43 protein-coding genes and 2 pseudogenes are annotated in these 54,391 nt (G+C 43.1%); 12 read left to right on the top strand and 33 right to left on the bottom strand.

Going from position 1 to position 54,391, the window contains the following annotated elements; all coding sequences use genetic code 11:
• Positions 1–253: pseudogene (locus B3Q63_RS07935) on the top strand (insulinase family protein); the annotation flags it as partial.
• Between the two features lie 172 nt (positions 254–425).
• Here the strand turns inward: B3Q63_RS07935 and B3Q63_RS07930 are convergent.
• The gene (locus B3Q63_RS07930) at positions 426–1,415 is read right to left on the bottom strand and encodes a D-Ala-D-Ala carboxypeptidase family metallohydrolase (RefSeq protein ID WP_201625155.1); all 990 of its coding nucleotides are present in this window, start codon (positions 1,413–1,415) and stop codon (positions 426–428) included.
• Between the two features lie 294 nt (positions 1,416–1,709).
• On the opposite strand from B3Q63_RS07930, the gene rodA reads away from it, so the two are divergent.
• Positions 1,710–2,852 carry a rod shape-determining protein RodA gene (rodA, locus tag B3Q63_RS07925; RefSeq protein WP_201565291.1) on the top strand — a complete coding sequence of 381 codons (1,143 nt, stop codon included), beginning with the start codon at positions 1,710–1,712 and terminating at the stop codon, positions 2,850–2,852.
• Positions 2,853–4,107: 1,255 nt separating this feature from the next.
• Positions 4,108–4,455, top strand: a pseudogene (locus B3Q63_RS13095) (septal ring lytic transglycosylase RlpA family protein); the annotation flags it as partial.
• Between the two features lie 167 nt (positions 4,456–4,622).
• Here the strand turns inward: B3Q63_RS13095 and radA are convergent.
• The 11 genes from radA to B3Q63_RS07865 form a co-directional block, all read right to left on the bottom strand.
• Entirely contained in the window at positions 4,623–6,062 is a 1,440-nt protein-coding gene (gene radA / locus B3Q63_RS07915; RefSeq protein ID WP_201565265.1) for a DNA repair protein RadA, read from the bottom strand.
• A gap of 297 nt (positions 6,063–6,359) precedes the next feature.
• A complete protein-coding gene (gene lptB / locus B3Q63_RS07910) occupies positions 6,360–7,070 on the bottom strand; it encodes an LPS export ABC transporter ATP-binding protein (RefSeq protein WP_201565290.1) in 711 nt (236 codons plus the stop codon).
• 250 nt (positions 7,071–7,320) lie between these two features.
• Positions 7,321–7,809: a lipopolysaccharide transport periplasmic protein LptA gene (lptA, locus tag B3Q63_RS07905; protein WP_183619124.1), complete on the bottom strand. Its 489-nt coding sequence runs from the start codon at positions 7,807–7,809 to the stop codon at positions 7,321–7,323.
• Positions 7,810–8,048: 239 nt separating this feature from the next.
• Positions 8,049–8,633 carry an LPS export ABC transporter periplasmic protein LptC gene (gene lptC / locus B3Q63_RS07900; protein ID WP_201565264.1) on the bottom strand — a complete coding sequence of 195 codons (585 nt, stop codon included), beginning with the start codon at positions 8,631–8,633 and terminating at the stop codon, positions 8,049–8,051.
• Complete coding sequence (locus B3Q63_RS07895) at positions 8,630–9,196, bottom strand: KdsC family phosphatase (protein WP_296175547.1); 567 nt, start codon at positions 9,194–9,196, stop codon at positions 8,630–8,632. Before B3Q63_RS07895 ends, lptC begins: the two co-directional genes overlap by 4 nt.
• A 97-nt stretch (positions 9,197–9,293) precedes the next feature.
• Positions 9,294–10,286 carry a KpsF/GutQ family sugar-phosphate isomerase gene (locus B3Q63_RS07890; protein WP_296175545.1) on the bottom strand — a complete coding sequence of 331 codons (993 nt, stop codon included), beginning with the start codon at positions 10,284–10,286 and terminating at the stop codon, positions 9,294–9,296.
• A 466-nt stretch (positions 10,287–10,752) separates the two neighbouring features.
• Positions 10,753–11,292: an RNA chaperone Hfq gene (gene hfq, locus B3Q63_RS07885; protein WP_201565261.1), complete on the bottom strand. Its 540-nt coding sequence runs from the start codon at positions 11,290–11,292 to the stop codon at positions 10,753–10,755.
• 404 nt (positions 11,293–11,696) lie between these two features.
• On the bottom strand, positions 11,697–12,866 hold the full coding sequence (miaA, locus tag B3Q63_RS07880) for a tRNA (adenosine(37)-N6)-dimethylallyltransferase MiaA (protein WP_296175542.1): 1,170 nt from the start codon (positions 12,864–12,866) through the stop codon (positions 11,697–11,699).
• 100 nt (positions 12,867–12,966) lie between these two features.
• A complete protein-coding gene (gene mutL, locus B3Q63_RS07875; RefSeq protein ID WP_414706328.1) occupies positions 12,967–14,724 on the bottom strand; it encodes a DNA mismatch repair endonuclease MutL in 1,758 nt (585 codons plus the stop codon).
• 93 nt (positions 14,725–14,817) lie between these two features.
• Positions 14,818–15,345, bottom strand: coding sequence for a tRNA (adenosine(37)-N6)-threonylcarbamoyltransferase complex ATPase subunit type 1 TsaE (gene tsaE, locus B3Q63_RS07870; protein ID WP_271134493.1), 528 nt, complete (start codon positions 15,343–15,345; stop codon positions 14,818–14,820).
• Positions 15,338–15,949 carry a 6-pyruvoyl trahydropterin synthase family protein gene (locus B3Q63_RS07865; RefSeq protein WP_296175538.1) on the bottom strand — a complete coding sequence of 204 codons (612 nt, stop codon included), beginning with the start codon at positions 15,947–15,949 and terminating at the stop codon, positions 15,338–15,340. The genes tsaE and B3Q63_RS07865 overlap by 8 nt, the downstream gene beginning before the upstream one ends.
• Before the next feature lie 389 nt (positions 15,950–16,338).
• Between B3Q63_RS07865 and B3Q63_RS07860 the strand changes: the two genes are divergently transcribed.
• Complete coding sequence (locus B3Q63_RS07860; protein ID WP_020443648.1) at positions 16,339–16,461, top strand: hypothetical protein; 123 nt, start codon at positions 16,339–16,341, stop codon at positions 16,459–16,461.
• A gap of 172 nt (positions 16,462–16,633) precedes the next feature.
• Here the strand turns inward: B3Q63_RS07860 and B3Q63_RS07855 are convergent, their stop codons facing one another.
• The 4 genes from B3Q63_RS07855 to B3Q63_RS07840 form a co-directional block, all read right to left on the bottom strand.
• Entirely contained in the window at positions 16,634–16,966 is a 333-nt protein-coding gene (locus B3Q63_RS07855; RefSeq protein ID WP_200662141.1) for a YnfA family protein, read from the bottom strand.
• 12 nt (positions 16,967–16,978) lie between these two features.
• The gene (locus B3Q63_RS07850; protein WP_296175531.1) at positions 16,979–17,785 is read right to left on the bottom strand and encodes a PhzF family phenazine biosynthesis protein; all 807 of its coding nucleotides are present in this window, start codon (positions 17,783–17,785) and stop codon (positions 16,979–16,981) included.
• A 67-nt stretch (positions 17,786–17,852) separates the two neighbouring features.
• Positions 17,853–18,182 (bottom strand): DHCW motif cupin fold protein, encoded by a 330-nt coding sequence (locus tag B3Q63_RS07845; protein ID WP_200662139.1) that lies wholly within the window; start codon positions 18,180–18,182, stop codon positions 17,853–17,855.
• A gap of 62 nt (positions 18,183–18,244) precedes the next feature.
• Positions 18,245–18,712 (bottom strand): methyltransferase family protein, encoded by a 468-nt coding sequence (locus B3Q63_RS07840; protein ID WP_296175527.1) that lies wholly within the window; start codon positions 18,710–18,712, stop codon positions 18,245–18,247.
• A 301-nt stretch (positions 18,713–19,013) separates the two neighbouring features.
• Here B3Q63_RS07840 and htpX point away from each other — a divergent pair, with 301 nt between their 5' ends.
• Entirely contained in the window at positions 19,014–19,928 is a 915-nt protein-coding gene (gene htpX / locus B3Q63_RS07835) for a protease HtpX (protein ID WP_296175525.1), read from the top strand.
• 157 nt (positions 19,929–20,085) lie between these two features.
• On the opposite strand, the gene B3Q63_RS07830 is transcribed toward htpX, so the two are convergent.
• The 5 genes from B3Q63_RS07830 to B3Q63_RS07810 all read right to left on the bottom strand — a co-directional run bounded on the left by B3Q63_RS07830 (position 20,086) and on the right by B3Q63_RS07810 (position 27,696).
• On the bottom strand, positions 20,086–20,877 hold the full coding sequence (locus B3Q63_RS07830; RefSeq protein WP_296175523.1) for a hypothetical protein: 792 nt from the start codon (positions 20,875–20,877) through the stop codon (positions 20,086–20,088).
• 343 nt (positions 20,878–21,220) lie between these two features.
• Complete coding sequence (betT, locus tag B3Q63_RS07825; RefSeq protein WP_296175521.1) at positions 21,221–23,443, bottom strand: choline BCCT transporter BetT; 2,223 nt, start codon at positions 23,441–23,443, stop codon at positions 21,221–21,223.
• 243 nt (positions 23,444–23,686) lie between these two features.
• Complete coding sequence (locus B3Q63_RS07820) at positions 23,687–24,466, bottom strand: hypothetical protein (protein WP_296175519.1); 780 nt, start codon at positions 24,464–24,466, stop codon at positions 23,687–23,689.
• Between the two features lie 456 nt (positions 24,467–24,922).
• Complete coding sequence (locus B3Q63_RS07815; RefSeq protein ID WP_296175518.1) at positions 24,923–26,197, bottom strand: saccharopine dehydrogenase family protein; 1,275 nt, start codon at positions 26,195–26,197, stop codon at positions 24,923–24,925.
• A 272-nt stretch (positions 26,198–26,469) separates the two neighbouring features.
• A complete protein-coding gene (locus tag B3Q63_RS07810) occupies positions 26,470–27,696 on the bottom strand; it encodes a carboxynorspermidine decarboxylase (RefSeq protein ID WP_296175516.1) in 1,227 nt (408 codons plus the stop codon).
• Between the two features lie 176 nt (positions 27,697–27,872).
• Here B3Q63_RS07810 and B3Q63_RS07805 point away from each other — a divergent pair, with 176 nt between their 5' ends.
• Positions 27,873–28,538, top strand: coding sequence for a DUF924 family protein (locus B3Q63_RS07805; protein WP_296175514.1), 666 nt, complete (start codon positions 27,873–27,875; stop codon positions 28,536–28,538).
• Positions 28,539–28,731: 193 nt separating this feature from the next.
• Here B3Q63_RS07805 and B3Q63_RS07800 read toward each other — a convergent pair whose 3' ends face one another.
• Together B3Q63_RS07800 and lpxB are read right to left on the bottom strand one after the other, a co-directional pair.
• Entirely contained in the window at positions 28,732–29,604 is an 873-nt protein-coding gene (locus B3Q63_RS07800) for a ribonuclease HII (RefSeq protein WP_296175512.1), read from the bottom strand.
• An 87-nt stretch (positions 29,605–29,691) separates the two neighbouring features.
• Complete coding sequence (lpxB, locus tag B3Q63_RS07795) at positions 29,692–30,942, bottom strand: lipid-A-disaccharide synthase (RefSeq protein WP_414706327.1); 1,251 nt, start codon at positions 30,940–30,942, stop codon at positions 29,692–29,694.
• A 552-nt stretch (positions 30,943–31,494) separates the two neighbouring features.
• On the opposite strand from lpxB, the gene B3Q63_RS07790 reads away from it, so the two are divergent.
• The gene (locus B3Q63_RS07790; RefSeq protein ID WP_201619352.1) at positions 31,495–32,577 is read left to right on the top strand and encodes a 3-deoxy-7-phosphoheptulonate synthase; all 1,083 of its coding nucleotides are present in this window, start codon (positions 31,495–31,497) and stop codon (positions 32,575–32,577) included.
• Positions 32,578–32,727: 150 nt separating this feature from the next.
• Here B3Q63_RS07790 and pepN read toward each other — a convergent pair whose 3' ends face one another.
• Positions 32,728–35,370 carry an aminopeptidase N gene (gene pepN, locus B3Q63_RS07785; protein ID WP_296175508.1) on the bottom strand — a complete coding sequence of 881 codons (2,643 nt, stop codon included), beginning with the start codon at positions 35,368–35,370 and terminating at the stop codon, positions 32,728–32,730.
• Between the two features lie 272 nt (positions 35,371–35,642).
• Between pepN and B3Q63_RS07780 the strand changes: the two genes are divergently transcribed.
• From B3Q63_RS07780 to B3Q63_RS07770, 3 genes are all read left to right on the top strand, one after another.
• Entirely contained in the window at positions 35,643–36,308 is a 666-nt protein-coding gene (locus B3Q63_RS07780; protein ID WP_296175506.1) for a DUF6231 family protein, read from the top strand.
• A 151-nt stretch (positions 36,309–36,459) separates the two neighbouring features.
• On the top strand, positions 36,460–36,978 hold the full coding sequence (gene pal, locus B3Q63_RS07775; protein ID WP_201619355.1) for a peptidoglycan-associated lipoprotein Pal: 519 nt from the start codon (positions 36,460–36,462) through the stop codon (positions 36,976–36,978).
• A gap of 353 nt (positions 36,979–37,331) precedes the next feature.
• Complete coding sequence (locus B3Q63_RS07770) at positions 37,332–37,982, top strand: 4'-phosphopantetheinyl transferase family protein (protein WP_296175504.1); 651 nt, start codon at positions 37,332–37,334, stop codon at positions 37,980–37,982.
• 125 nt (positions 37,983–38,107) lie between these two features.
• Here B3Q63_RS07770 and B3Q63_RS07765 read toward each other — a convergent pair whose 3' ends face one another.
• The gene (locus B3Q63_RS07765; RefSeq protein ID WP_296175502.1) at positions 38,108–38,980 is read right to left on the bottom strand and encodes a hypothetical protein; all 873 of its coding nucleotides are present in this window, start codon (positions 38,978–38,980) and stop codon (positions 38,108–38,110) included.
• 654 nt (positions 38,981–39,634) lie between these two features.
• Between B3Q63_RS07765 and B3Q63_RS07760 the strand changes: the two genes are divergently transcribed.
• Positions 39,635–40,393 (top strand): IclR family transcriptional regulator, encoded by a 759-nt coding sequence (locus B3Q63_RS07760; RefSeq protein WP_296175500.1) that lies wholly within the window; start codon positions 39,635–39,637, stop codon positions 40,391–40,393.
• Positions 40,394–40,547: 154 nt separating this feature from the next.
• Here B3Q63_RS07760 and mmsB read toward each other — a convergent pair whose 3' ends face one another.
• From mmsB to B3Q63_RS07720, 8 genes are all read right to left on the bottom strand, one after another.
• Entirely contained in the window at positions 40,548–41,501 is a 954-nt protein-coding gene (gene mmsB / locus B3Q63_RS07755; RefSeq protein ID WP_296175498.1) for a 3-hydroxyisobutyrate dehydrogenase, read from the bottom strand.
• Between the two features lie 96 nt (positions 41,502–41,597).
• Positions 41,598–42,866, bottom strand: a complete 1,269-nt coding sequence (locus tag B3Q63_RS07750; RefSeq protein ID WP_296175495.1) for an enoyl-CoA hydratase/isomerase family protein — start codon at positions 42,864–42,866, stop codon at positions 41,598–41,600.
• Between the two features lie 72 nt (positions 42,867–42,938).
• The gene (locus tag B3Q63_RS07745) at positions 42,939–43,721 is read right to left on the bottom strand and encodes an enoyl-CoA hydratase (protein WP_271134512.1); all 783 of its coding nucleotides are present in this window, start codon (positions 43,719–43,721) and stop codon (positions 42,939–42,941) included.
• Positions 43,722–43,853: 132 nt separating this feature from the next.
• The gene (locus B3Q63_RS07740; RefSeq protein WP_201567341.1) at positions 43,854–45,014 is read right to left on the bottom strand and encodes an acyl-CoA dehydrogenase family protein; all 1,161 of its coding nucleotides are present in this window, start codon (positions 45,012–45,014) and stop codon (positions 43,854–43,856) included.
• Positions 45,015–45,195: 181 nt separating this feature from the next.
• The gene (locus B3Q63_RS07735) at positions 45,196–46,680 is read right to left on the bottom strand and encodes a CoA-acylating methylmalonate-semialdehyde dehydrogenase (protein WP_296175492.1); all 1,485 of its coding nucleotides are present in this window, start codon (positions 46,678–46,680) and stop codon (positions 45,196–45,198) included.
• Positions 46,681–46,974: 294 nt separating this feature from the next.
• Positions 46,975–49,095: a propionate--CoA ligase gene (locus B3Q63_RS07730; RefSeq protein WP_296175490.1), complete on the bottom strand. Its 2,121-nt coding sequence runs from the start codon at positions 49,093–49,095 to the stop codon at positions 46,975–46,977.
• Positions 49,096–49,404: 309 nt separating this feature from the next.
• Positions 49,405–51,075 (bottom strand): fatty acid--CoA ligase, encoded by a 1,671-nt coding sequence (locus tag B3Q63_RS07725; protein ID WP_296175488.1) that lies wholly within the window; start codon positions 51,073–51,075, stop codon positions 49,405–49,407.
• 384 nt (positions 51,076–51,459) lie between these two features.
• Entirely contained in the window at positions 51,460–52,665 is a 1,206-nt protein-coding gene (locus tag B3Q63_RS07720; RefSeq protein ID WP_296175552.1) for an MFS transporter, read from the bottom strand.
• Positions 52,666–53,217: 552 nt separating this feature from the next.
• Between B3Q63_RS07720 and B3Q63_RS07715 the strand changes: the two genes are divergently transcribed.
• Positions 53,218–54,222, top strand: a complete 1,005-nt coding sequence (locus B3Q63_RS07715; RefSeq protein ID WP_296175487.1) for a dienelactone hydrolase family protein — start codon at positions 53,218–53,220, stop codon at positions 54,220–54,222.
• Positions 54,223–54,391: the final 169 nt, after the last annotated feature.

Below are 54,391 nucleotides of genomic sequence, written 5' to 3'. Positions count from 1 at the left end.
GACCACGGATAATTTAAAAAACAGTTTTCCGATGGGTTTCGCCAGTAACGCAGGAATCAATAGTCTACTTGGCATGATGAATTTTTATCAGCTACCCAACAGTTATCTGACCAATTATGTCAGTCGTATCGAACAGGTCAAACTGTCAGAGGTTAACCAAACCCTGCGCGACACCTTAAAACCTGACGACTTTTTAATCGTTACCGTTGGTGAGGTGAACCCTTGGGATGAGAAGACGTCTAAGAAAAAATAATAAGCCTGATAGCATGTTTTTTATAGGCGTTTAAGAATATCGATTGAGCATTGATATACCTTTATTGATAATCAATTATCTATAAAAAATAAACTCGATAAAGAAGCTCAGCCAGTAAATATTACTGGCTGAGCTTCTTTAATTCACGATATAGTTTTTAAAAATATACTATTTAATAGCGGCAAGCAGAGCTACTACTGGCATGATTAAAGCCCCATTTACGATAACCATCAGTATCTAAATGAATCGCACCAGTAGAGTATAATCCTAGGCCAAAGTTGTGCGATTGGCCCTGATATTGCCAAAACTCACATAAGCTGTCTTGCATACGACTCAGCTGCCATGGGCTACTTTCATATTCTGGCACCCAAATATCCATCGCGCCTGCGGTCATGTGCTTACTGGCGTTTGCCCCGCCTGCACAGCCATTTAACCCAGGACTGCGATAGACTGAACGTATCTCGGTATTGGCAGGCAAGATACCTTGGTTTTTGAGCTGACTATAAAGCTGCAAGGTCGGCACAATATTCACCCATAGCTCCTGCGGCGGTAGCTGATAAGGCTCATAGCCGCATTTATCCCAACTACGAGCAGTCGTTAGCAGCTGTGATAAGGGCGGGACGTTTTGTGCCCCCACTCGTGAGCTTAAATAGCGCTGATAATTGGCCACTTGTCCGGCGCGGTAGCTATTACTATTTAGCCAAGTATTAAAGTCCATACTGGTAAAATCGTTATAATTACTATTTCCGAAGTTATTATTACCAGTGTTATAAGTGGTGTTATAACGTGGCGTAACTTTATTGGTAATGACGCGTTTGCTCTCTTCTATCGACAAACCACTATCAAAATTAAATTCGCGCTGTTTTTGCTGAATGAGCCCTTGCATACTATCGCCGCCTAAGCTATTTGACCCACTCCTGCCCTCGCTTAATATTGTCGCGCCGCCACTATAACTATTGCTTTGACTGCCATAATTTCTAGCAGGCGTGATATAGGCGTTAGAAGTGCTATCAGTAGCGCTACTGCCATGGCGGATTTGGATACGGCGCTCACTATTATCACTTATAATAGCGGCAGAAGCCGAGACACTGCTGGCACAAATACATAGGGCAATAACAGGCTTATATATTTGCCTATAAACAGATTTTTTTGTCTTTATCATTATTAGAAACTACCGCTAAAAACGTTTTATCGATACTATCAAATTTTAAGCAAGCAGGCTAAACTATCGCAGCGAATCAGCGGTCACCTATTCGTTATTAACACTTATCCTTATAATGTTCATATTGACGTTACTTTATTACCAGTAAGTTACGTTATTCGCTATTATCTGGTTAAATGAACGCCTTATAATCGCCGCTTGCTTAGTGATTAGTTGCTTAATTGCTTAATTGATGAGCTATTATCCGTCAAACCTGACTTTTCTTTCACACCAACTGCCAGTCACATTTTGCCTATGTCTTCTAACCCGCAATACCGTTTTTCACGTCAGAGCCATCATCTAGGTCAAGGTCATGCGCCGACACTATGGCAACGTACTCATATTGACCCGTGGCTAACCTTACTGCTATTAACGGTTTGCTGTATTGGTTTGACAATTTTATACAGCGCATCCGGCCAAGATAGCGACATGGTCATACGCCAAATGGTCAGCTATGGCGTTGCCTTTACGGTGATGTTTATCATGGCGCAGATACCGCCTAGCCTCTATCGCACCTTTACCCCCATATTTTATGTGTTAGGGCTGATATTATTGGTACTGGTTGATATCATTGGCGAGGTGCGCATGGGTGCGCAGCGCTGGATTAACTTACCGGGATTTGGCAGTGTGCAGCCTTCAGAGTTTATGAAACTTGGCATGCCGATGATGTGTGCGTGGTTTTTATCCAAACGTGACTTGCCGCCCTCACTATCCAGCATTGCCATCACTTTGGCGTTAATCGTAGTGCCGGTATTGTTAATCGCTAAAGAACCTGACCTTGGTACTTCATTATTGGTCGCGGCCAGTGGCATTTTTGTGTTGTTTTTGGCAGGGCTTTCGTGGCGATTGATTGCGAGTGCAGCGGCTTTGGCGGTGCCTTTGGTCGCCTTCGCTTGGAACTTTTTATTACATGATTACCAACGTACGCGCGTCCTAACCTTATTTAATCCTGAGGCTGATGTACAAGGAGCTGGCTGGAATATCATTCAATCCAAGACCGCTATTGGTGCAGGCGGCCTCACTGGCAAAGGCTATCTAGAAGGCACCCAGTCTCATCTACATTTTTTACCAGAAGGTCATACTGACTTTATCATTGCCGCCTTTTCTGAAGAATTTGGCCTGCTTGGCGTGATATTACTCATGTCTATTTATGCCTGTGTGCTGACTCGTGCCTTATATATTGCGTTCAGCCATCCTGATACCTATAGTCGATTATTGGCAGGCGCGATTGCTATGTCCTTTTTTGTCTATGTCTTCGTCAATGTCGGTATGGTCGGCGGCATTTTGCCGGTTGTCGGTGTGCCTTTGCCTTTTATTAGTTATGGCGGTACAGCTATCGTTACCTTGATGGCGGGTTTCGGCTTATTGATGTCAATCCATACCCATAAATCTGACTAATGCTTTTTTAAGCAGCTTGCAAATAAAGCAACTTACAAAGTGAATTATGTATAGCAATTTTTATGCTTAATGGCCGTTTTAGCCTTGGTTGAAATAACGATAAAAACACGCTATTAAGCATCCAACTTAGTCATTTAAAAAGTCATTAGGCAGCAAATCGGTGGGCAAATTTAGGAAGAATTTGCCATCAGCATTCATTCAGCCTTTATTCGATATCAACACAGAATTTGCAAAATTAGGCGGACACTTGTTGTTTTAACCTAATTTTATTTGTAATCAATTCTACATAGATTGTCATAAAAACCCTAACATCACGCACTTATTAATAATCATAAGTCACTGTTATTCTTATAAATAATACCAAAAACCTACCAACTACACCCCTATAAGAACCCACTATTAGTCCACTCATACTGAGAGGTTTTATTCCTTGTTTTTTACAAAAAATTGCGTTAACCTCGTTTTATGGTAGATATGATACATAACCCGTACATAGATACTAACAAACTTATCATTCAATTATATTGTCGTTGTAGCTCCTCCGTATAGTTAGCAACTTGTAGATTTCAGACTTTCAAAGTTACTACTTAATTAACGGTTTAATAACAAAGTAATACGTAATACACTTTAAACTCTTTATTAATTTAGCATTGTGTGAAAGTTTGGTTATCGAATAGCAGTATCCCATTTTAGTGGTTGATGCGTTATTTAATTCATATTGTTAACTATCATTTGAGCGTGTCATAAGTTAAGTTTGGTGATTTGTCCCTAAATCATAAACGCCTACTCACTTATGATGATGAAATAAAAATTACCATATATTAAAATTTATTGAAGCCGGGCGGTAACGTCAGTCATTATGAGAAAGGTGATTGATCTCGGTTTTAGGGTTTGCGGCAGGGTTAGATTGGTCTAACCCTGCCTCGCTCCATCTAAGAGGTTTTTAGTGTTAAGTTTTGATGTATAAGTTATAGAGGTACTTATGAATAAGCGTTTATCTGGTTTACTTACAATGTCAGCGGTTTTATTTGCTGGCTCTGCAGTCGCTTCTAATGCAAATGCGGTAGAATCAAAAACCTCCCTTGCAATGATCTCGCAAGATAACGCCTCCCATATTGACCGTGTACTCGGTGAACTTAGTCGTCAGCACGACGGCGCATCAAGCTTAGTTAAGTCTGCCCGCCAACCTACTTCATTGGCACTGAGCAGCTCACTGTTGGCCAGTGACACCGCACAAGTATCTAAAGACGAAGATGTACTAGAGCGCCTAACAGCAGTCGCCTCTAACTCTGTGAGCAAATTCAAGCAAACCGGCTTAGCCTCTTGGTATGGTCGTCAGTTTCATGGTCGCAAAACCGCTAGCGGTGAGACTTTTGATATGAATGGCCTAACCGCTGCGCACCGTTCGCTACCACTGAACTGCTACGTTAAAGTGACCAATAAAAACAATGGTAAAAGCGTTGTGGTAAAAGTCAATGATCGTGGTCCATTCCATGGTAACCGTGTGTTAGATTTGTCTTATGGTGCGGCCAAGCAACTTGGTATTACTGGTAAAGGTGTGGGTAACGTGGCTATTGAACGTGTTTCAGGCCCATCCTCTTAAACCATTAACGTCTTAGAACAATAGCGTTTTAAGCCCTTAACGGTTTCGTATTATAGAAAAACCATACTTTTAGCTTCAAATAAAAAGCGCCTAACTCATTCAAAGTTAGGCGCTTTTTTGTTGTGTAAATTTTAATTATGAATATAAAAGGGTTTGCTATTAAAACCTTATAGCTCAAACGCCCTTTCAATCGCATCATCTAAGCGTTCTACTGCAATCACATTAATACCTTTGAACTGCGGCGCATCTTTAGCAGGCGCATTGGCTTTAGGAATAATCGCATGTTTAAAGCCGTGCTTCATTGCTTCTTTTAAGCGTTCTTGACCATTAGGTACAGGGCGAATTTCACCTGATAAGCCGACTTCACCAAAAACAGCCAGTGATGACGGCAAAGGCTTTTCTTTGATACTAGAGGCACAAGCTAAGAGCACTGCCAAATCAGACCCTGTTTCTATCACTTTCACACCGCCGACGACGTTGACATAGACGTCTTGTCCGCTAGTATGGATACCGCCATGGCGATGCATGACCGCTAGCAACATCGATAGTCGTTGAAAATCTAGTCCTAATGCCATGCGTCTAGGTGAACCTTGTGAATCATCAACCAAGGCTTGTACTTCCACTAGTAGCGGTCTGGTACCTTCACGACTCACCATGACTACAGAACCAGCCACAGGCTTGTCATAACGGCTTAAAAATATCGCTGACGGATTGGCGACTTCTTTTAGCCCCATATCGGTCATGCCAAAAATCCCTAACTCATTGACCGCGCCAAAACGGTTTTTCACCGCGCGTATCATACGAAAACGCGAGTCAGACTGACCTTCAAAATATAAAACCGTATCAACCATATGCTCAAGCACACGCGGACCTGCCAGCGTTCCTTCTTTGGTCACATGCCCCACTAAAAATAATGCCGTACCGGTTTGCTTGGCATAACGAGTCAAAATAGCCGCCGACTCTCGAATCTGACTGACGCCGCCCGGGGCCGAATTGATTGCATCGGTATAAATGGTCTGAATCGAGTCAATAATAGCAATCGCAGGCTGCTCTTGGGTTAATGCCGCGCAAATAGTCTCTACATTGGTTTCAGCAAGTACACGCAACCTATCAGCAGGCAAATCTAAACGCTTGGCACGCATAGCTACCTGCGCCAATGATTCCTCACCCGTCACATACAGAGCACTACCCGCCAATGAATCAGCCTTTGCCATATTAGTCGCGGTTTGCAGCAAAATCGTCGATTTACCGATACCTGGGTCACCACCTATCAAAACGACAGAACCGGCCACCAATCCGCCACCTAATACCCGATCAAACTCACTGATACCGGTTGGTAAACGCGTATCCAAACCTACGCTTACGGCATTGAGTGGCATGACCGCACTATGTGTGCCGGAATAGTTCCCGGTTGGTGCTCCACCCGATGAGCGAGGTGTTGCACGATTTGCTGCTGGTTTAGCAGTGCTTTTGTTATGATGAGGCATGCTGACATTTGGGGCTTCAACTAAGCTGTTCCATTCGCCGCAATCAGAGCACTGTCCCGACCATTTACCAAAATGTGCACCGCAGCCTTGGCAGACATAGCTACTTTTATTTTTTGCCATAACGTATGAACCTTATTCAGCTGGTCAATCGAAAGTAATAAATAAAGAATAATAGATAGAATTTATGAAGCTCTGTAAAAGCTTTAATATAAGAGTGTTAGAGATGATATATCAGCCTGTAGAATCAGGCGGTAATTTATAGAGGACTGTGCTTGCAAAGAATGTACTGACAAAGATTGCTCTTATAAAAAAGCAATCACCAAATATCCGTTGAAGGTCTGCCTAATAACGAAATATCTGGCTAAAAATACAGATGAGGTTTTAAAGAAAGTATATCGGCTAAGCCGTAAGATTATTTTATACCTGAAAATCTTTACCAAGATAAACTGACTTCACCAATTCATTTTCTAATACTTCGCTCGACGTCCCTTCAGCAATAATAGCGCCTTCTGAAACGATATAGGCTTTTTCGCAAATCGCTAAAGTATCACGTACATTATGGTCAGTAATTAAAACCCCAATACCACGATTTTTTAGGGTTAAAATAACGTCTTTAATATCCCCTACAGAGATAGGGTCGACACCGGCAAAGGGCTCATCCAATAGGATAAATTTAGGATCAGCAGCCAAAGCGCGCGCAATCTCACAGCGACGGCGCTCACCACCTGAGACACTCATGCCGAGTGACTTGCGCACATGTTCTAAATGGAACTCGCCGATGAGTTTTTCAAGCTCTTGGCGCTGCTCAGAGGCACTCAATTCTTTACGAGTTTGTAGAATAGCTAAGATATTGTCTTCAATCGATAATTTACGGAAAATAGACGCTTCTTGCGGCAAATAACCAATACCGGCGCGGGCGCGCTCATGCATGGCATATTTGGATAAATCCATTTTTCCTAAGGTCACACGGCCCTTATCCATGTTGACCAGTCCCACTACCATATAAAAGCTGGTGGTTTTTCCTGCACCATTTGGCCCTAGTAATCCGACGACTTGCCCTTGTTCAACAGAGAATGACACATCTTTCACCACCCAGCGTTTACCATAGCGCTTACCTAAATTTTGCATCGTTAAACGAGCGACAGGTTCAGAGCTATTAGCTGACGCTACAGAGTCATTATTAAGCTCATTGCTATTAACAACATTATTTTTAATATCACTCATAACTTACTCATCACTTACTTGTAAAGTTGCAACACTCAAGCGCTAATACAATTGGCTTAAACATGGACGGCTTATAGGTTTAAAGATTTTAATTCATTGAGCAATATTAGCCATCTAATCAATTGTCATTTAACATGTTAATCGGTTTAATTACTTAGCGTATGCTGCTTTGATTGGTGCTGTTATTAGGCGGGAAAACCAACTCTACGCGTTGATTGCCACCAGCGGTTGCTTCTACATCGCCCGCTTTTAAGCTATAACGAATGACATTACCGGCAAAGCTTGCGCCATTTTGTACCAGTTTTGCATTACCCGTAAGCGTAACGATACCTGTGACCGCGTTATAGTCGATTTTATTGGCCTGACCTTTTGCCAAGCCTTTTTCTTGTGTAACCACCTGCTGCATGGTGGCTGGACGACCGGTTGCGACGGCCGAATTGATACTGCGACCCTGTGATAAATTGACCGTAATATTATCAGCGGTCATCTTGAACGTCCCTTGCGTAATCACTACCGTACCCGAATAGCTGGTAATTCCTGTGCGTTCGCTATAAGTGGCTTTATCGGCCAATAATTTGATTTCTTGATTGGCATCTGATGGTAAGGCATGGCTATATAACGGCAAGGCTAACAGCATCACCATCGGCAGCGCACGTAATCCGTTTGATACTTGAATAGAGCGCGTCGATAGCAAGCGTAAAGTAGGCAAAAAAGTGGATTTCATAAAATTTACTCGTGTCATTATGGGTAGTAGAGCTTGCAAACTTCCTGCTAGGTGCTGCTGTTAATATGCATCTAATATCAGTATAGAGGCTAAAATAATTGGGTGATTAGGACAATATTAAAGCGGCAACTGATATTAATTTAAAGCTTAAGTCGCTATTAAAACAAGGCTTTGTCTTGGCGTTTCGCTGGCGTAAAGGCAACCGCAACCTTGCCAAATTCATAATCACCAGTTTCAAGATTGGCAGTCATGCTAGAGGCCTCAAAGCGATTCATACCTTGCTCGACTTTGACTGGCTCATCACTATAAACTTGACCTGACTTGGTATTGCCTTTTAATGTAGTACCCGTCACTTTAATAGGTTCAACATCAGAAGCACCAGCTTTACCTTCGCTGACCAAGGAGAAACCGCCTGATAAGCTCATTTCACCCGTCTGCTGACTGATAGCGGCACTGCCCGCTTCAATACGATAGCGCTGCTCATCTGAAGGCTCCCAATTCATCGTGATGCCTTTCATCTCATCCTTATTGGTCACAGGATTGTGGGTCAATGATTCAGCACTCAGCTCGTACTCAGTTTCACCTTTCTCATTGGTCTGCACCGCCTTGATATCGGTGGCTTCATAATCAACATCCGTCGCTTCGATACTGACCGGTGGTGTAATTTCTCCTTGCTGCTTAAAGAACCAGCCAGCAATCACAGCGAGAATCAACGCAAGAACGATTAAAACACGAGTATTCACGACAAGTTATCCTGAGTTTTGGCTTCATCAAGCGTATAAGACGCAATAAAGTCTTGATAGTGGCCATGACCCTTTAAAATCAGATCACATATTTCACGTACAGCGCCGGTGCCGCCTGCGCGCGTGGTCACCATATGGCTACGTTTTATGACTTCTGCATGCGCGTTTGGAACAGTTGCAGCAAAACCAACGGTTTGCATCGCTTTAATATCGGGTAAATCATCACCCATATACGCACAATCGGCAGCGGTGATATTGAGCGCAGGATCAAGCGTGGCTAATAGTTCGTTTAGAGCAATCAGCTTATCATCACGGCCTTGGACAATGTGATTGACACCCATCTCAGCAGCGCGCTTATCTACCATAGGGCTGCTACGACCGGTAATAATGGCGGTTAAAATACCATAACGTGCCAACGACTTAACGCCCACGCCATCTTGTACTGAAAAAGCCTTGGTTTCAATACCATTGGCATCATAAATAATTTGACCGTTTGACAAAATACCATCAACATCCATGACCAATAACTTCACTTGTCCGGCTTTTTTAATTAAGTCTTGCATCAGTGCTCTCTTATTAAAGGCTTTTTTAATATAGCAATTATTAATATAATACTTATTAATACAATAATCATTAATGCCATCATTGTTAATGCGGTACTTACTTCACACCGGCTTGTAATAAATCATGCACCGTAATGACGGCCTCCAAGCGCTCTGCCTCATCAATAATCAGCAGCTGGCTAATCCCATTTTCATTCATCACACTTAGCGCATCTGATGCGCGCATGCTTTTACTGACGCGACGTGGATTGCTTACCATCAAATCACGCATCGGAGTTTGCAAATCAATGCCTTTTTCTAAGCCGCGGCGCAAATCACCATCGGTAAATACACCGACCACTTTTTGTTCGTCATCAGTGACCACCGTCATACCCAAACGCCCAGCCGACATGGTAAATAAAGCGTCTTGTAGTGGCGCTTGTTGATTAATCAGCGGTAAGTTTTCTGAATTGGGATGCATCAAATCTTCAACGCGCGTCAGTAGCTGTCGTCCTAGCGCGCCAGCGGGATGCGATAATGCAAAATCTTCTGAAGTAAAGTTGCGGGCATGAACCAAAGCCACTGCCAACGCATCGCCTAATGCCAAAGTCGCCGTGGTACTGGAAGTCGGGGCAAGATTAAGCGGGCAAGCTTCCTGTGATTTACCAAGCGTCAGAACGATGTCCGCTGCACGTGGTAGCATGCCGCGTTTGTCTCGGCTGATACTAATCAGCGGAATATTCAAGCGCTTAACTACGGGCAGCAGCATTCTAATCTCGTCCGATTCACCCGAGTTTGAGATGGCAAGTAAGACGTCGCCCTGTACTAACATCCCTAAGTCACCATGCCCTGCTTCACCTGGGTGCATAAAAAATGCTGGCGTGCCCGTAGAAGCAAAGGTCGCTGCTATTTTGCGCCCAATGAGTCCTGATTTACCCATTCCCGTCACCACCACTCGCCCTTGACAGGCTAAGATAATATCGCAGGCTTGGGCAAATCTATCATCGATTTGTTCAGTTAACAATTCTAGTGCCGCCATCTCAGTATGAATCGCTTCGATAGCAGTACTAATAAATTGTTGATGGGTTAAATTGCGTTGGGGATTACTCATACAGCAGCTCGATATTTTTTAGTGACTTTACATTCAGCGACTTTCAATTTAGTAATTTTTAATTATATAACTTAAAATTTAATGACTTTAAATTCTTCAAATTGGAATATGCGGTGAATCAATAGAATATTTTACTATACTATGCTCTTAATTAATAATGCTCTCGATTAATAACATTCTAGATTAATAGTATCGCGCATGATGATATGCCATCATTTTAGCACTAACATTGGCATTGATAGATGCAATTATACGTCTATTTATACAAAAAAAACCCACTATAATATAGTAGGTCTCAATCAGATATAGAACATTTTAATAACATACTTTTTAATTAAGCATTACTTTAGATTTGAGCATTACTATAGATTTGAGCAATATGTTTCTAGCTCATTATTGCAAGCACAACCTCTTAAGTACGATATTTTAGGCATAAAACTTAAACACAGTACTTTCAAGGTAGATTTTAGTTATTACTGTCGTCAGTATCGTCATTTGGTTTATTTTCGAAGCCCGCATTATCTGACGGCGCCTCAAAACCACGGTCTTGACCAAAACCACCGCGCTCAAAACCGCGTTCTTGACTTTGACCAAAGCTGCCACGCTCAAAACCGCGCTCTTGACCTTGGCTAAAGCCGCCGCGATTAAAGCCACTACGATTGGCAAAACCGCGCTCTTCAAAACCACCCGTGCTCGCAAGGTTGCTACCGCGCTCAAAGCCACTACTCATACCACCACCTTGATAACCAACGGGTGCGGCACTTGGCGTGGCTGTACTGGTGCCAGTTGCTGTGCTACTTCTAGGATTGCGCGCTGGCACTACTGTTGAGATGGCATGTTTATAAACCATTTGGCTAACGGTATTTTTTAGCAATACCACATATTGGTCAAATGACTCGATTTGACCTTGTAGTTTAATACCATTTACCAAAAAAATAGAAACGGGAATGCGATCTTTGCGCAGCGAATTCAAGAACGGATCTTGTAAGGTTTGTCCTTTTGACATGAAATCTCTCCTAAATATTGTATAATTATTTTTAATGCCAATTATTTTAAGTGTCACTTTAATTATAATGGCTAAGGGCAGATACAATAATAAGTTTTATTTATAAAACGTATCTAAATAAGCGCTCATTGTTGTTAAGTGATTCCACTTTATCGTGAATACGTTATTATTGTAAATTATTAAGTAACCACTTGTTTCAAAAGCTATTTTATCAACAAACGTTAACTAATAGCCATTAAACAAGCGGTTATATAAATATAATTCCCACTGTGCTACTGGGTTTAAATTATAGCAGCTATATACATTATACTTTGAAACTAATTGTCATTATTTTTTACGTATTGCTAATTCCGCTATCGGTTTAATCCGTCAGCAATATAAGCAGGCGTCGATATAAATAGGCATCAATATAAATAATCTCGCACCTGTGCCATGGTATCAAACGTTTTTATCGTTATAGCATGGTCTATCTGCTTATCATCGTTAGACACATCACCAGATAAATCAGACAATTGAGTAAGTTTACGCAGCCAAGTGTATTGGCGCTTTGCTAGCTGTCTTGTCGCATATAATGCCTTATTTTGCATTTGCTGACAAGCAAGCACCTCGGTCCGGCTAGTGTGCTCGGGCGCTTGAATGGCTAGCTGAGCTGTGCGCTCGGATCTTATCTGCCCACTTATTGAAGCATCTAATTGACCAAAAGCATCATAAAACTGTGCTTTATCTAAATGTGCTTGCTCAAATACTGGGTGATTAGTATGCACAAGGTACTCCAATACTTGACGATAGCCAACACAGCGCATCGATGGCAAATTGGGCGTCAGTGGATACTGCTCAAGCAACCCTATCACTTCAGCGACCAATCCTTCATTCCACATGATATCCAAACGTTGCTCGATACGCTTGTGCAACCATGGGCGCTCAGGCATTACTGCCAACGCATGCCAATTTTGATTGGGATTATGAGCCAAGGCTTTTTTAGGCTTTTTTTGCCAATCACTGATGGGTATGTTGGTTTGTAGATAGACTTCAAGCGCTCGAGTAATACGTTGAGTATCGGTTGCATTGAGACGCTCATGGCTAATCGGATCTATCTTACCGAGATAGTCATACAGCGCACTAATACCTTCCTCTTGCCGCCACTGCTCCACGCGCGCACGAACGCTCTCATCACTATCGGGTACGGGAGATAGCCCATCAATGAGCGCCATGTAATACATCATGGTACCACCGACGAGCAAGGGGATTTTGCCATTCTCATGACAGCTATCAATCAAACGGGCAACATCATGCACAAACTCAGCGACACTATAGCTCTGCATCGGGTCAATGATATCGACCAAATGATGCGGATAGCGCGCCAGCTCAGCAGCCGTTGGTTTCGCCGTACCGATATTCATATCACGATATATCAGTGCTGAATCGACCGAAATCAGCTCATAACGTCCGGTATCATACAGCTCATAAGCCAGTGCCGTCTTGCCACTCGCGGTTGGTGCCATCAAACACACCACGCTATTATCCGTTAGCTTGGAATTGAGGCGATAAGATGAGCTATCAGACGAAATTTGCATAGAATTGCCTTTATTAATTATATGATTAGCGCTAAGTAAATTTGCGACTTGTCACTGCTAAAGTTTGCTTATTATATTTTTTATGTCGTTAGATACACATTTACTCAGGGGCAGATGACAGCATCAATGCAACCAATCGATGACTATCGATAGATTTGATCGCATGTTTAACAAGTACGCTTTCCATATCTGCTATGAAAATCATTAAGTCTTGCGGTGACATTTGCATGCTCACGGTAGCAAGTTGCTGATTAATGGCCGCTGCGCTGTTCAACATCTTTTCTTTTTTAAATGCCGTATCGCCAAATACACGTGACTCAAACAATAAACCAATCTTTGACTGCCAATCTGCTGCACTAATCAGTAAATATTGGCTTTGGTAATAAAACAATAACAGCGGCAGCGCTTTATCTTCGATGTATGTCGTACTAGCAGATTCAGTTAACGCCTTATTTAAATCGTCAATCACGTCCAGACAATAAGGCAAAGATGTCGAATTTATTGCTGCATCGTTAGAGATATTACGGGTGTTTTGAATGTTATTTTGATTAATATTTTCAGAGACAAATAATGTGTCTACGGTTTGAGAAGTAGGCGTATTTTCTGATAACTGATAGCGCTGTTTGGGTGCTTGGACTTGCTGGCTTTTGGTTGAATGAGTAGTCGATGATGTCTGTTCCATTTGAGCAGCGAAAGTATTATTTATAGACAGACTATTATTTAATACCTGACTATCATCATTAACGGAATTAATGGTCTTTTTGCTAATTACATTTTTAAGCTTTGTCCGAATCGCATGACTGAGATGCGCCATGATATTATTTAACGGACTGATTTTGATACGCTGTTTAGATGGGTGTACATTAATATTAAGCCACTCAGTTGGCAGATCAAAATAAAGCGCATAGCCAATACCTGCTAACTGAGCGGTTTGGGCAAGTTGACGTAGCTGATTGCTAATCAATGCTTCTTTAACCAGTCGTCCATTTACATAGATTAACTTTGGTAAAGTATCTTGCGTATTAATGATAGGCCATAACCAGCCATTAATGCTGGCTTGAGCGCCAAAGCTACTATCAACGTAGTCTTTAGGCGACTGTATTAAATTGCTCAGATCTAATGCTATTTCTAAGGCCTTATCCGTTAATGGCAACCCAGTCGCTTGCTCAAGACGTGATAAAGGCAGACGATTAGCGTTATTGTTGCTGTTGTCATTGACAGACATTGCTCTTGAAGAAAGAGACAGCCGCTTTTTATTATCATGAAACAGCGTCAGCGCCACATCTGCGCGCGCTAAAGCCACTTCTCGCACTATCGTTTCGATATGACCAAACTCGGTGGCAATAGATTTTAAGTTGCCGCGACGGGCTGGTACGTTAAAGTATAAATCTTTAACGGTAATGGTCGTACCACGATGATGCACAACTGGCAGCAACTTTGGCATATCGTCCAATACACCCGCGACTTGCAACTGGCGACCAACACCACTGTCATCATGACTACTGGCTAAGGTCAAACGAGAAACCGCCGCCGTTGCTGCCAATGCTTCGCCGCGAAAGCCTAAGGTCGTAATACCATGCAAATTAGCAACATCCGCGACTTTACTGGTTGCATGACGGGTAATGGCCATAACCATATCATCAGGATGGATACCCGTGCCATTATCGACCACTTCAATCATACCCATGCCGCCTTGGGTAATATGAATCGCAATCTTACTCGCACCAGCGTCAATCGCATTTTCAAGCAATTCTTTAACCACGGCTGCTGGGCGCGTTACTACCTCGCCCGCTGCCAATTGATTAATCAGCAGCGGCGATAGCTTTTTGATGCGAGTATGAGAATGGTTGTCTGGCATTTGTGGCATTAAGAGGTATCGTTATTTTGCGTGGTGATAAATGATGCTGTCGGCTATTGGTGATTTACATTGGCTACAGATATGAGATGCAAACTAAATCTTAAGAGAGGATAAATCCAAGCCTTGCGCTTGACCTGACTTTGATAATCGCAGCTCAACTTGACGGGCTTCTTTTTTATTATTGTCTACGCTGTCACTTTGAACCATATCAATAAATAAAGTCGGCGGCGGTAAATAGCTGTCCGCACGGCTGGCCCATTCGATAATAACCAACGCATTTGGCTCATCTAAATACTCATCGAAACCGATAAAAGATAGCTCTTCTGGATCTTGCAAACGATATAAGTCAGCATGATAAACTGGCTTAATTGACCCATCATTTTGCTCGATACTATAAGGCTCAACTAAGGTATAAGTCGGGCTTTTAACGGCACCCGTATGTCCGAGCGCTTGCAACCAATAACGAGTCAGCGTGGTCTTACCTGCACCCAGATCTCCCGCCAGCCAAACGCTACCGGATAGTGGTAAAGTTGCCAATTGCGCTGCCAAACTCTGGGTATCGGCTTCAGAGTACAGTGTCAACGTTTTAACGTTTTTGTCTTCTTTTATACTATTAGACATCAGAGTTACCTGCCTGTACTTGCATAGTCACGGATGGATTGACAAAGCTTTCACCGCGAATCAGCTTGGCATATAACTCAGGGTCATGCCATTCACTGCTGACTTGATCGCTAAACTCAAACGCTTCTAAATTAAGCTTGCCCATTTGCTCATTGGCCACATCATCAGCAAAACACTGCGCATAACCGGTTGCAGTTTCGTGTGCAATCACCGAGTAAACGCTGACATCAGATTCACCGTTTCGCATTTGGGTTTGTTTTAGAATCTCTTGCGCCCAAAAGAATATCACGCGTGAGAACTGCTCTGCTGATGGCGATACCGGCAAGCTTATCCAGCGTGCACTGAATTTTTTGCAGGCGGCGATATACTCAGGGTCGTCTTTGTTCCAAAAGCAGATCGCATGATCAAAGCTGTCGATAATATCTTTTATAGACGATTTTAATAAACCGAAATCATAGACCATCTGCCCATGGTCTAAGCGCTTAGCCTCAAGAATCAATTCGATTTGATAGCTATGACCATGGATAGAATGCTTGCAGCGCTCTGAGCTACAATTACGCACAATATGCGCATTTTCAAATTTGAACAGTTTACGGATACGCATAATAATCAACCAAAACAGTAAGCATCGTTGTGCTAAATATGAGTATTACAAAAGCTTGCCGCGACGACTCATCGGCTTGTGGCTCATTATAGCAAATCACGATGACTCCGTAAGTAAGCACTTATTAATAGCCATATTGACTAAATGAATCCATAACCCTAAACACCCCTTTATCAAATCTATTTATCAAAAATAATTTGAGGAGCAGGATTAAAAAGAGATGTCTAAATCCAATCGTAGGTGAATTGTGCTCATGCTATCTATTGCGACACCTTAAGCCTATACTCATTGCAGTACGCAAAATTTGCATCATCAGCATTTAACCTAACCTTTAAGCTTGTTTACACTGGTTTTAAAGGGATTACGGCTTATCTCAAGAGGAAAATACCATGAGTAAAGGTCAAGACAGTAAAAAGAACGTAAAAAAGAAACCGCTATTAACGGCAAAAGAGAAAAAAGCCGCTAAGCAATCTAAAAAAGATGACAACGGCAGTATCTTAGGTAAACATTAATATTTAGTGCATCAGTATGCTAACTGAAGCTATATTAATCTAAACCATACTAATTAAAGCTATGCCAATTGAACCTCACGGTTTGATTGGCATTTTTTATGCTAGGTACTGTTTTTATAGTAGCTACTGTTTTTATGCTAGGAACTGTTTCATACTAACTACTGTTTTTATGCTAAGTACTGCGCGGCGCAAACATAATAATTGCCATGCCTAGCAGCGCTACGACAGAACCCAATATATCCCACGTGGTCGGCCTGATGCCGTTCACTGTCCACAGCCAGATAATTGCCATCGAAATATAAACTCCGCCGTAAGCGGCATAAACTCGACCAGCTGCGGTTGGATGCAAAGACAATAGCCAAACAAAAGCAACTAAACTTAGCGCACCCGGAACAAGCAGCCAAATCGACTTACCTTCTCGTAGCCATAAATAAGGCAGATAGCAGCCTGCTATCTCTGCCAATGCGGTCAGCGCAAACAATCCAACGGTTTTTAACTCAGTCAAAACCATCTACTCCTAAACGGGGATAAATCCTGTCATATACTGTACGGCATTGCCAGAAATCATTACTCTGTCACCTGCGACGACACAGTCTAAAATACCGCCTCGTTTTGATGCTTGATAAGCAATCAATTCATTTTTACCCAAACGCTCCGCCCATAATGGTGCTAAAGCAGTATGAGCCGAGCCTGTCACTGGGTCTTCATCGCCACCATTAGCAGGCCAAAAATAACGTGAGATAAAATCGTAGCTCGCGTATGTAGCAGAATTAGCCTGACAGGTGACCACTACATCTAATGGCGCAAGCTGTTTTAGTCGCTCGTTATCGCGCTCTACGTTTAGGACATCTGCTTCGGCATTATAAATCACAAAATATGCTTGGGTATTTTTATAAACTTCGACTGGTGCAATAGACAATCCTGCCAGCAAACTCTCGGGAATATCTTTGACCTTTTCGGGCTTAGTATTGGGAAAGTCCATTTGTATTTTGCCATCGTCTGTTTGCACGATAGTTAAAACACCAACGGCTTTGGCTGAAAACTTAATGGTTTCTACATCAGGATGTTTGTTAAATAACACAAAGGCTGACGCCAAGGTTGCATGACCGCAAAAAGCAATCTCAGACAATGGTGAAAACCAGCGGATATGATAAATACCGTCATCTTCAAGAACAATAAAAGCTGTCTCCGATAAACTATTCTCAAAGGCAATCGATTGCATCAAATCATCATTTAACCAATCATCTGTAATGATAATCGCCGCTGGATTTCCTTTAAAAACGGTATCCGTAAAAGCGTCGACGACATTGATTTCTAGTTGCATCTTATATTCTCGCTGTTATTTTTTTATAACTTTATGGTTTTATAGCTTTATGAGGTTACCGCCAATATCAATCAACAATAAATAGCTTAGCGCCTGTCTTCGTTGATGAACGATGTGCAATCGTATTGTCCGCTACTTGATAAGTCATACCGGCTGTTAAGGTAAAAGTACGCCCATCCTTTAACTCAGTGTTTAGCTCGCCCTCAATACAAAATAAAATATGCCCTTTATCGCACCAGTGATCGGCAAGGTAGCCGGCAGAATACTCAACCATATGCACATTAATAGTATCAAATTCACGAGTCTTCCAATATCCTGTACCCGTTTCGCCTTTGATTTCTACCGCTTCTACTGTCGTCCAGTCGGTAGTAGCAAAAGGTATGTTTTTCATTTCCATGACGTCATCTTCCTGATTTAATCGATCATTTATGCATAATAATTCTCTTTACTTACTATACCTCAAATCCAGCGCCGCACTTTATTCAGATATGCTTGATAAGTTTTACCAAATTTTCGTGCCATCATTTGCTCTTCTGGCTGTATCTGAAAGCGTGTCATATAAAGTATAAAAACGGGTAATAACACAAACGCTAGAAAGTGCGACAGATAGAATGCCCAGCCTAATAAGATAAGCACCAAGCCTAAATACATCGGATTGCGACTATATCGATATATGCCACTGGTCACTAAACTAGATACTTTCTCAAGCGCCTGCGGATTGGGTGTGGTCTGCGCCTTTCTAAATTGCGTCACACCCATGACACCTAAGCTCATTCCGATCACACCCAAACCCACTGTCAGTGCCAGTGCAGTTGAGCCGTTGAGTGAGAACGTCAAAGCAGGAACCATTTTAGAGACGCCATACATGGCAGCTGCCGTAATAATGACTTGTGCTACTGGTGGTACTTTAAGCGCTAGAGCGTTCATGGTTGCACCTTATATATGACTAAACAACGATTTTAAACAACGAACCTAAACCATTCATTATCTATTATAACTGCTAACTATTTGTGTGTTTATTTTTCTACCTGTGCCTGTATCTAGCAACTGCACATTTCACACCGCTATCATTGGTATTTTCCATATTATAAAACTTTATTCATACTAGAATTGGCGCCTATATTACTTCTAGAAGGTTATAATTGTCCTCTGTTTAATTTTTAGTCTTTATTACAGTAAAGGATTTGTCCCTCAGACTGTCATTAAATTTAATGAGGAAGTTAGCATCATGATGCGTATCGGATTGTTTTTATTAACCAACTTAGCGGTGATTGTGGTATTTAGCATCGTGTTTGGTATTTTATCTCGATTTTTTGGGATTGGTGGCGTACATGGCACAGGCGGGCTAAATTACACCAGCCTTGCCATTATGTGCGGTATATACGGCATGGTTGGCTCGATGGTTTCGCTATTTATCTCAAAATGGATGGCCAAAAGATCAACGGGGACGGTGGTTATTGAAACGCCAAGCAACGCCACGGAACAATGGCTGGTAGATACCGTTGCTAAACAAGCACGAGCGGTAAATATTGGCATGCCAGAAGTGGGAATTTTTAATAATTCCCAGCCGAACGCATTTGCAACCGGTTGGAATAAAAATAAAGCGCTGGTCGCGGTTTCATCTGGTCTGTTGCAAAATATGAATCAAGATGAAGTAGAAGCGGTATTGGCGCATGAGATCGGTCACGTGGCCAATGGTGATATGGTAACGCTTGCGCTTATCCAAGGCGTGGTAAACGCCTTTGTGATGTTCTTTGCGCGTATTATCGGCAGCTTCATCGACCGTACTGTCTTTAAAAATACCAGTGATAGCCCCGGCATTGGCTACTTTGTGACGAGTATTGTGATGGATATTTTGCTTGGATTTTTGGCGTCTGCCATCGTTATGTGGTTCTCACGTCTGCGTGAATTCCGTGCTGATGAGATGGGTGCTAAGCTTGCTAGCAAAGACAAGATGATTAGTGCGCTTGATGCCTTGCGTCCTTCTGCACAACGTCCAGACCAAATGCCAGAGAGCATGAAGGCATTTGCAATCTCGTCTGGGCAGTCTACAGGCTTTAGTATCGCTAACCTTTTCCGCTCACATCCAACGCTGGATGATCGTATTGCGGCGTTGAGGAAGTATAATCCTAGTGAGGGGTGATGGAAAACTCTTGAAATGCTACAGGCGTAATTTTTAGATTGTATTAATATCTATAAATTATGCCTTAGCTTTATGCAGTAAGAGATTTGGTTACGAAAATATAAATCCTATTGTCATACGGACTTTTTATCTGATGCCTGAAATATAACTATTGAACTTAGTTCTTCCACTCACGCGTTCCACTAATATTCGACATTACATCATTAAAATTAAAATTGGAATCTATATTGGGTGAGCGTTCACCTGATTTTTGATCATAAATATAACTAACACAGTCGCAGTCATCATCTATTTCACCACAGTTTTTACATTCAGAGCTACAGAAATCAATCATTCTATCAATAGCATCATGAGACTCATACTCATAAATGAAATCGCCATAACCAAAACCACCGTGTATCCTACCATTGATAAAATCATCTACATCATTGTGATTTTCTATGTCACAATCAAAAATTTTTGCAATAGGTCTCATTACTACCCGGCAATAATCAAAACTATATAGTTGAGACTTAAAAAATACTTTCCCTTCATTATTAGATAAGTTATGAAAGCTTAAATCACCATATATTTCTATTAAATCAGCATATCTATTTTGGTCTAATTCAACATGCTTAAATGAGTTATTAACAGCATCTAGCAGTTTAAACTTGTTATTTATGTTAGAACATCCATCTACGTGATATCTTTTATCAAACTGAGATATCAAATCTTTTCTAAATATGGGATTAGAATTATCAGATGAAGCGGAAACTTTTTTAACAATGAAATGTATATAGTCTATCGCATGAGATAATATAGCGTTAAAAGAAAAAGCGTGATGAAGTAAGACTTCATTTTTATTTAGTAGGATAAAAAACTCTTTAGACGCTGGAATTAACACATCATTTATATATGAGAGGAGATAGATAGCATCACTTTCTTCTGATTTTTCAGTATAAAATTCCATTTTTTTCCTTAATTGTCAGTTGCAGTAGGTTGCGTCCAACCTAACTATAATATAAGTATCGGTATAAATGAGTACGCTTATTTATCAGATGATACAAATTTCCGCTTATTCAAATGCATTTCAACCACGATAAATCCTAGCAAGAACGCGATGTCACCGCTAGCCCTGACTGTAGCGGCTATCCTGCCATAACTGCTAGGTTGCAAAGGCTCGGTGGGTCAGGGTGTCGCGATAGCAGCAACCTGTCCCGCCAGTAGCCGCTGCCCTAGCAGAAATGGCAGATAATAGCGGATGGCAGGATTGGCTCCCCGATTATCTGTATGGTTTAATCACGACCAGCGGCTTAACTCTTACCGATTGTCCCCACTGACGTCAACGCACTGTCCAGACCAGTATTATTGTCTCCTGGGGTGCTAATAAAGGTCAGGTAAGCTTCGTATTGCTCAAGGACATCATCGATAACTTGCTGCTTGGTCAGTCCCATCAAATCATAACCGCCAGTGCCAGTTTGGGTCGTCACCTCTAAACGGTAATAAACGTCACTGACCGGCGACATCTTGCCACTAAAAGTCGGTGACGGCGTCTCAACCATGGATACTTGATAATAAAAGTTATTCAGAGCATCGGTGGATACCTTTAGTAATGGCCCACCAATATCTATATCATCAGCTATATGAGGAGTATTATCGCGCTCGATATCGTAGCCTTGACGCTCAAACTCATTGGCGACATCGTTTAGCGCTGGGCGGACGATACGCTCAAGGAATTGGACGGTCTCACGCTTGGATGGATACGCAAGCATTTGTCCCAGTCGCTGCTTCCATGAACGCTCTGGTATATAGCCGCCACTTGGCGTGACAGAAGGACGGCGTAGCACGGTGCCCTCGCGCTCGGCTCGTTCTATTTTTAACGCTTTAGAAAAAGAGAACATCACTAGATAAACGATAATGGTCACAGGAAGCGCGAAGATAAGTGTGGCGTATTCCATGGTAATGACGCCGCCTGCGATCAACATAGAGATGGTCAACATCGCCGTCAATACCGCCCAAAAAATGCGTAGCCACTTCGGCCCATCTTCTGATGGATCAGGAATAGAGGTCGAGAAGTTCGACATGACCATCGCCCCTGAGTTGGCGCTGGTGATATAGAACAGCAGTCCTGAGAGTGTCGCTAAGGCCACCAAGATAGTCGCCCCTGGGAACAGCTCAAGCAGCGCGTACCAACCGCGCTCTGGGCTTTGAACGGCAAGCTCAGCGAAAGCGGTATTGCCTTGCAATACCTGATAAAGGGCTGAATTCCCAAAGAAAGAGACAATGATAAAGTCACATAATACCGGTACGGTAACCGCGGCGATAACGAACTCACGTAGCGTACGCCCACGCGAAATACGGGCTAAAAACACCCCAACGAACGGCCCCCATGCCAGCCAAAACGCCCAAAAGAACAGCGTCCAACTGCCCATCCAGTCGCTACTACCGGGTACATACGCAAAGGTTTTAAACATCCGAGCAGGTAAGGTCACAAAGAACTGACCAAGGTTTTCGACCAGAGCATTTAATAAAAACGCCGTCTCGCCAGCGATCAGGATAAACGCCATCATCGCCACCGCGCTCCAAAGATTGAGCTCGGAGATCCAGCGGATACCACGGTCAACACCTGAGGTAGTGGCAAGAATGGTCAAGATAACGGCACCAACCACGAGGGCAATCTGTAACGTTAAACCTTCCTCTAAACCAAATAACTTTGAAAAACCAACGTTTAGCAGTACCACACCGATACCCATCGTCGTCGCCACACCGAACACTGTACCCACTAACGCAATGATACTAATACCATGACCAATAGGGCCTTTTACGCGCTTACCAAGTAGTGGGTAAAGGGCCGCTCGAATGGATAATGGCATATCCCAGCGGTAGGCAAAATAACCCATCGCCATACCAAGTAGTGCGTAAACTGACCAGCCAGCGATACCATAATGAAACATCGTCCAAACGACGGCATCTTGCATGGCTGCAGCGCTCGCCCCATCACCAGAGGGCGGGGTTAAATACTGTACTACAGGACCGGTCACCGAGAAAAACAGCAAATCAATACCAACGCCGGCCGCAAATAACATCGCCGCCCACGTACCTAGCTTATACTGCGGCCGCGAATCGTCAGGCCCAAGACGGATGCTGCCTTCTTTGGATAATGCGACCCAAAGCACGAAGCCGATGACCATCACCATCGTAATCACGTAATACCAGCCAAGATTGGTCGCAATCCAATCTACCACTGCTTTCATCGTCGTGCTGGCGCTACTAGGCATAAAAATCGCCCATATGGAAAAGGCAACAATCACCAGCGATGAGATAATTAGCACGCTCCAATTAATATGGGCAACGCTGTTTTCTGATAACTCTTGCGCACCTTTTTGCAGATCATTACGCGATATAGGAACATCTTCATCGAAAGGCTTGGATTGACGTTTTGTACCGCCAAATTGGCTACGCTCGAACGGCGTGCGTGAATTTTTGACTTGTTGCTGTGCTTCGGTTAAGTGCTCGTCTTCCCTTTCGTTACTCATGTTTATCCCTGTATTTAACCTTTTGTCTGACATGCATTATTTTTAAACTGATTCAATTATAACGCTTAGCTCATCTTAGTGAATAAACAGATAATAACAGATGGCGAGATTGACTCTCTATCTTATGAAAAGGAAAATAGCACAGTTAATATCAGGATATTACCCCGCTATTTGACGAAGTTTGGCAAAATTTAGCCATTTTTAGGTCATTTAGATGTCTATCGATTGAATTGAGAACATACCCTAACTCTCACACTTTACTTTTTTAAACTCCCACGCCATTGAGCCAACCTTTTTTGCAACTAAAATATCATTGCCTGATAAAAACAAAACCCCTTCAATGCCTTTAAAATTATCGCCTGTACAAGTGTAATGGCTATAGGAATCTACTTTCAACGCAAAGGCTTGAATCAGTACATCGCTATATTTTGAGATATTGCCAACGGCGACGAGACTCATACCCATGATAAATACAAAAGCGATGCCTGTAAGCAGTTTTTTGCCCAAAGGCTGACGGTTAGTTGTTGCTGGTTTATCTGTTTTTTTGAAATAAAAATATAAGCCAATAGCTATCAGGTAACTGCTGAGTAATGCCATGATGGCGTATTTAAAGAAAATAATAGCTGTCAATACGCTAGTCGTAAGCGCTAAGTTACTGGGATCAACTAAGAATATGCGATTCACTTCTCCAATTGCCCAAAGATAAGCACGCGCACTGATTAAGGCGACCAGTAAATAAAGGACAACTTGACCCCAGATGCTAGACTTTAGGTAGAGATAAACGATATTTTTAATCGATACCATAATGAGCATGATAAATAAAACAGCAGCGATTGACAGGGTAAGACCATAAGACACATGAAACGGCAAATGTAGCGCAAAACTTAGTACTAAGGTACTACTAAGAATAACAAGTATGATGGCGAACTTAGCAAAAAGCCGTGTGGTTTGAATCAACCATTCTCTAACAGCATCGACAGTAATATTTGGCGTTTCTACAGGTTTTTGCTCATCAATATTCATGGATATGGCTGTCCTTTATATAGAGTACAATCAGAGCTAAGGTAATAGCTTGGGCGCGCAGCGGCGTTGGGGCAAAAATGAATAGCCGTTATTTTCTCAGCCCAATCTGGCTCAGTGAGATGCGGCAAACTGGAAAAACCAGCCCTAAAAAATCATCTAAAACCATCGAAGACTTCTGATAAATTGTTTAAAAGCGTCTACAAACCCAATCGCCGTATCATCGCAAGATACGATAATGATATTAGATGGCGCTTGCTAAAACCATTAGGTCAATCGGCTAAAAGTCTTTAAAAGTATGATTTTTAAGAAAATTACTGTCTAGCGCGACAATTTTCCTTATACCGTTTATAGCAATTATTTTTATGATAGAAGTAGCCACACAAAAAAGCATCCTATCAAGCCATGGCTCAATAGGATGCTTTTTATTTAACAGACAATAAAAGCTAACGCAAGAATTTAAATATCAAACTCAAGTGCTCTATCGCCTTCGCTATCTTTGATACGCGTTGGCAAACCAATCTTATTCAATAGATTGATAAACGGCTTGGCATCCAGCTCTTCGACGTTGACCATTTTGCCCGCATCCCACTCACCAGTTGCGACCAACATGGCAGCAGCGACGGGTGGTACGCCTGCGGTATAAGAGATACCTTGGCTACCGACTTCGTTATAGGCTTCTTTATGATCTGAGATATTGTAGATAAACACCTCGCTATCAACGCCATTGATTTTACCTTTAACCTTATCACCGATGCAGGTCTTGCCGGTATAATTTGGCGCCAGTGAGCTTGGGTCTGGTAGCACGGCTTTGACCACTTTTAACGGTATCACTTCTTGCCCTTCCGCAGTCATCACCGGCTGCTCAGACAATAAACCTAGATTTTGTAGCACGGTGAAAACATTAATATAATGCTCACCAAAGCCCATCCAAAAGCGGATGTTTGGCACATCTAAGTTAGCCGATAAAGAATGAATCTCGTCATGACCACTTAAATAGCTGTTTTGCACACCAACGACTGGCAAATCATCGGTACGCTTTACTTCAAACATCTTATTCGACTGCCACTTACTGTCCTGCCAAGAATAAACCGTACCAGTAAATTCACGGAAGTTAATCTCAGGATCGAAGTTGGTGGCGAAGTACTTACCGTGGCTGCCCGCATTGATATCAATAATGTCGATATCAGTCACAGAGCCTGCATCCATCATGTCATAGCCAAGGCGCGCATAGGCGTTGACCATGCCGGGATCAAATCCTGCACCCAAGATTGCCGTGACATTATTGTCCGCACAGCGCTGCTTACGCTGCCACTCATAGTTATCATACCATGGCGGCGTCTCGCAAATCTTGCGCGGATCTTCATGAATAGCGGTATCAATATACGCAGTACCCGTCTCGATACAAGCTTCTAAAACAGTCATATTCACAAATGCCGAACCGACATTGATAACGATTTGAATACCCGTTTCTTGAATAAGCTGTATCAGCGCTTGGCTATCCATGGCATCGACTTGATGCGTATGCAAGACAGCAGCTTGCTTAAAGCTACCTTTGTCTTTGACGCTTTGGGCGATGGCATCACATTTATCTCTAGTACGTGAGGCGATATGAATCTCGCCGAGCACATCATTATGCATCGCACATTTATGCGCGACCACTTGAGCAACGCCGCCTGCGCCGATGATAAGTACATCTTTTTTGTTGGACTTAGCTTGTTGGTTTGTGTTCAAAGAACAATCCTCCTTTGTGTCCCTGTCGATACCATTGATATTGGCTATGCAAAACAGAAACGAGTGAATGATATGCGTGAATTAAAAAGGAAGACCGAGGAAAACCCACGCACCCGTTAGACAAATCCGACTGCCTTTGCCAGTGGCAATTATAACAATTTTTACTTACTTTTCGGCAAAAATTACAACATAACTTAGAAAATTCAAGACCAATCCTCATTTCTAGATAGTTGTTTGGCAGCTATTATTTAATAATGCCAAGCATAACAGCGTTATGACAAACTCGCCTTATAATCTTGATAATCAAACTCGCGCTGAATATCAATACTGCCGTCCAGACGACGGATAACAATTGCCGGCATGTTAACGCCATTAAACCAGTTTTTCTTCACCATGGTATAGCCTGCCGCATTACCAAACGCAATCTTATCGCCTATCTGTAAATTGCTAGGTAACGCATATTCGCCAAAGATATCACCTGCTAAGCAAGAACGCCCGTAAATAATGGTGTTATCGACGGCATCGTCTACTTGGTCTTTGTTGACAGGTGCAATAGCCATGAACTCACCATTAATAGACGCTATAGGCGCCGACTCACGATAAATCAGCAAATCAAGCATATGCGCTTCGATAGATGCATCAACAACGGCTAGATTTTTTTCATTGTGCATGGTATCTAATACTGTCGTCACCAATGAGCCAGCGCCATGAATGCTCGCCTCACCCGGCTCAAGGTAAACTTGTACACCGTATTTTTCGCTAAAGCCTTTTAATCTGTCTGCCAATTTTTCCAATGGATAATCAGGCGCGATAAAATGAATACCACCGCCCAAACTGACCCATTCAAGCTGTGCTAAGACGTCACCAAATCTGTCTTCAATATCGGCCAAGCTTGCGCTAAATGCCTCAAAGCTGTCATTTTCACAGTTGTTATGAATCATAACCCCAGTGATATCACCAAGTACCGCTGCAATCTTATCTTTATCATGCTCACCAAGGCGACTAAAAGGACGAGCAGGATCAGCGATAATAAACGATGAATTACTGGTCTTTGGATTTAAGCGTAATCCAACTGGGATGTTTTTTGCTGCTGCTTGACCTTTAAACGCATTTAATTGCGAGATAGAATTAAAAATAATTTTATCTGCATAACTTAATACTTCGTCGATTTCATCCGCGCTATAAGCGACGCTGTAGGCATGGGTTTCTTTTTTATCTTGGTTATTAACATTATTGTTAATATCGGCGCTATTATTACCAAAAGTCTCGTAGCCTAATCGCACCTCATTCAATGAAGACGAGGTGGTGCCATGCAAATAGGGTTCCATCACATCAAAAACACCCCAAGTTGCGAAACATTTGAGCGCGAGTAAGGCCTTGGCGCCCGATAGCTCGCACAGACGAGCGATAATCTGCATATTTGCGACAATCGCCGCTTCATCAAGCAAATAGTAAGGCGTTTTTAGCGCCGCAAGAGAGACAGCTGGTGTTGAGTTCATAAGAGATAACCTAATAGCTTTAACAATATACGGCGATAATAGCTTAATGCTAACGATGGCTTAGTGGCGCTCTGTGATACAGTCATGACACGTTATCACACATTGTGACAAGGCCAAATGACAGGGCCAAATAAGTGCGCTATAGTAGTATAAATTCATCACAATTAGAATAGCTTATGTCACTCTCAACCGATTATTCTACCTCAAAAAGCCATACCAATTTATCGTCACTCGAGCTCAAAAATATAAATTTAGAGCATCTCGATTCAGAGGCGCGTGCCGTGTTGGATTTTTGGTTTGACAAAAACAATGAGCCATACTGGTTTGCGCAAAATGATGACTTTGATAAGCAGATAAATGATAAGTTTGGCAAGATTTGGCAAGCCGCAAAACAAGGTGAATGCGTTACGTGGCGCATTGCAGACGCGCCAGCCGATAGCAACAGCTCAATCACAGCGTTGGCGGGACGCTTGGCTGAAATCATTGTCTTAGATCAGTTCTCACGTAACTTATGTCGCGAGCAAGCATGCGCGTTTGCTCAAGATGGTATGGCATTGGTATTGGCACAAGAAGCCATTGGGCAGCCACATTTTGATACCCTACCAACGCCGTGGCGTAAATTTATTATTATGCCATTTATGCATTCTGAGTCAGCGATGATTCATAAACGTTATCTACCGCTTTTTGAGCAACTAAACGATGCCGACACTTTAGACTTTGAGCGTCGTCACAAAGACATTATTGATAAGTTTGGCCGTTATCCGCACCGCAATGAGACCTTGGGTCGTGAATCAACTCTCGAAGAAGAGGCGTTTTTACAGCAGCCCAACTCGTCTTTTTAAGCAGTTGTTAAACTTTAAGCCTTAATAGAACCTAACTGTTTAATAATGAAATAAAAACCACCTGTTCAATAAACAGATGGTTTTTATATTTGAGTGATAGAAAATTTTACTTGTGTGGTTTACTTGGGTTTTTTACTTTGTAGCTATTTATTCAATACATTTGCTTAGGCTGTTTTCTAAATATCTTAACCACTTACCTATTGCCACTCTCGGTATGCGTCACGTTTTCAAGCGCTTTTCTTACCGGTGCAAAGCTACGTCTATGCGCGGCTAACACACCATGAGCTGAAATAGCTTCCATATGGGCGCGCGTCGGATAGCCTTTATGCTTAGCAATGCCATATTCAGGATATTCAGTATCAAGCGCATACATGGTTTTATCACGGCTCACCTTTGCCAAGATACTAGCGGCCGCAATACTGGTATGACGCGCATCGCCTTTTACCCACGCTTGGCAGTCAATGACTGAACGCTCTATGCCTGATTTAGCAAGGCTTGCATAATCCAAATCCGGACAGCGATTACCATCAATTAATACTTCACACTGCCTTTTATCACCGGTATTAAGATGCTTGGCAACTATTTCTAATAAAACCTCAGTACATAAACGCATACCCAGCATCGTTGCTTGCAAAATATTGACTTGGTCGATGACCGCTGCCGGTATATCAGCGACGATGTGACCGACAGCATATTGCTGAACCAATGGATAAAGAATGTCGCGTTTTTTTTCACTCAGCTGCTTAGAATCCGTCAATATAGATAATGGCGTACCTTTGAGTGGCGCGTCCTCGATTAGCCCTGACCAAGTAGCAGGTAATATTGCAGCAGCAACATTGACACTGCCTAGCAGAGGTCCGCGCCCTGCTTCGTCTACACCAATTTGTATGGGTACTTGTTCGCGCTCTTCATTTATCGGATATTGCGCAAGTAACTCAGAGATATTTAACTGACCTGATAAATGTATGGGAGCAGCCAGTTGAATATACTGACCTTTAATATCTACTTGCTCGATACAGATGCTAATTGGCGTGAAAGGATTTGCGCTGCAAGGTGTGTTACTCATAAAATTGTACTGTCTTATTTATTTAAAAATTTAAGTGTGATGCAAATGATATTGAAGCTAGTTTAATTATGCTTAGGGAATTTACCTTTATTGAACTTGGGATTGATGATTATCCTGCAAAAACCACTGTTCAATCACGCTATTAGCAGGGTCATGATTACTCTGCTGTTGTAATAAATGCTTGGTATCAATGAGCGCCTTTAATTGCTCAGCATAGGCGCGAGGCTGCAGCAGACGCATCACGGTACGACAGATGTTATCACCACTTGCCTGCTCTTGGATAAGCTCGGGCACAATCGCGCTGTCTGCCAAAATATTGGGCAAACCCACATAAGGCACTTTAACCAAACGTTTAGCAATCTGATAGGTCAGCTGATTTAGCTGGTAAATCACCACCATAGGCCGCTCAAGTAACATGGCTTCCAAGGTTGCAGTACCCGATGCCAGCATCACCATATCTGATGCCGCCATCGCTTGCTGACTAAAGGTTGGCTGACTGTCATCATAGACCACCACAATCGCCGCGCGCAGCTGCTCTGAGCGCTTATCAATGACATCTTGCACGATATATTGATGATTTTGATCGACCGTTGGAATGATAAAACACAGCTTTGGGTCTAATAAAATCAGCTTTTGGATACCATCGAGCATGAGCGGCAAGATTGCTGTAATTTCACCGCGTCTCGAGCCTGGCATGACACAGATAAGCTGGCTTACATCATCAAAGCGGTCGATAAAAAATTGCTGCAAGCCGTCATTATGCCAGACCAATTCACTACGGCGCTGATTGACTGTCGTCTCAAGTAGCGTCTGATCAATAGTACGTAGCAGCGGATGACCGACACATATCGCCGGATGATTATGACGCTCATAAACGGGCAGCTCAAATGGGAATAAGCAAAGCACCAAATTGGTCGCCGCTTTGATATTATGAATACGCGACTCACGCCATGCCCAGATAGAAGGGCTGACATATTGTACGCAGAACACCCCTTGTGGCTTAAGCTTCTTCGCCACTCGTAGATTAAAATCAGGCGCATCGATACCGATAAACCAATCAATATCGGCGGCTTTAAAGGCCGTTAATAATTCACGCCGCGCTTTAAGCAAATCAGGTAGTTGCGCCATCACTTCTACCAAGCCCATCACTGCCAAACGAGATAATGGAAAAATACTTTGTAGCCCTTGCGCTTTCATTTTTGCGCCGCCAACACCAACCCAAATGATATCATCGCGCAGGTTATTCATCTGCTGCATAAAGTCTGCACCCAAGCTATCCCCTGACACTTCACCAGCGACAATCCCTATGACCAGTGGCGCACCCGTCACAGCAGGCATCGCCTCATAAGCATTATAGCCATCAGGCGCTGACGTTAAATCAGAAGGTTGGTGAGGCGTAGCAGAATCTGTCATGACAAGCTCTCAATATCAAGTTAGTACCATCAAAGCAGTACAGTTAAAATAGGACAAAAAATACAATATGGATATTATAAAATATAGTATATGAAATCGCGCATAAGATGCCTATTAAAAGCCACCTTAGCAGCATTTATTAGGCTCAAGCTCAATTTATAAGTCTTAAATGCGGTTGTTTATAAGCTCATCATACGTGACAGTGCTTAAAATAGCTAAATTAGCCAATAAAAGCTCGATAACTACTGTCTAAAACCACAACGCTTATTCATTAGCACAGACAAAATTAACTCTCATTTTAACACCTAATTTTGATACCTATTAACCTTAGCATATAGCTCAGACTCGGCAATGATAACGAAGTTTTAACCTCACCATTCCAGTTAGCAGTCAATTAACTGTGCGACTGCCCTTGTCAACCGGCGCTTTTGTCCGCATAATGAATATCCCTATAAATCAGCTAGACGATATATAACCATGACAACACCAGTTATCCATAATGCAGATATTGACGACGTGAATATTGAAAAATTCATTCCTTTAATCACTCCCGCTGAGCTAAAGTCTGAGCTACCTTTGTCGAATGACGCCTATAACACGGTTCTAAAAGGTCGCAATACCATCCAAGATATCCTCGATGGTAAAGACAAGCGTCTATTTGTGGTTATTGGCCCCTGCTCTATTCACGATATTAAAGCCGCCCACGAATATGCCGATCGCTTAGCCGTATTGGCAAAAGAGATTGAAGACAGCATCTTCGTTGTGATGCGCGTCTATTTTGAAAAGCCACGTACCACGGTTGGTTGGAAAGGCATGATTAACGACCCTGATATGAACGACAGCTTTGATATCGAAAAAGGTCTGCGCACTGCCCGTAAGCTATTGCTTGATTTGAATGAAAAAGGTCTGCCGTGCGCCACTGAAGCGTTAGACCCAAACACACCGCAGTACATGCAGGATTTGATTAGCTGGTCAGCGATTGGTGCGCGTACGACTGAAAGCCAAACGCATCGTGAAATGAGCTCAGGCTTATCATGCCCAGTTGGCTTCAAAAACGGTACAGATGGCGGTATGACGGTTGCTGTTAATGCCATGCAAGCAGTGAAGGAAGGTCATAGCTTCCTTGGCTTATCAGCAGATGGCAAAGTTTCTATCATCAAATCAAAAGGCAATCCTTACGCACACGTGGTACTACGCGGTGGTAATGGCAAGCCAAACTATGATGAAACCGCTGTTGCGCAAGTTGAAAACGAGCTGGCTAAAGGCAAGACCAATAGTAAGATTATGATTGACTCAAGCCATGCCAACTCAGGTAAAGACCCGTATCTGCAACCAATGGTCATCCAAAACGTTGCCGAGCAGATTAAAAATGGTAATAAATCTATCATCGGTCTGATGATTGAGAGCCATCTAAAAGGCGGCAATCAAAAGCTGACGGCTGATTTGAGCCAACTTGAATATGGCAAATCTATCACCGATGGTTGCTTAGATTGGGATAGCACGGTCACTGCCATGCGCAATCTACGTGACATGGTTAAAGACGTATTACCGAATCGTTAATCTTTAATAACAATTGCCCATAAGCAAACGTCATTAAGTTTTTTAAGCATTATTAAGCGTTTCATAAAAAAGCCCGTCCGATAATAATATCGGACGGGCTTTTTCTTATAAAATCATTTAGTTTATGGTTATAGAGTCATTTAACTCACCCTACTCGCTCGCTGACCCTAAAACACTGTTTAAGCTTTCAATTACGTGCTTAGAAGTTGCTTGCTTTTGCAGTTCAAGTAACTGCTCATGCGCCATTTGACGACGTGGTTCAGCCAAGGTATTCCAACGTGCCAGCACTTGTAATAAGCGCGATGCTAACACAGGATTGGCGTCATCCAGCTTTTTAATCACAGCGATATAAATATCTAACCCTTCTTGTGTCCATAAGACCGTTGGCTGCGAGGTAAAGGCACTGATGACTGAGCGCACACGGTTGGGCGTATTCCAATCAAAATCTGCATGCGCAAGTAAGGATTTAATAGTATCAGGTGTGACCGTATCAGCAGACGCTTGCACACTGAACCATAAATCGATGACCAAATCATTATTTTGGAAGCGCTTATAAAAGTCTGCTAAGTATTCATCAGCGTTTGCCAGTTGATGATTGACCATCACTTTTAACGCGCCAAAACGTTCTGTCATACAGCTGGCATTATCATACTGCTGCTGCGCCCATTCAGGAGCACCAGCAACGTTGGCGGTCAATGCCATATCGAGTACCACATTACGTAAAGCACGGGTGCCACGAGCGGCGGCACTGTCTTCATAAGCCTGCATCGGTAGCTGCTTATAAAGTTCTGCCCATTGATCTTTTAGCGCTTCTGCCAGCTGTTGATATAAGCCTTCACGCTGTGCTTTTACCAGCTCTGGATCGTAATCTTTATGAATGGCAGACGCCAACTCTGGTGCTGACGGAATATCAAGCAAACGCGCCGCCAACATCGCATCACTAGCAGCCAATTCAGGTAAGGTCTGCGCCACTGCTTGCAAATATATATCAGGACTGCTTTTCGCGCCTTGACCTTGCAGTAAAATGCGATTGACGAGCATTTGCGTCACTTGCCAGCGGTTAAAGCCATTGTTCTCATATTTAAGCAAAAACGCCAAATCTTCATCTTGATAATCATAATTGAGCTGTACTGGCGCGCTAAAATCACGTAGCAAGGATACCACTGGCTCGCTTACTACATTTTCAAAGGTAAAGGTTTGCGTGGCTTGATCGAGAAGCAACATACGCTCAGCGACGATAGCACCAGACTCTTTATCAAATAGTGCGGTCGATACGGGTATCGGCAATGGTTTTGGTGCATCAAAGCCTGCAACATGACGAGTTTGCTGACTCAAGGTAATGGTCAATGTCTGCGTCACGCTGTCATAATCTTGGTGACCAGAGACCACAGGCGTACCGGGCTGACGATACCAATCGATAAAGTCTTCAATCTTGCTATCAGTAATACTAAGCGCCGATAAAAAGTCTTCAACCGTGACCGCTTGCCCATCATAACGACGGAAGTACTCGTCCGTACCTTTACGGAAGTTATCAGGCCCTAACGTATTGGCAATCATACGCACGATTTCAGCACCTTTTTCATAAACAGTGGTGGTATAAAAGTTATTAATCTCAACGAAACTTTCGGGGCGTACAGGGTGCGCTAACGGTCCTGCATCCTCAGCAAACTGATGGGCGCGCAAGGTTGCCACATCATCGATACGCTGGACGGCACTTGACTGCTGGTCGGCTGAAAATGACTGATCACGGTAAACGGTAAAGCCTTCTTTTAGACACAGCTGAAACCAATCACGGCACGTAATGCGATTGCCCGTCCAGTTATGAAAGTATTCATGGGCAATGATAGATTTGACACTAAAGCTACGTGAATCTGTGGTGGTCTCAGGGCTAGACAGTACACAAGCGGTGTTAAAGATATTTAAACCCTTATTTTCCATCGCGCCCATATTAAACTGGCTAACCGCCACAATCATATAACGGTCTAAATCATAAGCGCGACCATAATTGACCTCATCCCATTGCATCGAATCTTTTAAAGCTTGCATGCCGACAGCACATTTATCGATATCTTCAGACTTCGCATACAGCTCAAGCATTACCTCACGCCCTTCGCTCGTCGTATAGCTATCAGCCAATACATCTAAGTCAGCGATAACACAAGCAAACAAATAGCTTGGCTTATTGGTCGGGTCTTGCCAAATCGCATAATGACGCTCAGGTGCATCCGACACTTCACCCGCTTCTAGCAAATTACCATTACTCAACAGCGTTGGGAAACGCTTATCAGCTTCTAAGCGTGTGGTAAATATCGCCAGCACATCAGGACGGTCTGGATAAAAGGTAATCTTGCGAAAGCCCTCTGGCTCACACTGGCTGACAAACATGGTATCGTCACCACTGCCGGCAATATATAAGCCTTCAAGCGCCGTATTGGTATGCGGATGGATGCGTACTTGCAGCTGTAATTTGGTGTTTTCTGGCGCATCGGTAATGGTTAATGTGCCCTCAGCTTGCGTATAACGATTACGAGCAAGCGGCTCATCATTAAGCTTAATAGATATCAGCTCAAGCGCTTCGCCATACAGCACCAAATCGCCGTCAGTCTGACGCTGCATCACCAAAGTACTATCTACAATGGCATGATCATCAAATAGCTTAATATCCAAATCAACGGTTTCGACATCAAAGCTTGGTGGTCTATAATCTTTTAAATGAATTTTACTTGGAGCATGTGATGGCACATCTGGCATGTCAGGATTGATAATTTGAGCAGCGGTTTCAGTGGTGGACATGGAAGTTCCTATTATTATTTATGATAAAAAGCTTACAACACTTAGCTACATTGCTCTAAACCACCAAATTTCAAGTGCGAGGATGAATAAAAACCAGCTTAGCATTTATTGCTCAGGTAGTAGTCATGGCTAGCATGAACCGCTCGCCTTTTTATTCATTTATAAATTACTATCGCCTTTATCCATCACAGCAGTTAATCATTGGATAATGCGTAGTAACATGATGTAATAGGCTGATTGCTAACCTGACTACCAATTAAACGACCAACCTTATGACGACTTATGCTTCAAACATTACTTTACCATTATTAAGTGCTTATATTGAGGCATTACTACCTTCATTAGCCGCGCCTACCCAGAGCCAAGCAACTGAGCAACTAACCTCTGTCGATAATCATCAGGGTGAAATATTGTGGGTCGTACCAGATAAGCAAGAACGCTTAAATCTACAAGCCCAACTTAGAGATAGCATTGCTATTATAAAAAGCAGCGCGCCTGACAGTCTCTATAAGAACGATGAAAATAATGATGAAATGGCAGCATTGCCTATAGCGACTTTAACCGAGCTTACCCAACAAGCGCGGCCTGAACGTTATAACTTGGCCTGCTTTTGGCTACCTACCTTATCAGCAGAATTACTACAACAGTATATCCCCCTACTCATGCGCTATCGGGACATCTATGCCGCCCATTTACTTATCGTGCTTGATAAGGCAATAGATTTGCGCGCTTACGGTTTGACACCGTTCGATATTTTGAGCGAAGCATCTTTAGACAAGGATATCACTCATCAGAAAGACACCACTTTATTGACGGCATCGTCGCCCATATCCGCCACACTTTGGCAGTTTAATTTGTACGATTATAAGCAATTGCCAAACTGGCTCAATGCTGATTACTGGGCGAACCCTGAAAACTGGGGTAAGAACCGTTGGTGAAATATCGGATAGGTATATGTAAATTCTCGAATTATTTACAGTAATACTACTTACATAAAGTAACATTTAGTATATGATAGATAGCAATTGCCTAAGTTTTACCAAAAGCAGTTTACAACAACAAATGTCATTAAAATTTTAGGAGCTCATTATGTCAACCAGTTTTTCAAAAATCGCTGCTCTAGCAGTATTATCAAGTGCTGTGGTATTAGCATCAGGTTGTGCCAACAAACGCGCGACTTCAGAAGTTGTCGTGGCCCCACTAGGTATCCCAGGTGGTCAAGCGGGTTATAACGGCGCGGTTATCGTCGGTAACTCAAATGCTGTTATTACTGGTGCTGAGAACCTGCAAGCGGTTGTATACTTTGCCTTTGATAGCAGTGAAATCACTTCACAAGCGGCTGGCGTATTAAACCAACATGCCGGTCTACTAAGCTCAAACCCAGCAGCCGGTGTTGTTATCGCTGGTCACACTGATGAGCGCGGTAGCCGTGAATATAACATCGCCCTAGGTGAGCGCCGTGCCCAAGCTGCACGTGATTATCTTGCGGCCCAAGGTGTTGCGGTAAATAACATCCGTGTCATCAGTTATGGTGAAGAGCGTCCAGCAGCAGCCGGTACGACTGAAGATGCCTATGCACAAAACCGCCGTGCTGAATTGTCTTACTAATCGCTTTTGATAAGACTTTGTTAGCCTAAATTAATGAGTAGCAAAAAGCCCAGCAAATATATTGTTGGGCTTTTTGCATTCTGCTACGCTAAAATGAATGGTTAAAAGTGGTGTATATTCTGACAAACCTCAGCTATGACCAATTTAAAAATACGAAGAAACCTATCTCTCAACAGCTTTAAGCTAATAGCCTTTACTATAAATAAATGATGCCAACCTTAAACTTACATAATATCCAATACAGTCGACTTGATTCCACGACATGGTGCGCGACGGCTCAGGTAACTGCGTCTTGCCCTCTAGAGTCTTTGCACTTATTCGATAATTTACCATCATTATTTAACGCAAACCTATTGAACATCGACACTGATAAATTCAGTCATATTACTTGGCGCTACCATATTTCTAACGTTTCTCTATCAGCGCGAAAAATCGCTTATGAACAGCGCCAGCAGCAACGTGCTGGTGTACGCTTGTTATTACAATCTCTACTTAACAAGCTAGATATTATTGACAGTTTGAATGACGTAAGCTTCCCCTATCGACTTGTTAACAGCCAATATTACGTGTGCTTTAGTCATACTGGTGCAAGCAGTCAAAATACTTCTACTCAGCCGAGTGGAGAAAAACCTTTTAACGGGTTAGATAATAAAGTTGCGGTTGTTATTAGTTGTCATCGACCGGCAGGCATCGACATAGAAACCAATAACGTTGAGTGGCGGGTGGCAAAGCGCTTTTATCATATTAATGAGATTGCTATCTTACAAACTCTAACCATCACTCAGCGTGACACTGTCGCTAAGTTACTATGGCAAATAAAAGAGAGTTTTATCAAAATTTATCAGTATACCCTTGCCCAAGGGTTAGGTATGGATTACTCCCATCTCATGACTTGCTTAATAAACAGCATCAAAGAAAAACCGCCTTTGTTCGTATTTGAGGATGATAAAACCAAATACTATCTTGCATACTTACCTGAGCAACAGACAGTAATTGTTTATTAAAAAGTACTTAATGTAGGCACATCATTTTGACTTTATTTTAGGCAAAAAAAACGACCCTTTTTAGGATCGTTTTTTTATTACTACTCATCTTCTAATGACAGCCCTTAGACTGTGATTAGATTAGATTAGAAACGGTAAGTTACACCAGCTTTAACGATTGGATACCAAACGTTTTTATCTTTGATTTCTTTTTCTGCCGCTTCTTTAAAGCCTTCTGCTTTAGAACCAGTAACATTAGTTACTTCAGCATCCATCTTACCCATATATGCTGCGCCTAACTCACCGAATACGCCCCAGTTTTGGTTAATGTTTGGACGGTAACCGATAGTAGCATAAGGTGCCAATTTATTTTTGTTTTCAGCTTTGATAGTTGCTGTGTCAACTTGATATTCAACATCATCGATAGAAACAGTTGCATCGCCTTTTGAGTCTGCATCAGCAGCAATTGAAGCTTCAATCTTGTTACGTGGAACCATAGTACCTGCAGCAACTGTGAAGTTGTTAGCAAACGGACGCATTTGAACGCCGATGTATGGATTGCTAAAATCTACATCATAATCCATAGTGCCTTTATAGTTACCATAGCCATCGCCTAATGCCTTGTCCCAGTTAATCCAAGAATCGTTAGCATTTAAGTCTCTATCACCGTCAAAGTTCATGCCAGACCAACCAGCTTGTAACTCAGTTTTATCATTAACCGCCCATGCAACGTTAGCACCGTAGCCTAGTGTGCCAATTTCAGCACTAATAGCAGCTGGGTTAACAGCAGTCTGGAAGAAAGTCTTGGTACCATCAACAACAGCACCCGTAGTGTTACGTACAACACCAGCGTCAGCATTATATGCATAAGCAGGCTCAGCTTGATAAGCTACAGCTACTGGCTCAGCTTCGTATACAACTGCTTCATTACCGTCAACAACGATAACTGGCTCAGCTGCTAATGCAGCACTTGATGCTAAAACAGCAGCAGAGATTGCCGTTAATTTAATAAGTTTCATAGAATACTCTCCTAAAGTGTGAAATAACTCGCCCGTAAAAAAATGATAATTTAGCTTTTTTTAAACAACCATTTTGTTGAGCAGATTAAAACAATTTTGGCTTGAAAAGTCACCCCCATGGATGCGCTTTTTATTTGCCGTTATGTAAAGATTGCATAGATATTGTAATAATTGCTACACCAATCCGCAAAACTTCGCTTTCCTGTTACACAATACTCTCAAAGCAACTGAATAGCACAAACACGAATATTGAATCGCTTAACGCTCATGTAAAGGTATTACAAAACATGTCAGTATAATGACCTATGTCACACTTTAACTCAATTACAGTTATAGAGTTTATTACTACAGTTTGTTGTGGATTGTGAGTTAACGTATCTAACATTACCTAATCACTGATAATTTAGAAGCCAGATAACTTAAAAAACCAGATGATTTAGAAAGCTGTTAGTTAATACTCATTATGAATAGCAGTATGGTACATAAATGTGTTTATATTTAATAAGATATAAGCTTGTCTAAGCGCCATAATATGCTAAATTAGTCTTAGTCATAAAGTTGCTTTTAGACTATGAATTTACTGGTCTTTAGCTAACTAATTACAGCGTCTTTTGTTCTCTGCTTTATTTTTATCATTCTTATTGAGCCATCTATATGCCTAAAGTATCGTCGATTACCCGTGTGTTAGAGATTATCGAAGCCGTATCTTACGCTTCCAAGCCCCTCTCGCCACTTGAGCTATCGCAAGAGCTTGATATCCCAAAACCTACCATTCATCGATTGATTCAAAATTTGGTCGATGAAGGGTTTGTTACGGTGGATATTGGTGGCGGTATTATTCCTGGCAAGCGGGTACGTAATTTGAGCGTTGAGCTTTGGCAGCAGCGTCAATTCTTTAATGAGCGTCAGATAATTCTGCACAAATTGGTTGATGAGATTAAAGAGACCTGTGGTATTGCCATTCCTTATCAAATGGACATGATGTATACCAATCGTGCTAAGACCTCGCTACCGTTACAGATTTATCTCCCTGTCGGCGCAAAATCACCGATGTGGTGTACGGCCACCGGCAAGCTTTATTTAAGCCAGTTATCGGCGACTAGCCGCGCTAAAATACTGCAAGGGCTTCCGCTAGATAAATTTACTAAGAATACGATTACTGATATTGATGGGTTAAATGCCGAGCTTGATCGTATTGCAGAGACGGGTATCGGTATCGACAATGAAGAGTTTATCTCAGAGATGGTAGCAGTATCGGTGCCTGTATTGGATAAAAAATCACGCTATTTGGCTTCTTTATATATTCACGCCCCAACCATCCGCGTGTCATTAGATGAGCTACTGACACACGTGCCGCGTTTGCAAACAGCTGCGCAGGATATTCAAGCTTTGGTGTATGAGCTGCAAAACTAGAGCCTGTATCATTAAGAAAAAATATGACCGAACATAAAAAGGTCCGCGCTATAAAACTAGCGCAGACCTTTTTTTATGCTTTGTTAATAGAATGACGACAATTAGCAAACGCACTCTATTCAAAATCGATTAAGAATTTTAAGCGTTTAGAGCGTTAAGATAGTACTGAGCTATCATGACGCGCCATAATACTAGAAAAGTCTTTATCGCCATTTTCTAGCGTATGTGCTTCATAGAGCTCCGTCGCTTTGGCACCCATTGGAGTTTCAACATCCGTGTCCTTAGCCGTTTGCATCGCAAGGTTAAGATCCTTTTGCATCAACTTACTCATAAAGCCACCTTTATAGCCATTGCTAGATGGGACGTTCTCCATCACTTGCGGATAAGGGTTATAGACTTCTAGTGTCCAGTTACGACCTGAGCTTTGTAGCATAATATCTGACAACACTTTTGGGTCGAGGCCGTTTTTAACCCCTAAGTTAATTGCTTCTGCCGTTCCCGCCATTAGAATGCCTAACAGCATGTTGTTGCAGATTTTCGCGACTTGTCCAGCACCATGGTCGCCTGCATGAAAGATGTTTTTGCCCATAACGGCTAATATCGGCTCAGCTTTGGCGAACGCATCGTCGCTACCACCAACGATAAAGGTTAAACTACCAGCGATAGCACCGCCTGTACCGCCAGAGACTGGCGCATCTAAGAAGTCTATGCCAAGCTTACCTGCTGCCTCTGCTACCAGTCTTGCATCAGCTGCAGCGATGGTACTGCTATCAATGACCAATGTGCCTTTGGGTAATTCTGCCAGTAAGCCATCAGCGCCATCATCTCCTAGATAGACAGAATGGACGTGCTTGCCCGCAGGCAACATGCTAATGACGACTTGTGCATTGCTTGCAGCATCTTTAGGACTATCAGCCACACTGGCACCTGCTTGCTGCAAGCGCGCGGTCGCCTCCGCAGACAAATCATAGACAGAGAGCATATAACCCGCCTTTAATAAATTCTCTGCCATCGGTGCGCCCATATTGCCAAGCCCAATAAAGGCTATATTTGGCTTGGCAGTATTGTTTGAGTCTTTATTGCTTAAATCTGAATCCTTTGTACCCATCTCATCGCTCCTTGATGATTGCTTATGCAGACAGTGCTACACATAGTTTTACGTTTTTTAATTTATACCTGATTCTTATAATGAGCTTACAAGCTCTTAGCGCACAAGCTGGCTGCCTAAGGCTTCATCACCCAACCAATCGCCTAGAGGATGTTCGCCCTTAGCATAAGGGTTTACAAAGTGCTGATGTATATATTCCTGCCCTTCGGTGCTTAGACACTCTGCTAATGAGCGCGACCATTGTGGGTTGCGATCTTTGTCAATCAGTAGCGCACGTACGCCTTCTTTAAAGTCAGGATTGGCCGCACAATGTACCGCTACGTTGGCCTCTAAATACAGAACCTGCTCTAGCGATAAGTCCGTGACTTTATGATAAAGCGCGTAGGTTAAAGCGACAGTAACTGGGCAGCCTTGACGGTACGTATCTACTGCCCGCTGCGTCCAGCTGTCTGCTACAAAGTCTGTATCTAGCTTTGCTAGCGCTTCATCGTTTTGTAGGAGCGCATCGATATCACCCAGTCCACCGCTGTTCATCAACTGCTGGATAGGTTTCCAATATGTCGACAGTTTGCTAGCAGGCAACTCAGCAACAGGCTGTGCTGTCAGTGCACGGCTAACGATACTATGAGCGCTATTGTTGTGACATTTATCGGTGCTACCTGCTGCCACTTGCCAATCGCTCTGTTTTAAGCTTTGTATGATGGCATCATAATCACTACTGGCAACGGCATACTCTGCAAGATTAGATAATAAAGCGTCATTGCCGTTACACATCGCACCTGTTAACCCTAAGAACAAACCTGTTTTAGCTGGCATGCGCTGTAAAAACCAACTGCCAGAAGCATCAGGAAACAGTCCAATAGTTACTTCTGGCATAGCAAAGCGGGTGCGCTCAGTGACCAAACGATGACTACAGCCAGCCATCAAACCCATGCCGCCACCCATAATAATGCCGTTACCCCAGAGTATTAATGGCTTTGGATAAAAATGCATCTGCCGATAAAGACGATACTCATGACCAAAAAACTCTGTCGCATATGGGTTCGGTAGCGGCGCACTGGTAGACATACTGTCATACAGCTTACGGATATCGCCGCCAGCACAAAACGCCTTGTCGCCTGCTCCTTTTAATACCAATGCCACTATCTGATCGTCATTTTGCCACTGCTCTAGCTGCTGGGCTAATAACTGACACATCTCAACACTGAGCGCATTGAGAGATTTGGGCGTGTTTAACGTCATTATTCCAATAAGATGGCCACACTCTGTCGGCTCGGTATCGAACAATACTGGCGCTTCTTGTGTGATGTTTTCTACAGAATTTTGATTATTAGTATCGTCCGTCACTGTCGTCGCTGCTGTCATAAAAGTAACCTAAAAATTAAAAGGAAAGATATTAACGCTAAGTCTGATTCAATTTGGCTTATTTAATTTGACTTATTTATTTTGCCAAGTGGGTTTACGCTTTTCTAAAAACGCTTGCACGCCTTCGCGCTGATCTTTGGTGTCGAACAACTTAACAAAAGCTTCACGCTCATGGATAAGGTTTTGGGCAGGCGGGGTGTTTCTTGCGGCTTGGATAAGCTGTTTAGAGTAACTGACGGCAACAGGAGATTGCTTAGCGACTTTTTGCGCTAATGCTTGCGCCGCTAGTAAACCGCCACCTTTTGCCGTGACTTCTTCGACTAAGCCAATGCGTAATGCGGTCTCGGCATCGACGCGCTCGCCGCACAATATCATACGTTTCGCCCAACCTTCACCAACCAGTAAAGGTAGATTCTGCGTACCGCCCGCGCATGGCAATAAGCCCACGCCGGTCTCCGGTAAGGCCATCTGTGCATGCGCTTCTGCGATACGGATATCACAGGCCAGCGCGCACTCAAGTCCACCGCCCATCGCATAACCATTGATAACCGCGATACTGACACCGCGATACGCTGATAGCGCTTCAAACGCTTCACCAAAAGCGATTGCCATGCTGATTGCTTGGCCTTTATCACCGTCTGAGAAATTGTTTAAATCCGCACCTGCTGAAAAGAACTTCTCGCCGTCGCCATGAATAATTAAGGCGTAAACGTCATCATTGGCATTGAGGTCAGTGACCAGCTGTTTGAGCGCTGGCAGACTGTCCATCGTCCACGTATGGGCTGGCGGGTTATTCAGTGTTACGGTAGCAATGTGACCGTCAATTGATAACTTGAGATTGGTATAATCCGTCATAAATAATCCTTTATTTTATCTGAATTTGGTACGATTTATTGGTTAAGCGCTAGGTAAAATAGCCATAGAAAACCATAGCGAACTTAAAGTACCGTGATAAAAATATTGCCATAAAAAAGTTGCGTACTACGGTTAACGCAATTGACTCAACGCATCATCTTGCATAAGCTGACGCGAGACAATCACTCGCATGATCTCATTAGTGCCTTCTAAAATCTGATGCACACGCAAGTCTCGTACATGGCGCTCAAGCGGATACTCATTTAGATAGCCATAACCACCATGTAGCTGTAAGGCTTCATTGGCAACATCGAAACAAAGATCAGTGGAAAGACGCTTTGCCATCGCACAGTAGGTAGAAGCTTGCCCATCATTGTTATCGACTTTATTAGCCGCTAGATAAAGCATTTGACGCGCGGTAATAGTTTGTGTGAGCATATCAGCAAGCTTAAACTGTACGGACTGTAAGCTGGCAATCGGGCTACCAAATTGGCTACGCTCTTGGACGTAATTGGTCGCGGTCTCTAGCGCTGACTGCGCCGTACCAACTGCACAGATACCGATATTGATACGACCGCCATCTAAGCCTTTCATCGCAATGCGAAAACCTTGGCCTTCCTCGCCGATTAAATTCTCTGCTGGCACTTTGACGTCTTTAAAGCTAATAGCACGCGTCGGCTGCGCTTTCCAACCCATTTTATGCTCGTTTTTACCATACTCAATACCAGCGCTGTCAGCGTCTACCACAAATGCTGAAACCCCTTTTGGGCCTGCACCGCCTGTACGTGCCATGACCACTAAGACGTCTGTCGAGCCTGCGCCCGAGATAAAGGTTTTTTCGCCATTGAGTACATAATGGTCGCCTTGCTTGTCGGCTTTGGTGCGTAATGAAGCAGCATCAGAACCGGCGTTTGGCTCAGTTAAGCAATAGCTGCCAAGCCATTCACCACTGACCATATTGGGTAAATACTTTTTGCACAAGGCATCACTACCATACTCACCGATCATCCAGCCCGCCATGTTATGAATACTCATATACGCGGCGACTGCCGTATCACCCCATGCCAGCTCTTCAAACACCATGGCAGAATCTAAGCGTGGTAGCCCTAAACCATCATATTCTGGGTTGGTATACAGCCCCAAAAAGCCAAGCTCGCCTGATTTCTTAATCACATCGACTGGGAAATGTGAGGTACGATCCCATTCAGCCGCATTCGGCTTTAGCTCTTTTTGGGCAAACTGCCGAGCGGTTTGGCGAAAGGCAATTTGGTCTTCGGTCAATGAGAAATCCATAGGGTCATCCTTGTGCTTGCATAGCAAATATGGTGAAGAAAGTTTAGTAAGTCATCAGTTCAATATCGTTATACAGTATAGCAGCGACAAAACGACAATCATAAATCATGCTTTGTTAAAAACATACTGAGTAAGATTGTCGCTATGTTGTTGAGATGCTGCCAATATAGTGGATTAACGATTACATTGAAATAGTGGTATTCACGCCGCGGCTTGCCTCATCATCAAACCAGCGTGCAGTAACCGTCTTGGTCTGGGTGTAGAATTGTACCGCCTGCTTACCATAAGGACCGAGATCACCAAGTTTACTAGCACGCGAGCCTGAGAACGAGAACATAGGTAGTGGCACAGGAATTGGTAAGTTAATACCGATTTGACCTACTTGCACATCCTGTTGGAATTTATGTGCGGCTGCCCCTGACTGAGTAAAGATAGCCGTACCATTACCATGTGGGTTGGCATTCAATAGCTCAATCGCTTCATCAAGGTCGGCTGCACGCATGATACACAGAACAGGGCCAAAGATTTCTTGCTGATAAATTTGCATATCAGCGGTAACGTTATCAAAGATAGTCGGCCCCACAAAGTTGCCTTTTTCAAACCCTTCCACCGTGATACCGCGACCGTCCAATATTAAATTTGCCCCTTCTTCTACCCCAGTTCCAATCAAATGCTCAACACGGGCTTTTGCGGCAGGAGAAATCAGTGGGCCTAAATCTTTGTCGTCTTTACCTGCTGAAACCACCAAACCTTCTGCTTTGGCTTTGATATCGTCAATCCATTCACCTGCTGCACCGACTAGCACCACGACTGACAGTGCCATACAACGTTGACCGGCGGCACCAAAGGCGGCACCCGCTAACTGATTGAGTGTTTGCTCTTTATTGGCATCAGGTAGGATAACGCCATGGTTTTTGGCACCCATCATACACTGGGCACGTTTGCCAGATTGACTAGCACGCTCATAAACATGCTTGCCGACGTTGGTTGAGCCAACGAATGAAACCGCTTTGATGTCTGGATGATCACAAATGGCATCAACGGTGGCCTTGCCGCCATGTACCACGTTTAGCACGCCTTCAGGCACGCCCGCTTCCACTGCCAACTCAACCAGACGCATGGTGACCATTGGGTCTTGCTCAGAAGGTTTTAGAATGAATGTGTTACCCGTAGCAATCGCCATTGGGAACATCCATAGTGGAATCATCGCTGGGAAGTTAAACGGGGTGATACCAGCACAGACGCCAAGTGGCTGCCAGATACTATAGGTATCAACGCCTGAGGCGACGTTTTCAACGAAGTCGCCGATTTGCAGATTGGCAATACCTGCTGCATGTTCGACGACTTCTAGACCACGGAATACATCCCCGCGAGCGTCAGCGATAGTCTTGCCCTGCTCTGCTGTCAGGATTTCTGCCAGCTCATCCATATGATCGCGTATGAGTGCTTGATACTTTAAAAAGATACGCGCACGCGTGGTGATTGGCGTTTTGCGCCATGTCTGAAAGGCTTTCTGAGCGGCAGCGACGGCTTGATTGATTTCATCATCAGTGGTTTGCGGGACTTTAGCGATGACTTCTTGCGTGGCGGGATCGGTGATATCAATCCATTCGCTGGTATTAGAATCAACGAATTGACCATTGATGAGCTGTTTAACGTGGTGCATAAGATATCCTTATCTTGTTTGCGAGACTACCCTTTTATGGTGTCCTAGTATTCAAAAAAGAGATAAAAACGATAAGTTTTTATCAATCAAACTTAATTTTTAAAATGATTTATTTCGTATCGTTATTGACTATAGCAATAAATCAATTTTAGGGTCAAGTGCTTTATCAAACTTTTATCTAAGAATTTGTGACTCTTTAAATTCTCTAACATTTAAAAACCAAAAAGCCCATGATTGTACATGAGCTTTTCGATATTAAGATACATGGCTTTTTTCAATTAATACGCTATTAGATTAATAGTCTTTCATCGACTGCTTAATCGCATCAATCGCGGTTGGGTTATCAAGCGTTGACATATCACCTGTCTCATTACCTTCTGCTAAAGCACGAATAGCGCGGCGTAATATTTTGCCGGAGCGCGTTTTTGGTAATGCTTGCGGAAAATAAATCGCCGCCGGTTTGGCAATACCGCCAAGGGATTTTACCACGGCACCGATGACTTGCTGCTCAATACGGAAACGGTTTTCGGTCGTCGCCACTTGCTCATGATCTTTTAACACACAAAAAGCAATGGGCAACTCGCCTTTTAATTCGTCCTGAATACCCACGACTGCACATTCTGCCATCTCTGGATGGGTGCTTATCGCCTCTTCAATCTCTTGGGTGCCGATACGGTGGCCGGCGACGTTAATCACATCATCGGTACGTCCTAAGATATAAAAATAACCATCTTCATCCGTCACTGCATAGTCCGAGGTTGAGTATTGCTTGCCATCAAACAGACCAAAATAGCTGCTGATAAAGCGTTCGTCATTGCGCCATACCGTCGTGAGACAACCGGGTGGCAATGGAGCACTAATGGCTAGTAGTCCTTTTTCACCAGCAGCACAAGGTTCACCGGTCTCTTCATTGATGACATGCGCGTCATAGCCATACATGGGATAACCGGGCGAGCCCTGCTTATGCGGCTTATGATTGAATTTGGGCGTATTACTTAGAATCGGCCAGCCAGACTCTGTCTGCCAATAATGATCTAAAATCGGTACGCCTAGATGCTTGGTCAACCAATTGGCCGTTGATTCATCGAGTGGCTCACCTGCTAAAAAGAATGACTTGAGACTAGAGACATCATAGCGTGTCATCCAAGTCTCATCTTGTTTTTTAAGCATACGTACACCGGTCGGTGCCGTAAATAGAATATTCACTTTGTTGGCCTCAACAATCCGCCACCAAATACCTGGGTTTGGACGATGTGGCAAGCCCTCATACATCACACTGGTCATGCCAGCGAGCAATGGCGCATAAATGGTATAAGAATGCCCAACCGCCCAGCCGATATCAGATATCGCCCAAAAGGTCTCGCCTGCTTTGCCATCGTAGATATAATCTATCGATGTCGTTAGCGCCACTGCATGGCCGCCGGTATCACGCTGCACACCTTTTGGCGTACCGGTAGTGCCTGAAGTATAAAGCAAATAAGATGGCGTATTGGACTCTAGCCAGACTGGTTCGACAATCGCATTGGCTTCACAGCTGATACGGCGCTGGGTTGCATAATCGACATCGATAGCTTTTTTCTCAAACGGCAACACACCACGATTGACGACTAGTACATGCTCGGGCTTGACCGTTGCTTGCTCAACGCCTTGATTGACCAAGCTCTTATAATTAACAACCTTACCGCCACGTAGACCCGCATCTACTGTGATGACCATTTTTGCTTCGGCATCATCCATACGAATGGCCAAGTTATGGGCAGCAAAGCCACCAAATACCACCGAATGCACCGCACCGATACGCGCACAGGCTAGCATGGCATAAGACGCCTCTAATATCATCGGCATATAGATGATGACGCGATCGCCCTTGCCGATACCATGACGCTGTAGCACATCGGCAAAGTAATTGACTTCTTTATAAAGGTCATTATAAGTCAGGCGACGCTTGGTATAGTCAGTATAAAGCTCAACGTTATTGCCCAAATCTTTAAAGGCATCGACGACGGTAGGAAAGGTTTCGATTAATTCTTGGTTAATCTCAGAGGATAGCCAAATAAAAGCATCCTGCTCTGCGCGCTCTGCAAGATGGCGATCGACACAGTTATAACAAAGGTTGGTCTCACCGCCGACGAACCATTTAGCAAACGGCAGATTGCTGTCATCAAGGATTTGCTCAGGCTCTTTATGCCAATAAATGCGCTTGGCTTGCTCAGCCCAAAACTGCTCGCGATTATCAATGGAGGACTGATAAATATCTGCAAAGGTTTGCTTGCTATCAAATGACGCTTGAGAATTTTGGCTAGAGGATTGATTGAAGCTTTGATTATTATTTTGATTCACAGCTTGATTGCTGGTTTGATGACTGCTTTGATTGCTGGTTTGATTGCTGGTTTGAGAGTTAGCTTGCTCGTTCATAATGGCTGTCCTTAGCGTAAACGATGGGTAATGCTGTAAGTTTTTATAAAAAGCAATGTTATAAGAAGCGATGTTATAAGAAGCAATGTTATAAGATATAACTTCATAATATGATGCTTTATAAGATACGCTCTTATTCAATAATATCATAATATAAAACTGGCTATCCCTGCCAGAACTGAAAAACCGATACGTTATGTATCGGTTTAAAATGTAGCAGAGCTAGTGATAAAGGTCAACTATTAAGGGTGTCAGCTACTTGATATTTTGCTAGCCATAATCGCATTAAAAGTTAACCAATCTAAGCGATTACACCTCTGTTTGATTGGCATACATCTCGCGCATGACTTTTTTGTCATGTTTCCCTACCGAGGTTTTTGGTAGCTCATCGACGAATTTAAACTGACTTGGCACGCCATACTTAGGAATAATACCGCGCTCAACAGCTTGCTCGGCAATCGCTTTGATGTCATCGGCGCTGGTATCTTGGCAAGCAGGTTTAAGCACAATCAAGGCTAGCGGACGCTCACCCCACTGCTTATCACGCACACCAATCACTGACACGTCAGCCACCGCTGGATGTAACGATAAAATCGTCTCAATCTCTAATGACGATATCCACTCACCGCCTGATTTAATCACGTCTTTTAGACGATCGGTGATTTTAATATAACCATCAGGCTGGATGTAGGCGATATCTTGCGTATGCATATAGCCATTTTCCCACAGCTCTTTACCCGCATCGTCATTTTTCAGATAGCTCTGCGTTAACCAAGGCGCGCGCAGCACCAACTCGCCCGTATTGTCTTTACCCATACCGACAGATTCATTGTCAGTATTCCATACTTGAGCGTCTACCATCAGTACCGGCTTACCGGTCATACAACGGCGGGCGATATCTTCTTCTGCAGACATCTCAGGTTCATTGAGGCTAAATTCTGTCAAGCTAATAAGGGGTGCGGTCTCAGACATACCATAGCCAGTATAAACTTCAATACCTTGTGCCAATGCTGCTTTTGCTAAGCCTTCGGTCAGTTTAGAGCCACCGATAATCATTTTTAAACCATTAAAACTGGCATCGCGATCTTGCGCTTCTTTGAGTACCATCTGCAAAATCGTTGGTACGCAATGGGTGATACTGACCTTTTCATTGATAATTAAATCCATCAATACATCGGGCGCATAGCGACCTGGATAGACTTGTTTTAGACCAACCATAGTGGCGGTAAACGGGAAACCCCACGCATGAACGTGGAACATCGGCGTCATCGGCATATACACATCACCGTAACTGACGCCTTGTTTGTTGGGCAGCATACCCAATGACGCCGCTTCCGTCAGCGTATGTAATACCAATTGACGATGGCTAAAAAACACCCCTTTTGGATCGCCGGTCGTACCTGAAGTATAGAAGGTGGTGGCAATGGTATTTTCATCAAAATCTGGGAATTCAAACTCGCTACTAGCGGCATCTAACAGCGCTTCATATTCACCGGTGACGCGATTTTGATTGCCGCCAAAGACGCCTTCATGCGTCACGCCATTGTCATCAAGCCAAATAATATGCTCAATACTGGAGTTTTCAAACTGATAATCTTTCACCAAGGGCGCAAATTCAGAATTGAGCAGCAATACTTTTGGTTTAGCATGGTTGATGGTATAAAGGATTTTTTCAGGTGACAGGCGGATATTGACGGTTTGCAAGATATATTCTGACATCGGTATCGCAAAGTACGATTCTAAGTAGCGATGACTGTCCCAATCCATAACCGCAATCACATCACCGGCATCAAGCTTTAAATCTGCTAAAACATTGGCTAAGCGATTGATACGCTGAAACAATTCTTTATAAGTGAAGCGCTTTTTATCGGCATAAACGATTTCTTGCTCTAGCGACACCGTTTTGGCACGATTTAACAGTTGCTTGACGATTAGGGGATAATCGTAGGCTGACGGCGCACTATGATAAATATTTGACATAAATTTAACTTCCTTGTGGATGGCGTTACGTATTTTAAAAGCACTTTTAATAGGTTTTAGAAAACATATAAAAACAGAGCATTTTTATCGGTATACGCGTGGCTATAATGGATGGCAATACTTATCGTCATTCTTGATAAGCTCTATTGATAGTAAGAAAAAACCTAGGCTATGTAAAGCGTGCTTGCGTAAGTAGCATACGATGGCCAGTACGTTGATTGGCATTTAAACACACGAGTTATTATGTTATGACAAGGCCATATTAAGTGAAAAGATATAGTGCTAAAAATTGCTATATTAAAATGTGCTGCACTAAAAGCCAGCTTATCAAAAGAATTATTTTCTTAATAATAGGCGCTCAAAAAACGCTATCAAAAAATCCTCTTAATTCGCGCGAGGATTTGTTTTGACCATCCCAATGCTAGCAACCAATAACGCCAGCACTTGTACAAACAATAATAACCAAACTGTCAGCGACCATTGGCCACGCGCATAAGCGATGCCGCAGAGCCATGCGCCCATCGTGCCGCCTGCGTAATAACCCATATAATATAAGCCCGACGCCAATGAACGTCCTTTTTTAACATTGACCGCGATATAACTGATGGTAGCAGCTTGCGTAATAAAGACGCCAGTGGACATAACAGCAAGCCCTATCACGACTCCCCAAAGCGGTGTTAGCAATGTTAGCAGCACGCCAAGCATCGAGATAACCATCGCTACTCGAACCGTACGCGCTGAGCCAAATCGGCGTAGCAACGTCGTTGATAATGGGGTGATGATAACCCCAATTAAATACACGGCAAAAATATTGGCAAGCGCACCCGTGCTTAATTCATAAGGTGTATCGGCCAGATGCAAATTAATAAAGGTAAAACAGCCAACCAACGAGAACAACACGCAAGCACCAAGTAAGCAGGACGTGACGACATAACGGTTGACTAAATGCTCACCAAGGGTTTGCATGGCTGAGCGAAAATTGGGATTGGCAACAAAGTGCCGTGACGATGGCAGCATTTTACCGACCCACAGCGCTCCGACAAGCGTCATACCTGCCATTACATAGTAGCCGGCGCGCCAACCAATGAGCTCATGCAAGTGCCCCAGTAAAAAACGCCCCATAAAGCCGCCAAGTACCGAGCCTGACACATAAAACGACATCAGCTCAGTGACCGCGCGCCCCTCAAACTCTTCACCGATATAAGCAATCGTCACCACCGTAATGCCCGGTACAGACAATCCCTGCATAAACCGCCACATGCCCATCCAACCGATATTGGGACTTTGGGCAATTAACGCAGTAGGTATCGCTAAAAACAAGAGCGCTCCAACGATAAATGACTTACGACCAACGGCATCAGAAAGCATGCCCAAAAATGGCGACATGATAGCAATCGCCAATATAGTGGCACCGACAATCATGCCCGCCTGCACCTCAGTTGCGGACATATCCACCATCAATACTGGCAAAATAGCCTGAATAGAATAGACCTGCAAAAAAGCAAACATCCCAATCAAGCCAATTGTCAGCTTCAATACCCATGAAGGCGCATCAAATGGCAGCGGTTGATTGGGTGGCTGAGTGGGCATTTGAATATGGCGGCGGATAGCGCTGCTATCTTTGCCACTGCCATCAACATTGACATTGATGTCGCTATCTATACTGTTATTTATATTATTATTCAAAGTATTACTGACTATATTGGACGCCTTTTTTAGCTGGAAGCTAGACGGCATAGGTGAGAGAAATAAAGCGATAGCATGAAATCGTTATAATAATAAAACTTATGACTGACTATAAAACGATGCATGGTTTGTGAGTTTATCACAGCAAATACCAGACTCAGGTTTCGGTGTGTTATTCGCGATGCTATTTATGAATGTTATTTATAATAAAGGATTTTTATTCAAGTGCTTTTAATGACAAATTTTTCAACCCTAAAACGCTAGGCTGATTTTAACACTGTAGAGGTGATTAATATTTTTGACAGCTAATAGATTACTGTCTACTATTATTTTGCCCTGCTATTTATGATTGATATCGCCACTTTAGCCCTAGCCTGACAAAGTAATGCATAGAATAAAGTAACGCACAGAATAAACCTTACATACAAAAAGACCTCAAATAATAGACCCTTTATCATGTTAAACAACGCTATTTATCCAAGATTGATTGCCGCGACAGGCGCACTGATTGTTTCTATGCATGTGGCAGCGGTCACATCAGAACAAGTAACCCCAATTAAACAGCCAGCAATTGAAAAGCTTTCAATTAATGAGCTGTCAACCGCCACCTTAGCAACCAAAGTGCCCGCAACTAAAATACCTTTAACCACGACAACATCAGCATCGCCTACCTCAAACTGTATTCCTGACAGTGTCATTACCGCGGCTGAGCTGTCAGCTACGCGCGATAATGGTCCTTTTACGGTGGCAAGTAAATCTGTTCCTCGGCAACTAGCCAATGGCTTCGGCGGCGGAACCATTCATTATCCTACCAATGCTGGAGACTGCGGTCTGTTAGGCGGTATCGCAGTGATTCCCGGTTATGTGTCTTACGAAGCCTCTATCAAATGGTGGGGGCCGCGTCTGGCATCTTGGGGATTTGTGGTTATTACTATCGATACCAACTCTATTTATGATGACCCCGATAGCCGTGCGACGCAGTTGAGCGCCGCGCTCGATCATATTCTTAGCGATAGTACGGTGGGTGCGCAAATAGATAGCACACGTTTAGGGGCTATCGGCTGGTCAATGGGCGGTGGTGGCGCGCTGCAGTTAGCGACCAAGCGCAGTGACGTTCGGGCCATTATTCCGCAAACGCCCTATCATGATAAAGACTACGGCAACATGGACACGCCTGCTTTATTTATTACCTGTCAAAATGACCGCATTGCCTCTAATAAAAAGTACAGCAGTCCGTTTTATAATAATGCTGCTGGCGCAAAAATGAAGATTGAGATAAAAAATGGCAGCCACTTTTGTCCAAGCTATCGCTTTAACGAGATATTACTCAGCAAACCGGGTATTGCTTGGATGCACCGCTACATCAATGAGGATACTCGCTTCGATAAATTCTTATGCAACAATGAAAATTATGGCAACAGCCCCCGTATATCTGCTTACCATTATAAAGATTGTGGATAAGCACTGCTCTTAAATCGCCTTGCATTTAATACTTTTTCTCCTTTATCTTTTTTAAACTTACATATTTATAGTGCTGATATCTTTTTTCTTACAGACTTTGCATGCTTAAAAAACCATAATCAGAACGTATGCATAATTCATTGCTATTACTAGGGCGTGTCTTCAATTG

This window comes from Psychrobacter sp. UBA2769 (genome assembly GCF_002352555.1).
Lineage (GTDB): Bacteria > Pseudomonadota > Gammaproteobacteria > Pseudomonadales > Moraxellaceae > Psychrobacter > Psychrobacter maritimus.
The sequence above is the reverse complement of the archived record's forward strand: the minus strand, read 5'-3'. Positions and strand labels throughout refer to the sequence as shown.

What these genes read in the sequence shown, in the direction of transcription:
- B3Q63_RS07930 (WP_201625155.1), bottom strand. Translation starts at nt 1,415, where the DNA reads ATGATAAAGACAAAAAAATCTGTTTATAGGCAAATATATAAGCCTGTT.
- rodA (WP_201565291.1), top strand. Translation starts at nt 1,710, where the DNA reads ATGTCTTCTAACCCGCAATACCGTTTTTCACGTCAGAGCCATCATCTA.
- radA (WP_201565265.1), bottom strand. Translation starts at nt 6,062, where the DNA reads ATGGCAAAAAATAAAAGTAGCTATGTCTGCCAAGGCTGCGGTGCACAT.
- lptB (WP_201565290.1), bottom strand. Translation starts at nt 7,070, where the DNA reads ATGCAAAATTTAGGTAAGCGCTATGGTAAACGCTGGGTGGTGAAAGAT.
- lptA (WP_183619124.1), bottom strand. Translation starts at nt 7,809, where the DNA reads ATGGTGATGCTGTTAGCCTTGCCGTTATATAGCCATGCCTTACCATCA.
- B3Q63_RS07895 (WP_296175547.1), bottom strand. Translation starts at nt 9,196, where the DNA reads ATGCAAGACTTAATTAAAAAAGCCGGACAAGTGAAGTTATTGGTCATG.
- B3Q63_RS07890 (WP_296175545.1), bottom strand. Translation starts at nt 10,286, where the DNA reads ATGAGTAATCCCCAACGCAATTTAACCCATCAACAATTTATTAGTACT.
- hfq (WP_201565261.1), bottom strand. Translation starts at nt 11,292, where the DNA reads ATGTCAAAAGGACAAACCTTACAAGATCCGTTCTTGAATTCGCTGCGC.
- miaA (WP_296175542.1), bottom strand. Translation starts at nt 12,866, where the DNA reads ATGCAAATTTCGTCTGATAGCTCATCTTATCGCCTCAATTCCAAGCTA.
- mutL (WP_414706328.1), bottom strand. Translation starts at nt 14,724, where the DNA reads ATGCCAGACAACCATTCTCATACTCGCATCAAAAAGCTATCGCCGCTG.
- tsaE (WP_271134493.1), bottom strand. Translation starts at nt 15,345, where the DNA reads ATGTCTAATAGTATAAAAGAAGACAAAAACGTTAAAACGTTGACACTG.
- B3Q63_RS07865 (WP_296175538.1), bottom strand. Translation starts at nt 15,949, where the DNA reads ATGCGTATCCGTAAACTGTTCAAATTTGAAAATGCGCATATTGTGCGT.
- B3Q63_RS07860 (WP_020443648.1), top strand. Translation starts at nt 16,339, where the DNA reads ATGAGTAAAGGTCAAGACAGTAAAAAGAACGTAAAAAAGAAACCGCTA.
- B3Q63_RS07850 (WP_296175531.1), bottom strand. Translation starts at nt 17,785, where the DNA reads ATGCAACTAGAAATCAATGTCGTCGACGCTTTTACGGATACCGTTTTT.
- B3Q63_RS07845 (WP_200662139.1), bottom strand. Translation starts at nt 18,182, where the DNA reads ATGGAAATGAAAAACATACCTTTTGCTACTACCGACTGGACGACAGTA.
- B3Q63_RS07840 (WP_296175527.1), bottom strand. Translation starts at nt 18,712, where the DNA reads ATGAACGCTCTAGCGCTTAAAGTACCACCAGTAGCACAAGTCATTATT.
- htpX (WP_296175525.1), top strand. Translation starts at nt 19,014, where the DNA reads ATGATGCGTATCGGATTGTTTTTATTAACCAACTTAGCGGTGATTGTG.
- B3Q63_RS07830 (WP_296175523.1), bottom strand. Translation starts at nt 20,877, where the DNA reads ATGGAATTTTATACTGAAAAATCAGAAGAAAGTGATGCTATCTATCTC.
- betT (WP_296175521.1), bottom strand. Translation starts at nt 23,443, where the DNA reads ATGAGTAACGAAAGGGAAGACGAGCACTTAACCGAAGCACAGCAACAA.
- B3Q63_RS07820 (WP_296175519.1), bottom strand. Translation starts at nt 24,466, where the DNA reads ATGAATATTGATGAGCAAAAACCTGTAGAAACGCCAAATATTACTGTC.
- B3Q63_RS07810 (WP_296175516.1), bottom strand. Translation starts at nt 27,696, where the DNA reads ATGAACTCAACACCAGCTGTCTCTCTTGCGGCGCTAAAAACGCCTTAC.
- B3Q63_RS07805 (WP_296175514.1), top strand. Translation starts at nt 27,873, where the DNA reads ATGTCACTCTCAACCGATTATTCTACCTCAAAAAGCCATACCAATTTA.
- B3Q63_RS07800 (WP_296175512.1), bottom strand. Translation starts at nt 29,604, where the DNA reads ATGAGTAACACACCTTGCAGCGCAAATCCTTTCACGCCAATTAGCATC.
- lpxB (WP_414706327.1), bottom strand. Translation starts at nt 30,942, where the DNA reads ATGCCTGCTGTGACGGGTGCGCCACTGGTCATAGGGATTGTCGCTGGT.
- B3Q63_RS07790 (WP_201619352.1), top strand. Translation starts at nt 31,495, where the DNA reads ATGACAACACCAGTTATCCATAATGCAGATATTGACGACGTGAATATT.
- pepN (WP_296175508.1), bottom strand. Translation starts at nt 35,370, where the DNA reads ATGTCCACCACTGAAACCGCTGCTCAAATTATCAATCCTGACATGCCA.
- B3Q63_RS07780 (WP_296175506.1), top strand. Translation starts at nt 35,643, where the DNA reads ATGACGACTTATGCTTCAAACATTACTTTACCATTATTAAGTGCTTAT.
- pal (WP_201619355.1), top strand. Translation starts at nt 36,460, where the DNA reads ATGTCAACCAGTTTTTCAAAAATCGCTGCTCTAGCAGTATTATCAAGT.
- B3Q63_RS07765 (WP_296175502.1), bottom strand. Translation starts at nt 38,980, where the DNA reads ATGAAACTTATTAAATTAACGGCAATCTCTGCTGCTGTTTTAGCATCA.
- B3Q63_RS07760 (WP_296175500.1), top strand. Translation starts at nt 39,635, where the DNA reads ATGCCTAAAGTATCGTCGATTACCCGTGTGTTAGAGATTATCGAAGCC.
- mmsB (WP_296175498.1), bottom strand. Translation starts at nt 41,501, where the DNA reads ATGGGTACAAAGGATTCAGATTTAAGCAATAAAGACTCAAACAATACT.
- B3Q63_RS07750 (WP_296175495.1), bottom strand. Translation starts at nt 42,866, where the DNA reads ATGACAGCAGCGACGACAGTGACGGACGATACTAATAATCAAAATTCT.
- B3Q63_RS07745 (WP_271134512.1), bottom strand. Translation starts at nt 43,721, where the DNA reads ATGACGGATTATACCAATCTCAAGTTATCAATTGACGGTCACATTGCT.
- B3Q63_RS07740 (WP_201567341.1), bottom strand. Translation starts at nt 45,014, where the DNA reads ATGGATTTCTCATTGACCGAAGACCAAATTGCCTTTCGCCAAACCGCT.
- B3Q63_RS07735 (WP_296175492.1), bottom strand. Translation starts at nt 46,680, where the DNA reads ATGCACCACGTTAAACAGCTCATCAATGGTCAATTCGTTGATTCTAAT.
- B3Q63_RS07730 (WP_296175490.1), bottom strand. Translation starts at nt 49,095, where the DNA reads ATGAACGAGCAAGCTAACTCTCAAACCAGCAATCAAACCAGCAATCAA.
- B3Q63_RS07725 (WP_296175488.1), bottom strand. Translation starts at nt 51,075, where the DNA reads ATGTCAAATATTTATCATAGTGCGCCGTCAGCCTACGATTATCCCCTA.
- B3Q63_RS07720 (WP_296175552.1), bottom strand. Translation starts at nt 52,665, where the DNA reads ATGCCCACTCAGCCACCCAATCAACCGCTGCCATTTGATGCGCCTTCA.
- B3Q63_RS07715 (WP_296175487.1), top strand. Translation starts at nt 53,218, where the DNA reads ATGTTAAACAACGCTATTTATCCAAGATTGATTGCCGCGACAGGCGCA.